General features: G+C 46.6%; 52 protein-coding genes and 2 rRNA genes. 11 read left to right on the top strand and 43 right to left on the bottom strand.

The genetic code is table 11. The annotated features are described in order from the left end of the window. Positions 1–215: 215 nt before the first annotated feature. The 17 genes from phoU to BLV66_RS07670 all read right to left on the bottom strand — a co-directional run bounded on the left by phoU (position 216) and on the right by BLV66_RS07670 (position 19,682). Positions 216–890: a phosphate signaling complex protein PhoU gene (phoU, locus tag BLV66_RS07750; RefSeq protein ID WP_086985560.1), complete on the bottom strand. Its 675-nt coding sequence runs from the start codon at positions 888–890 to the stop codon at positions 216–218. A 66-nt stretch (positions 891–956) separates the two neighbouring features. Continuing rightward, positions 957–1,706 carry a phosphate ABC transporter ATP-binding protein PstB gene (gene pstB, locus BLV66_RS07745; protein WP_086986010.1) on the bottom strand — a complete coding sequence of 250 codons (750 nt, stop codon included), beginning with the start codon at positions 1,704–1,706 and terminating at the stop codon, positions 957–959. A gap of 50 nt (positions 1,707–1,756) precedes the next feature. Then, a complete protein-coding gene (pstA, locus tag BLV66_RS07740; protein ID WP_086985559.1) occupies positions 1,757–2,629 on the bottom strand; it encodes a phosphate ABC transporter permease PstA in 873 nt (290 codons plus the stop codon). Beyond that, positions 2,629–3,558: a phosphate ABC transporter permease subunit PstC gene (gene pstC / locus BLV66_RS07735; RefSeq protein ID WP_086985558.1), complete on the bottom strand. Its 930-nt coding sequence runs from the start codon at positions 3,556–3,558 to the stop codon at positions 2,629–2,631. The genes pstA and pstC overlap by 1 nt, the downstream gene beginning before the upstream one ends. A gap of 86 nt (positions 3,559–3,644) precedes the next feature. Then, positions 3,645–4,610: a PstS family phosphate ABC transporter substrate-binding protein gene (locus tag BLV66_RS07730; protein ID WP_218131820.1), complete on the bottom strand. Its 966-nt coding sequence runs from the start codon at positions 4,608–4,610 to the stop codon at positions 3,645–3,647. 219 nt (positions 4,611–4,829) lie between these two features. Continuing rightward, the gene (gene pnpS / locus BLV66_RS07725; RefSeq protein WP_086985557.1) at positions 4,830–6,590 is read right to left on the bottom strand and encodes a two-component system histidine kinase PnpS; all 1,761 of its coding nucleotides are present in this window, start codon (positions 6,588–6,590) and stop codon (positions 4,830–4,832) included. Further along, positions 6,587–7,318 carry a response regulator transcription factor gene (locus tag BLV66_RS07720; RefSeq protein WP_086985556.1) on the bottom strand — a complete coding sequence of 244 codons (732 nt, stop codon included), beginning with the start codon at positions 7,316–7,318 and terminating at the stop codon, positions 6,587–6,589. The genes pnpS and BLV66_RS07720 overlap by 4 nt, the downstream gene beginning before the upstream one ends. Positions 7,319–7,675: 357 nt before the next feature. Further along, on the bottom strand, positions 7,676–8,563 hold the full coding sequence (gene ftsX / locus BLV66_RS07715) for a permease-like cell division protein FtsX (protein ID WP_086985555.1): 888 nt from the start codon (positions 8,561–8,563) through the stop codon (positions 7,676–7,678). After that, positions 8,553–9,239, bottom strand: coding sequence for a cell division ATP-binding protein FtsE (ftsE, locus tag BLV66_RS07710; protein ID WP_086629500.1), 687 nt, complete (start codon positions 9,237–9,239; stop codon positions 8,553–8,555). The genes ftsX and ftsE overlap by 11 nt, the downstream gene beginning before the upstream one ends. Before the next feature lie 204 nt (positions 9,240–9,443). Continuing rightward, positions 9,444–10,560, bottom strand: a protein-coding gene (gene prfB / locus BLV66_RS07705; RefSeq protein ID WP_143033112.1) for a peptide chain release factor 2 whose coding sequence is annotated in 2 segments (ribosomal slippage) — positions 9,444–10,487 and positions 10,489–10,560 — 1,116 coding nt in all. Because the reading frame shifts where the segments join, the coding sequence is not laid out codon by codon here. A gap of 163 nt (positions 10,561–10,723) precedes the next feature. Then, on the bottom strand, positions 10,724–13,270 hold the full coding sequence (gene secA, locus BLV66_RS07700; protein WP_086985553.1) for a preprotein translocase subunit SecA: 2,547 nt from the start codon (positions 13,268–13,270) through the stop codon (positions 10,724–10,726). 450 nt (positions 13,271–13,720) lie between these two features. Further along, entirely contained in the window at positions 13,721–14,278 is a 558-nt protein-coding gene (gene hpf, locus BLV66_RS07695) for a ribosome hibernation-promoting factor, HPF/YfiA family (RefSeq protein ID WP_086985552.1), read from the bottom strand. Between the two features lie 126 nt (positions 14,279–14,404). Continuing rightward, positions 14,405–15,094 (bottom strand): ComF family protein, encoded by a 690-nt coding sequence (locus BLV66_RS07690; protein ID WP_086985551.1) that lies wholly within the window; start codon positions 15,092–15,094, stop codon positions 14,405–14,407. Continuing rightward, entirely contained in the window at positions 15,066–16,436 is a 1,371-nt protein-coding gene (locus BLV66_RS07685) for an ATP-dependent helicase ComFA (RefSeq protein WP_086986008.1), read from the bottom strand. The genes BLV66_RS07690 and BLV66_RS07685 overlap by 29 nt, the downstream gene beginning before the upstream one ends. Positions 16,437–16,541: 105 nt before the next feature. After that, positions 16,542–17,120 carry an RNA 2',3'-cyclic phosphodiesterase gene (gene thpR / locus BLV66_RS07680; protein ID WP_086985550.1) on the bottom strand — a complete coding sequence of 193 codons (579 nt, stop codon included), beginning with the start codon at positions 17,118–17,120 and terminating at the stop codon, positions 16,542–16,544. A 124-nt stretch (positions 17,121–17,244) separates the two neighbouring features. Continuing rightward, the gene (locus BLV66_RS07675) at positions 17,245–18,111 is read right to left on the bottom strand and encodes a DegV family protein (RefSeq protein WP_086985549.1); all 867 of its coding nucleotides are present in this window, start codon (positions 18,109–18,111) and stop codon (positions 17,245–17,247) included. Between the two features lie 68 nt (positions 18,112–18,179). Beyond that, positions 18,180–19,682 carry a UDP-N-acetylmuramoyl-L-alanyl-D-glutamate--2,6-diaminopimelate ligase gene (locus BLV66_RS07670; RefSeq protein WP_176974179.1) on the bottom strand — a complete coding sequence of 501 codons (1,503 nt, stop codon included), beginning with the start codon at positions 19,680–19,682 and terminating at the stop codon, positions 18,180–18,182. Positions 19,683–19,843: 161 nt separating this feature from the next. On the opposite strand from BLV66_RS07670, the gene BLV66_RS07665 reads away from it, so the two are divergent. After that, positions 19,844–20,515 carry a YigZ family protein gene (locus BLV66_RS07665; protein ID WP_086985547.1) on the top strand — a complete coding sequence of 224 codons (672 nt, stop codon included), beginning with the start codon at positions 19,844–19,846 and terminating at the stop codon, positions 20,513–20,515. Between the two features lie 57 nt (positions 20,516–20,572). Here the strand turns inward: BLV66_RS07665 and BLV66_RS07660 are convergent, their stop codons facing one another. The 11 genes from BLV66_RS07660 to groES all read right to left on the bottom strand — a co-directional run bounded on the left by BLV66_RS07660 (position 20,573) and on the right by groES (position 35,645). Then, the gene (locus tag BLV66_RS07660) at positions 20,573–21,670 is read right to left on the bottom strand and encodes a glycosyltransferase family 4 protein (RefSeq protein ID WP_245826654.1); all 1,098 of its coding nucleotides are present in this window, start codon (positions 21,668–21,670) and stop codon (positions 20,573–20,575) included. A 99-nt stretch (positions 21,671–21,769) separates the two neighbouring features. Further along, on the bottom strand, positions 21,770–23,653 hold the full coding sequence (locus BLV66_RS07655) for an LTA synthase family protein (protein ID WP_086985546.1): 1,884 nt from the start codon (positions 23,651–23,653) through the stop codon (positions 21,770–21,772). A 25-nt stretch (positions 23,654–23,678) separates the two neighbouring features. Further along, positions 23,679–24,512, bottom strand: a complete 834-nt coding sequence (gene nadE, locus BLV66_RS07650) for an NAD(+) synthase (RefSeq protein WP_086985545.1) — start codon at positions 24,510–24,512, stop codon at positions 23,679–23,681. A 29-nt stretch (positions 24,513–24,541) separates the two neighbouring features. Beyond that, positions 24,542–26,026, bottom strand: a complete 1,485-nt coding sequence (locus BLV66_RS07645) for a nicotinate phosphoribosyltransferase (RefSeq protein ID WP_086985544.1) — start codon at positions 26,024–26,026, stop codon at positions 24,542–24,544. Between the two features lie 298 nt (positions 26,027–26,324). Then, on the bottom strand, positions 26,325–27,761 hold the full coding sequence (locus tag BLV66_RS07640; RefSeq protein WP_086985543.1) for a sugar transferase: 1,437 nt from the start codon (positions 27,759–27,761) through the stop codon (positions 26,325–26,327). Between the two features lie 190 nt (positions 27,762–27,951). Beyond that, on the bottom strand, positions 27,952–29,211 hold the full coding sequence (locus BLV66_RS07635; RefSeq protein ID WP_086985542.1) for an argininosuccinate synthase: 1,260 nt from the start codon (positions 29,209–29,211) through the stop codon (positions 27,952–27,954). Positions 29,212–29,450: 239 nt separating this feature from the next. Beyond that, entirely contained in the window at positions 29,451–31,352 is a 1,902-nt protein-coding gene (locus BLV66_RS07630; RefSeq protein ID WP_086985541.1) for a PTS fructose transporter subunit IIABC, read from the bottom strand. 18 nt (positions 31,353–31,370) lie between these two features. Next, the gene (gene pfkB, locus BLV66_RS07625) at positions 31,371–32,285 is read right to left on the bottom strand and encodes a 1-phosphofructokinase (protein ID WP_086985540.1); all 915 of its coding nucleotides are present in this window, start codon (positions 32,283–32,285) and stop codon (positions 31,371–31,373) included. Continuing rightward, the gene (locus BLV66_RS07620) at positions 32,285–33,034 is read right to left on the bottom strand and encodes a DeoR/GlpR family DNA-binding transcription regulator (RefSeq protein ID WP_086985539.1); all 750 of its coding nucleotides are present in this window, start codon (positions 33,032–33,034) and stop codon (positions 32,285–32,287) included. The genes pfkB and BLV66_RS07620 overlap by 1 nt, the downstream gene beginning before the upstream one ends. Positions 33,035–33,718: 684 nt before the next feature. After that, positions 33,719–35,332: a chaperonin GroEL gene (gene groL / locus BLV66_RS07610; protein ID WP_086985537.1), complete on the bottom strand. Its 1,614-nt coding sequence runs from the start codon at positions 35,330–35,332 to the stop codon at positions 33,719–33,721. A gap of 28 nt (positions 35,333–35,360) precedes the next feature. Next, the gene (gene groES / locus BLV66_RS07605) at positions 35,361–35,645 is read right to left on the bottom strand and encodes a co-chaperone GroES (RefSeq protein ID WP_086985536.1); all 285 of its coding nucleotides are present in this window, start codon (positions 35,643–35,645) and stop codon (positions 35,361–35,363) included. Between the two features lie 193 nt (positions 35,646–35,838). Between groES and BLV66_RS07600 the strand changes: the two genes are divergently transcribed. Both BLV66_RS07600 and BLV66_RS07595 read left to right on the top strand, forming a co-directional pair. Next, positions 35,839–36,516, top strand: coding sequence for a CPBP family intramembrane glutamic endopeptidase (locus BLV66_RS07600; RefSeq protein ID WP_086985535.1), 678 nt, complete (start codon positions 35,839–35,841; stop codon positions 36,514–36,516). A 41-nt stretch (positions 36,517–36,557) separates the two neighbouring features. Further along, positions 36,558–36,764 (top strand): DUF4305 domain-containing protein, encoded by a 207-nt coding sequence (locus BLV66_RS07595; protein ID WP_086985534.1) that lies wholly within the window; start codon positions 36,558–36,560, stop codon positions 36,762–36,764. 96 nt (positions 36,765–36,860) lie between these two features. On the opposite strand, the gene BLV66_RS07590 is transcribed toward BLV66_RS07595, so the two are convergent. Further along, positions 36,861–37,493, bottom strand: coding sequence for a redox-sensing transcriptional repressor Rex (locus BLV66_RS07590; RefSeq protein ID WP_068560999.1), 633 nt, complete (start codon positions 37,491–37,493; stop codon positions 36,861–36,863). Positions 37,494–37,841: 348 nt separating this feature from the next. Between BLV66_RS07590 and BLV66_RS07585 the strand changes: the two genes are divergently transcribed. Next, on the top strand, positions 37,842–39,797 hold the full coding sequence (locus BLV66_RS07585) for an ABC-F family ATP-binding cassette domain-containing protein (protein WP_086985533.1): 1,956 nt from the start codon (positions 37,842–37,844) through the stop codon (positions 39,795–39,797). 114 nt (positions 39,798–39,911) lie between these two features. Then, entirely contained in the window at positions 39,912–40,568 is a 657-nt protein-coding gene (locus BLV66_RS07580) for an HAD family hydrolase (RefSeq protein WP_086985532.1), read from the top strand. A 53-nt stretch (positions 40,569–40,621) separates the two neighbouring features. On the opposite strand, the gene tsaD is transcribed toward BLV66_RS07580, so the two are convergent. The 4 genes from tsaD to tsaB are packed head-to-tail and all read right to left on the bottom strand — an operon-like array spanning position 40,622 to position 43,466. Further along, a complete protein-coding gene (gene tsaD / locus BLV66_RS07575; RefSeq protein ID WP_086985531.1) occupies positions 40,622–41,647 on the bottom strand; it encodes a tRNA (adenosine(37)-N6)-threonylcarbamoyltransferase complex transferase subunit TsaD in 1,026 nt (341 codons plus the stop codon). After that, positions 41,641–42,144, bottom strand: a complete 504-nt coding sequence (gene rimI, locus BLV66_RS07570; protein WP_176974178.1) for a ribosomal protein S18-alanine N-acetyltransferase — start codon at positions 42,142–42,144, stop codon at positions 41,641–41,643. The genes tsaD and rimI (BLV66_RS07570) overlap by 7 nt, the downstream gene beginning before the upstream one ends. After that, positions 42,128–42,757, bottom strand: a complete 630-nt coding sequence (gene rimI / locus BLV66_RS07565; RefSeq protein ID WP_086985529.1) for a ribosomal protein S18-alanine N-acetyltransferase — start codon at positions 42,755–42,757, stop codon at positions 42,128–42,130. Before rimI (BLV66_RS07565) ends, rimI (BLV66_RS07570) begins: the two co-directional genes overlap by 17 nt. Then, positions 42,732–43,466, bottom strand: a complete 735-nt coding sequence (tsaB, locus tag BLV66_RS07560) for a tRNA (adenosine(37)-N6)-threonylcarbamoyltransferase complex dimerization subunit type 1 TsaB (RefSeq protein WP_086985528.1) — start codon at positions 43,464–43,466, stop codon at positions 42,732–42,734. The genes rimI (BLV66_RS07565) and tsaB overlap by 26 nt, the downstream gene beginning before the upstream one ends. Before the next feature lie 211 nt (positions 43,467–43,677). Here tsaB and BLV66_RS07555 point away from each other — a divergent pair, with 211 nt between their 5' ends. Then, positions 43,678–43,911, top strand: coding sequence for a CsbD family protein (locus tag BLV66_RS07555; RefSeq protein ID WP_086985527.1), 234 nt, complete (start codon positions 43,678–43,680; stop codon positions 43,909–43,911). Between the two features lie 98 nt (positions 43,912–44,009). On the opposite strand, the gene BLV66_RS07550 is transcribed toward BLV66_RS07555, so the two are convergent. Together BLV66_RS07550 and galT are read right to left on the bottom strand one after the other, a co-directional pair. After that, positions 44,010–44,996: a LacI family DNA-binding transcriptional regulator gene (locus tag BLV66_RS07550; RefSeq protein WP_086985526.1), complete on the bottom strand. Its 987-nt coding sequence runs from the start codon at positions 44,994–44,996 to the stop codon at positions 44,010–44,012. Between the two features lie 24 nt (positions 44,997–45,020). Beyond that, positions 45,021–46,520, bottom strand: a complete 1,500-nt coding sequence (gene galT / locus BLV66_RS07545; RefSeq protein WP_086985525.1) for a UDP-glucose--hexose-1-phosphate uridylyltransferase — start codon at positions 46,518–46,520, stop codon at positions 45,021–45,023. A gap of 202 nt (positions 46,521–46,722) precedes the next feature. Here galT and BLV66_RS07540 point away from each other — a divergent pair, with 202 nt between their 5' ends. From BLV66_RS07540 to BLV66_RS07530, 3 genes are read left to right on the top strand one after another with little or no spacing between them, the layout of a single operon-like run. Beyond that, positions 46,723–47,655 carry a ring-cleaving dioxygenase gene (locus BLV66_RS07540; RefSeq protein ID WP_218131819.1) on the top strand — a complete coding sequence of 311 codons (933 nt, stop codon included), beginning with the start codon at positions 46,723–46,725 and terminating at the stop codon, positions 47,653–47,655. Between the two features lie 19 nt (positions 47,656–47,674). Further along, on the top strand, positions 47,675–48,283 hold the full coding sequence (locus tag BLV66_RS07535; protein ID WP_086985524.1) for an alpha/beta hydrolase: 609 nt from the start codon (positions 47,675–47,677) through the stop codon (positions 48,281–48,283). 31 nt (positions 48,284–48,314) lie between these two features. Continuing rightward, complete coding sequence (locus BLV66_RS07530; RefSeq protein ID WP_086985523.1) at positions 48,315–48,611, top strand: DUF896 domain-containing protein; 297 nt, start codon at positions 48,315–48,317, stop codon at positions 48,609–48,611. Between the two features lie 77 nt (positions 48,612–48,688). Here BLV66_RS07530 and proS read toward each other — a convergent pair whose 3' ends face one another. From proS to BLV66_RS07505, 5 genes are all read right to left on the bottom strand, one after another. After that, entirely contained in the window at positions 48,689–50,128 is a 1,440-nt protein-coding gene (proS, locus tag BLV66_RS07525; protein ID WP_086985522.1) for a proline--tRNA ligase, read from the bottom strand. A 339-nt stretch (positions 50,129–50,467) separates the two neighbouring features. Beyond that, positions 50,468–51,031 (bottom strand): GNAT family N-acetyltransferase, encoded by a 564-nt coding sequence (locus BLV66_RS07520; protein ID WP_086985521.1) that lies wholly within the window; start codon positions 51,029–51,031, stop codon positions 50,468–50,470. A 94-nt stretch (positions 51,032–51,125) separates the two neighbouring features. Beyond that, positions 51,126–52,487, bottom strand: coding sequence for a class II fumarate hydratase (gene fumC / locus BLV66_RS07515; protein WP_086985520.1), 1,362 nt, complete (start codon positions 52,485–52,487; stop codon positions 51,126–51,128). A 51-nt stretch (positions 52,488–52,538) separates the two neighbouring features. Beyond that, on the bottom strand, positions 52,539–54,167 hold the full coding sequence (locus BLV66_RS07510) for an NAD-dependent malic enzyme (RefSeq protein ID WP_086985519.1): 1,629 nt from the start codon (positions 54,165–54,167) through the stop codon (positions 52,539–52,541). Between the two features lie 64 nt (positions 54,168–54,231). Then, positions 54,232–54,807, bottom strand: coding sequence for an acyl-CoA thioesterase (locus BLV66_RS07505; RefSeq protein WP_245826653.1), 576 nt, complete (start codon positions 54,805–54,807; stop codon positions 54,232–54,234). A 172-nt stretch (positions 54,808–54,979) separates the two neighbouring features. On the opposite strand from BLV66_RS07505, the gene BLV66_RS07500 reads away from it, so the two are divergent. Beyond that, positions 54,980–55,414: a universal stress protein gene (locus BLV66_RS07500; RefSeq protein ID WP_068620806.1), complete on the top strand. Its 435-nt coding sequence runs from the start codon at positions 54,980–54,982 to the stop codon at positions 55,412–55,414. A 151-nt stretch (positions 55,415–55,565) separates the two neighbouring features. Here the strand turns inward: BLV66_RS07500 and BLV66_RS07495 are convergent, their stop codons facing one another. After that, positions 55,566–56,426: a hypothetical protein gene (locus BLV66_RS07495; RefSeq protein ID WP_086985518.1), complete on the bottom strand. Its 861-nt coding sequence runs from the start codon at positions 56,424–56,426 to the stop codon at positions 55,566–55,568. 205 nt (positions 56,427–56,631) lie between these two features. On the opposite strand from BLV66_RS07495, the gene BLV66_RS07490 reads away from it, so the two are divergent. After that, positions 56,632–57,243, top strand: coding sequence for a CAP domain-containing protein (locus BLV66_RS07490; RefSeq protein WP_086985517.1), 612 nt, complete (start codon positions 56,632–56,634; stop codon positions 57,241–57,243). A 68-nt stretch (positions 57,244–57,311) separates the two neighbouring features. Here the strand turns inward: BLV66_RS07490 and rrf are convergent. Then, a 5S ribosomal RNA gene (rrf, locus tag BLV66_RS07485) occupies positions 57,312–57,427 on the bottom strand. A gap of 92 nt (positions 57,428–57,519) precedes the next feature. Continuing rightward, positions 57,520–57,671 (bottom strand): 23S ribosomal RNA (locus tag BLV66_RS07480); the annotation flags it as partial.

Here is a 57,671-nt window from a genome sequence, read left to right as displayed (position 1 = left end):
TCTATGATTATCCACATTATAACAAATTGGCGGAACGCTTGTCTTATATCTGGTGCAGAAATATATATTACATTTTCATGAGTATTTTCAATTGTCTTCTTTATGACTGCTGTGATTCAAGAATGTATAAAAAAAGCCAGGAAGATGCCGTGCAATCGGGTTCGATCGCGCGGTCTTCCTGGCTTTATCTTTTCCATCCTTCACTCATAAATCTATTAGTCTTCGAACTTGTTGTTTGTGTTCAATTCGATGATTTTACCTGTACCCAAGTAAATGATCCATTCACAAATATTTGTTACATAGTCGCCGATCCGCTCCAGATAGCCGGCGACCATGATGTAATCTGTCGCTCCCAGAACGAGTTCCGGATCAAGTTTCATCTCTTCGATGGCGCGTCCGTAGATGTGTTCGGCGGCTTGATCGACCAATTTATCGCTCAGCGCAACTTCTTTGGCTTTTTCAATGTCGGTTTTGATATAGGCAGCAAGGACTTCCTCCACCATGACTTTTACTTTTTCCGATTGTTCAGCTATCGCTGCTTCGATATCGGAATTGCGCTTGTTCCCTTTTACGCGGATAGTCGACTTTGCGATACTGACGGCATGATCTGCCATGCGCTCCAAATCCGCGCATGCCTTCATGATCGTTACGATTCTGCGGAGGTTACCAGTGACCGGCTGATGCAACGCAATCAATTCAAAGCATCTTTTCTCGATTTCCGCTTCCCTTTGGTTGATGATGGTATCACTCGCTATAACTTCCGCAGCAAGTTCTTTATCATGATTCACAAAACCTTTAACAGATATGTAGATTGCTTCATTCACCATTTTTCCCATTTCAGAGAAAAGTACGTGCAAATCCTGCAATTCTTCTTCAAAAATCTTTCTCATCTTTTCGCCCCCTGTTACATGTCATTATGCATCACAGTGCATCTCTTATCCCATTATAGCCCAGTCTTACCCGAATTTGCCAGAGATATAATCATCTGTGCGTTTGTCATTCGGATTGGAGTAAATGATTTCCGTCTTATCATATTCTACCACTTCTCCATTTAAAAAGAAGGCCGTTTGGTCCGAAATCCGGGCTGCCTGTTGCATATTGTGGGTAACGATGATGATGCTGTAATCTTTTTTCAAAGTCTGGATAAGTTCTTCGACTTTGGACGTTGAAATAGGGTCCAATGCGGAAGTCGGCTCATCCATCAAAAGTACTTCTGGCTCTACTGCAAGACTCCTGGCGATGCACAAACGTTGTTGTTGTCCACCTGATAACCCAAAGGCATTCTGCTTCAGACGATCTTTCACCTCATCCCAAAGAGCTGCACCCTTCAAGCTTTTTTCGACAATCTCATCCAGAACATTTTTGTCCCGGATACCATGAATTTTCGGTCCGTATGCGATATTTTCATAAATAGATTTTGGGAAAGGGTTCGGTTTTTGGAAGACCATCCCCACATCTGTACGCAACTGTTCCACTTTATATCTTGGATCAAAAATGTTTTGTTCATTATAATTGATTGATCCCGTCATTTTTACAGTCGGAACCAACTCGACCATCCGGTTCAAGGTTTTGATGAAAGTGGACTTGCCGCATCCTGATGGTCCGATGATCGCCGTGACTTCTTTTGTTGGAATATCGAGTTGGATGTTTTTAAGGGCGTGTGTATCTCCGTACCATAAGTTGAAATCTTTCACGCTGTAGATCATTTTTTTATCTTTTAAGCTAACATCTGGATTCAAATGAGTACCCTCCTATTTTAATAACGCTTCGAGAATTTATTGCGGATATAGATCGCCAGTGAGTTCATGATGACCAACATAAGCATCAACACAATACTTCCTGCTGCAGCCACTGCCTGAAATTCTTCTTGGGGTCGTCCTGCCCAGTTGAAGATTTGAATCGGCATAGCCGTGAAACCGGACCAGATGCTTTCTGGAACATAAGCGATAAAGGTCATCGCTCCGATCATCAATAGCGGTGCAGTCTCCCCAACCGCCCTCGAGAGAGCCAATATCGATCCGGTAAGAATGCCGGGCACTGCTGCCGGGAGCACGACTGTCCGGATTGTTTGCCATTTCGTGGCACCCATCGCATAAGAGGCCTCATATTGTTCCTTTGGAATGGCGCGAATCGCTTCTTGGCTGGAAACAACGATTACAGGCAAAATCATCAAGCTCATGGTCAAACCGCCCGCCAGAACACTTCGGCCCATTTCCACCAAGCGGACGAATACCGTCAGCCCCAAGAGCCCGAAAACAATGGACGGCACGCCGGAAAGATTCGAAATGTTCAGCTCGATGAAGTGCGTAAATTTATTATCGGGAGCATATTCCTCAAGATAGATCGCCGTTCCGACACCCAGAATGAGTGATACTGGAGCGACAATGGACATGATCCAAATGGTACCATAGATGGCGGCTTTGATGCCGGCATCTTCCGGTTTTCTCGATGCATAATTGCTCAAGAAATCCCAATCAAGGTAGCTGGCTCCTTGCGAAACGATCCGTATGACCAGGATGGCCAAGACGACGATACCAAAAAAGGTAGCCAGAAAAAAGAATCCTTTAAACACGTTATTCAGCATCAACCGGTTATTGATTCTTTTATTATTCTTCTGTACTAATTTCATCAATATTCCTCCCTAAAACGACGAGACACATAATTCGCCAACAGGTTCATCAACAAGGTAAAGAGGAACAAGGTCATCCCTACCGCATAGATACTGTAATAGATAGTTGAACCATATGTGGCATCCCCCATACTGACCTGAACGATGTAGGAAGTCATCGTCTGGATGGATTCTGTTACATCAAGCGTAAATTTAGGCGTGGATCCAGCAGCTGTGGAAACGATCATCGTTTCGCCCACCGCACGTGAGATTCCCAACACAATGGATGAGATGATCCCCGACAAGGACCCTGGCAAAATAACTTTAAGCGCCACTTCCAAACGGGTAGCCCCCAAAGCCAATGCTCCCTCGCGCATGGCGTTCGGCACAGCGCCCATCGCTTCTTCCGATAAGGACGTGATTTGCGGGATGATCATGATCCCCACAACAATCCCGGGGCTCAGCGCATTGAATATCGGCAAGTTCGGGATAACTGTCTGCAGCAATGGGGTAACGAACGTCAAGGCGAACAGCCCGTAAACTACGGTAGGAACCCCGGCCAAAACCTCCAGAACCGGCTTGACGATTTTTCTGGTCCGTTCGGTTGCATATTCGCTCAAATAGATGGCTGAGGCGAGGCCGAGCGGTACCGCGACGAGCATCGCAATTCCGGCTATCAAGAATGTTCCACTTAATAACGGTAAAATCCCAAAACTGGGATCATTTTTGAAGAAAGGATACCACTCTTTTCCGGTAAGGAATTCCAGGATCGGAACGTCACTGAAAAATGTGAACGTTTCTTTTGCCAACGTAAACACAATCCCGAATGTCGTCAAGATCGAAATGATCGCACAGACCAGAAAAAAAAGAGGCATTGCTTTTTCTGTAAATTGCAAAGATTTTTGTCGTGAACTTTTTTCGTTCATCAAGTCTTTGACAGATTTGGACATATTGATTCTCCTCTAATAAAGATGAGATGTAAGGGAAGCAAAACGCTCGCTTCCCTCACATCCCTTAGTTATTTATTTGGTTTTGTTTATTTCAAGCCTTCCAATGTAGTCAAAGCTGCTTCATAAGATTCAGCCGGTAGTGCTACATAGCCAACCTCAGCTGCCATTTCGGCTGCCATTTCCAATGTGTATTTCGTGAACTCATAGACATTCTCATTTTTTAATGACTCGTTCTTCACATAGATGAACAATGGGCGAGAAAGCGGCTCATAAGATCCATCTTGAACTGTTGTGTCGTTAGGTGTGACTGCAACGCCCTCACCGTTTACAATCGGAACGGCTTTAACGATGTCACTGTTTTCCAAGAAGTATGCATATCCGAAGTACCCGATAGCATTTGCGGATCCGGAAACACCTTGTACTAAGACATTGTCATCTTCAGATAATGAAGCTGCTTTGTTGATTTGTTCGCCATCCAAGATCACTTCATCAAAGTAATCGTACGTTCCTGAGTCAGTACCTGGGCTGAACAACTCGATTTTTTCTTCCGGCCAGCCTTCACGGACATCCGCCCAAGTTTCTACGCCAGTTCCTTCAGTCCAGATCATTGCTAATTCTTCGATTGTCAATTGATCCACCCAGTCGTTATCGCTATTCACAACTACTGTCAAGCCGTCCAAGGCAATTTGGAACTCTGTATATTCAATGCCGGCTTCTTCTAATAAGGCGATTTCTTCATCTTTGATTGGACGGGAGGCATTACTGATATCTGTTTCGCCTGCGATGAATTTCTCAAATCCGCCACCTGTGCCGGATACACCGATAGTCGCTCTGAGATCTGGATTTGCTACCGAAAATTCTTCAGCTACTGCTTCCATGATTGGGAATACTGTGGAAGATCCATCCACTAAGATATCGTTACTTGCAGTTGTGCTTTCAGTTGCCGCACCACTTTCTGTTGCTGCGTCTCCTCCATCACCATTGCCACAAGCTGCCAATGTTGCGCCGATAGTTAAAGCCATTGCGAATTTAGATAATTTGCCAAAGTTCATTTTTTACCATCCTTTATATTGAGGTTATTTGAACGTCATTGCCTGTTCACATCCCTAATATTAACGGTCCATTGTTAATTTCCTTGCGGTTTCATGTAAAGTTTTTGTTGAGATGCCCTCTTTTTTGTAAATGTTTTGTAAACGAGTCTTCTTAGTCCAAGCAAAAAAGCTCTACAGACGCATTTTCCGCCTGTAAAGCTTTTGTATTTGAATCTATTCTTATATAGGCAAAGTAACCGTAAATGTCGTTCCTTTCCCCTGTTTACTTGCAACAGTCACCGTTCCGTTCATATTTTCAACAAGATACTTCACGATTGATAAGCCTAATCCGGTACCTCCGGAGTTGCGGCTACGCGCTTTGTCGACGCGATAGAATCGTTCAAAGACTCTTCCCAAATCGGCTTCCGGTATCCCGATGCCATTATCGGCGACATGCAGACGGACTTTCTCCGCCGTCTTTTCGACAGTGACCGTGATATGCCCTCCAGCTTGCGTATACACTACTGCATTGTTGATCAGATTCGCCAGTATTTGCTTCAAGCGGTTCGGATCCGCATGCAGCGTAACGAAATCTTTTTCAACTAATTCCAGCGTCATGTTCTTCTCTTTCACTTTCTGATTGACCAATTGGAATGTCGCCAACACCGCTTCCGATACGTTCACTTCCTGTAGCGTGAGCGGAACTTGGCGCTGTTCCAACTTTGATAATTCCAATATGTCATTCACCAACAGATTCAAACGTGTACTTTCAGCCAAAATAATTTCCAAAAATTGTTTCAGGATGACGGGATCTTCCATTGCACCGTCCAACAACGTTTCAGCGAATCCTTTTAAAGCTGTGACGGGTGTCCGGAGCTCATGTGAGGCATTGGCAACAAAGTCGGTACGGACTTTCTCCAACCGTCGAATTTCGCTTATGTCATAGAGTAGGACGATCAGGTTCATTTCTCCCGGCTTCTTGCTTGTAATCGGCACGATATTGGCATCTACGACCCTATCTTTTGGGTAGTAAAAATAAATTTCGTCATTCTGCGGCTCTCTGTAAGTATAAGCTCGTTCAATCATGTGGCTGAGACCATAACTGCTTACTGCCTCAACATATGATTTGCCGACCAATGATTCTTCACTTTCGCTCAACATTTCTTGCATAGCGGCATTGACCATTGTGATTTCCTTCTGATCATCCAAAAGCATCACGCCGATGACCAAATGATTGATCAACCCTGTAAGCCGTTCATCATTTTGCTTGATCTCATTCATTTGGTTATCCAGACTCTCGGCAAGTTCATTGATAGTTTCGCCCAATTTCTGAAAATCACCGAAGCCTTTCCCTTTATAGCGCGCATCGTATTGGTGGTCGGAAAGTTTTTTGGCGACATCCATAACGGCATCGATAGGTCTGCCGATACGCTTCGTCAAAGCATAAGTCAGTATGAATGCTACAACTAGAGCCAATAGAATAAAAACGTAAAGGGACTGTTCGATGCGCTGACTGACCGTCAAGGCGCTCAACGGTCTGGATAACCGGATAACAGCAACGATGGCGCCTGCCTCATCATAGATAGGCACAGCTACATAATACAGCTCCTGATTGGTGCTTTCGCTCTTTCTTTGATCGGTTCCATAAGGATCACCGGAAAGTACCTCCTGAATTTCTTTCCGGCGCAGATGATTCTCAAGATTAACCGTAGTGACTTGCGAATCATAAAGAACAACCCCATCGGTATCGACCAAAGTAATCCTGTCTTCTGTGAAAGCAACAATTTTATCCAGTTCATCTTCAACAAAAACCCAATCACTGCCATCTGTACTGTTTTGGAGTAGCGTACCCACTATTTGAGTCTGCTCAACAAGCAGCTCGCTGTGCAAATTTCGCGTATAATTCCCTAACACTACCTCCAGAAATATACCGAAAGCCACACTGAACAGCGCAAAGATCAACACAAAAGTGGCAAGCATCCGCAATTGCAGTTGCTTCATGGCTTAGCTACCTCGAATTTATACCCGAATCCTCGGACCGTACGGATGTATTGCGGATTTTTAGTATCTTTTTCGATTTTTTCGCGGAGATGGCTGATATGCACATCAACGATGCGCGTTTCTCCCGCGTAATCAAAATTCCAGATGGCGTTCAATAACTGTTCCCGGCTTAGGATGCGATTAGCACGCTTCGCCATGTAAAGCAACAATTCAAATTCTTTTGGCGTTATTTCAATCAATTCTCCCGCTACATGAACCTCATAAAGTTGCGGGAAAATAGTGATTTCGCCCACCTCAATTTTTTCTGTCTCCTCTTCCTTCAGCTCCTGTTGGGGAGTCGTTACCGTTTCAGCCGGAATAGCTTTGTTTGTCCTTCTTAAGATAGCTTTCATCCTTGCCAATACTTCTCTGGGACTGAACGGTTTCGTCATATAGTCATCCGCACCCAACTCAAGTCCGATGATCTTCTCCAATTCATCATCCTTCGCTGTCAAAATCATGATCGGTGTATCAAATTTTTCCTGTCTCAGACGTTTACAGATATCCATTCCGTCCATTGACGGCAGCATCAGGTCCAAAATGATGAAGTCAAAAGGATTCGAGATGGCTAAACGGTAGCCTTCCGCTCCGTCAGTGGCAGTTGTCACCTCGTAGCCGTCTTTTTCCAAGTTGAAAGCCAACAATGTAACGATGGATGGTTCATCATCCACTAGCAAAACCTTTTTCATGTTTCCTCCTCCGACCGATTGGGGTCCGGGATGGCGAATGCCATCCCATGTATTTTACGAATGTCCGTATTCTGAGCATCTAAGCTTCCTGTTCGGCTCGCTTCCTTTTCAGCATACTAAAAATGTTGGAAAACGGCAATTCAGATTTCACCGGCTGCTTTTTGTTTCTCAAACCAGAAGACTCCCAAAAGTGCGCCGTACAGGAGATTCCGTATGGTTTAAGCGAAATGTTCGCGCGCGAAAATAATAATTGAAGCTTGTCGGGTTTCAGGGAAGGAACCGTGATTCATGCAACAGAAAAAGGTTCCCGCCATGGACTTGCATGGCGGGAACCTTTTTTGAATACGCTCAATTTTGTTAAACTTTCAGGAATCTGCGCATCGAGAATACGGAACCGAATGCCCCAATAATGATGCCGATGCCCACCATCAGAAGACTGATGTAGAGAAGGAATGGATTCGGAGTCAAGAGGCTGAAGTTTGTACCAGCCAAGTAATCCCCGCTCACATCAAAAATGAATCGGTAAAGGAAAATGAGGAAGGTTGTAGGGAGCATTGCACCAACCAAACCAATAATGGCTCCTTCAATCAGGAACGGCCATCTGATGAAGCTATTTTTTGCCCCCACTAAACGCATGATTTCGATTTCCGTGCTCCGTGAGAAGATGGTGATTCGGATCGTGTTGGAAATCAGGAATACAGCTACCAACAGCAAGCCGATGATGATGACAAGTCCGATTGTACGGACCGTCGCAATCGTCTCGAACAACTTATCCGCTGTGGCACCGCCATATTCGACCTGAGTGACATACTGCATGGCGGATGCCGCTTCAGCTACCGCTTTTGTCTGTTCCGGAGCCGTCGTGTTAAGGACATAGGCATCATACAATGGATTGGCATCCCCACCAAATAGGTCGAACTCATCGCCGTAGCTTCCGATGATCTTATCCAATTCCTCATCCTTGCTTGAGAAAGAGATGGATTCCACATTGGCGATGTTCTCCAGTTCCGTCTTCAATACTTCCTGTGCGGCAGGATCAGCCGCCAAATCGATGTAAACTTTTACACTCACATCATTTTCGACGTCAGAAGCCAATTTGTTCACGTTCAATAGAATCCCGGTAAAGGATCCCACAAGAAGCAAAGTCAGCGCCACTGCACTGATAGAGGCTATCGACATCCAGCCATTTCGGAACAGGCTTTTGAACGCATCTCTTATGTGTCTCATAAATGTTCTAAATTTCATATCCATATTCTCCTTCTTGTTGATCTCGGACAATACGGCCATTCTCTATTGCTAATACACGGTGTTTGATGTCATTAACGATTTGGCTGTTATGGGTTGCCATCAGAATTGTCGTGCCTTGGTTGTTGATTTCTTCCAGAATACGCATGATTTCCATGGACGTATCCGGATCCAAGTTACCTGTCGGCTCATCCGCAATCAGGACGCCTGGCATGTTCGCAATCGCACGCGCAATCGCAATCCGTTGCTGTTCCCCGCCGGAAAGTTCATTCGGGAACATCCGCACTTTATGCTTTAAGCCAACCAAATCAAGCACTTCCAATACGCGCTTCTGGATGACTTTTGGACTTTTTTCGACTACTTCCATCGCGTAGGCGATGTTTTCATAAACGGTCAGTTTCGGTAATAGTTTGAAATCCTGGAAGACTACACCCACAAAACGGCGTAACAAAGGGATTTCTTTTTCCTTCATGGTCGTTAAATTATATTTGCCTACTTGAACTGTTCCTGAGGATGGTTTTACTTCGCGATACATCATTTTGACAAAGGTTGATTTGCCGGCTCCACTGGGGCCTACAATATACACAAATTCCCCTTGTTCGATTTTCACGCTCAGATTATTGACCGCCGTAATGCCGTTGTTGTATTTCTTCGAGACATTCAGCATTTCAATCATTTTATCACCTGTCTTTTCTTTTTTTCCTTGCTGCCGGTCTGAAAGCTTCAGTGGCCGCAAGAATGCTTCCCTATTATAGCACGTTGCGTAAATATGTCTGTTTTAGTTTCTTTACAAGTATGTGTCAATAGTTTCTCAGAAGTCCAGCTGAATCCTCATTATTCCCGCTCACGCGTTTGGTCATTTGTCATTTCATTGCGGATCTTACAGTTCTTCCTGATCCATCGTCATTTTCAGATAGGCATCGATAAAGGCGTCCAGATCGCCGTCCATGACGGCCTGTACATTACCCGTTTCATAGTTGCTTCTATGGTCTTTTACCATGGAATAGGGATGGAATACGTAAGAACGGATCTGTGAACCCCAACCGATTTCTTTTTGCTCTCCACGGATGGCTGCCAGTTCTTTTTCACGCTCTTCCTCTTGCAGTTGATACAGTTTTGCCTTCAGCATCCCCATAGCGGTATCCCTGTTCTGAAATTGGGAACGTTGCGCCTGGCTCGCCACAACAACGCCGGTAGGAATGTGTGTAATCCGGATAGCCGAGGACGTCTTGTTGATGTGTTGTCCGCCTGCTCCGCTGGCGCGATAAGTATCCACACGGATGTCATCCGGATTCACTTCTATCTCCGTATCGTCCGCAGCAATCTCCGGCATCACGTCGATCGAACAAAAAGAGGTGTGCCTTCTTCCGGCCGAGTCGAATGGCGAAATGCGGACCAAACGGTGCACGCCCCTTTCCGAACGAAGGTAACCATAGGCGTTCAAACCCTTGATAAGGATCGTTACGCTCTTGATTCCGGCTTCATCCCCGCTTTGATAGTCCAGCGTCTCCACGTCGAAACCTTTTTTATCGGCCCAACGTGTGTACATGCGGAAAAGCATGCTTCCCCAATCCTGGGATTCCGTTCCGCCGGCACCAGGATGGATTTCCAAAATGGCGTTGGATTTGTCGTGCGGTCCGTTCAACAGCATCGTCAATTCATATTTTTCCAGTGCTTCCGTAAATTCTTTCGTTTTTTCGTTCAATTCTTCCAAGTATTCCGGATCTTCATCCTCTTTCACCATCTCATACAAGACTTCAAGGTCTTCATACTGCGCTTCCAAACTCTTGAACGTATTGTAGACTACTTTTAATTGGTTCGATTGGTTGATGATTTCCTGCGCCGCTTCGGCATTGTTCCAGAACTCAGGATCCAGCATGCGATCGTCGAATTCCGCGATATCCGTTTCCAGTCCATCTAAGTCAAAGAGACCTCCTGAAGCTTGAGATTTTTGTTTCTGAACTTTCCAATATTGCTTTGATTTCACTTAATTCCATTTGATTTCCTCCTAGATTCGACAAAAGAAGGATGGGTCAGGATAAAAACAAGCGACTGTTTTTTATCCCGACCCTCCTCGATTGGCGTTGTATCCGATTAGTGTGTGTGTTTGACTCGATTTTGCTGGTTGAACTGTGGATTGCTTATATCACTTTCCACTTATTATTCGGTGGGCGACTCTTTTTTTTCTGCTGCTTCAGCCGCTTGTTTGGCTTTTTGGATTTCCATCAGTTTTTGCATTCTCATTGCGGCAATTTGGGCTCTGCGCGCTTGTTCCTGTTGCTCCGTTTGGGAAGCGACCGTCTCACGCGTCGGCATGATGTTCGAGCCTTGGCCTACTGATTGTCGTTGCAGATTTTGGCGGATTTCCGATTTCATCACGATACGGGTAACGTCATAGTCGATGGTGGCGATCATTTCTTGGAAACGATCATAGCCTTCGGTTTGGTACTCGGTCAACGGATTGTTCTGTGCGTATGAACGCAAGCCGATTCCTTGGCGCAGCTCATCCATATTATCGATGTGATCAGTCCATTTGCTGTCCACGACCCGCAGGATGACGACTTTTTCGAACTCCAATATTTGTTCCGGACTCAATTGTTTCTCTTTTGCCTTGTAAACTTCCATTGCGCGTTCCACCAAATATTCCTCGATTTCATGCGCAGTTTTGCCTTCAAGATCGGCTAAACTGATGCTGTCGGGATGCACGAGGGCAGCTCCGGCAAAATCGCGGATCCCTTGCAGGTTCCATGTCGCCTTTTCACCGATTGTATGCGTTTCGACCACACGCGCAATCGCACGTTTGATCATGGCTGTTGCGACATATTTCAACGATTCGGTTTCATTGATGACTTCCAGACGCTGTCCATAAATGATTTCACGCTGTTCACGCATGACTTCATCGTATTCCAATACATTTTTACGGGTATCGTAGTTATTGCCTTCTACTCGTTTCTGAGCTGATTCCACTTGTTTGGAAAGCATTTTACTTTGGATGACCACATCTTCTGCTTCATCATCCAAATTCAATTTGCTCCAGACTTGCTGGATGCGTTCCGATCCGAAGCGTCTCATCAAGTCGTCTTCCAGCGACAGGTAAAATTGCGTTTCGCCGGGATCCCCTTGACGGCCGGAACGTCCACGCAGTTGGTTATCGATCCGGCGGGATTCATGGCGTTCGGTACCGATGACGCAGAGACCGCCTAATTCCTTGACGCCTTTACCCAGCTTGATGTCGGTACCACGGCCGGCCATGTTGGTGGCGATTGTGACGGCTCCGGGTTGACCTGCCCCGATGATGATTTCCGCCTCCCGGAAATGGTTTTTGGCATTCAACACTTGGTGCGGAATATTTTCTTGGCTCAGCATGTGCGAAAGCAGTTCCGAAGTTTCCACTGCTACGGTACCGACAAGGATCGGTTGCCCTTTAGCATGACGCTCTTTGATGTCGCCGACAACAGCCCTGAATTTGCTCTTCAAGGATGGGTACAACAAATCTGGAAAGTCATTACGGACGATCGGTCTGTTTGTAGGAATCGAGATAACGTTCATGTTGTAGATTTCCCGGAATTCTTCTTCTTCCGTTTTCGCCGTACCGGTCATACCGGACAGTTTTTTGTACATACGGAAATAGTTCTGGAAAGTGATGGTAGCCATCGTTTTCGATTCATTTTCGATTTCAACGTTCTCTTTTGCTTCGATGGCTTGATGAAGTCCGTCCGAGTAACGACGGCCTTCCATGATCCGGCCAGTGAATTGGTCAACGATTTTTACTTTTCCGTCTTCCACTACGTAATCGATATCCACAAGCATGATGAAGTTGGCGCGCAAAGCTTGATCCAAATGATGCACCAAGCGGGTATTGTCCACATCGTACAAGTTCGGTAAATGGAATGTTTTTTCGGCTTTCTCGATACCTTCATCCGTCAATGCGATTGATTTGGATGTCAAATCAATCGTATAATCTTCATTCTCTTTCAATCCTTTGATGAAAAAATCGGCTCGGTTATAGAGTGCTGTCGATTTTTCGGCTTGTCCGGAAATGATCAATGGTGTACGGGCTTCATCAATCAAAATCGAGTCGACCTCATCGACGACCGCAAAGTTCAACGGGCGCTGCACCATTTGATTTTTGTAGACGACCATGTTGTCACGCAAATAATCGAAACCCAATTCATTATTGGTACTGTAAGTGATGTCGCAGTTATAGGCTTCTCTTTTTTCTTCAGAAGACTTTCCGTTTGTATTCAAACCAACAGTCAACCCCAGAAAACGGTACAATTCGCCCATCTCGACAGCATCACGGCTTGCCAAATATTCATTGACTGTGACAACGTGCACACCTTCGCCAGATAAGGCGTTCAGGTAAACCGGCATCGTCGCGGTCAAGGTTTTACCTTCACCGGTCTTCATTTCAGCGATATTGCCTTTATGTAGGGTAAGCCCCCCCATAATCTGCACTTTATAAGGATACAGTCCCAAGACGCGTTTTGCGCCTTCGCGGACTACCGCAAATGCTTCTGGCAGAAGATCATCCAAAGACTCCCCTTTTTTATAGCGTTCTTTATACGATTCGGTTAGATCGCGCAATTCTTCATCATCCAAAGCGGCCATTCGATCCGCGTAGGAGATGACTTTATCCGCTACCCCTTCCAAGGAACGTAGCTCTTTCTTATCATTCTCGATGAGTTTCTTTAAAAAGTTGGCCATTCTATATCTCCTCTTGCTGTCTGATTTCATTCCAGCAATCATTTTCACTGGGTATGCATTCGTGTATAAGTGGTTCGTTGCTGATGCAAAAATAATTCTTTTATCTCTACTATTCTATCATTACTTTTAATTAATGTGAACTACTCCCCATCAACAAAACCTTGCAGCAGTTGCCAAATTAGAAAAGCTGAACGGGTTCGTTTAGCCCTGAAAGAAATTTAGGAAATCGAGCCGACTGAGTATCGTAGAGCGCAATAGGCACGATTTATCTAATTTCCGAAGGGCTAACCCGTGAAGCTAGCCAAAGATTTGGGATGCGTGACCCAATTTAAAAATCCGTGAAACACCTGCGGTGATGCGGTTTTTAGTTTGGAAAATTTTATAAATTCCTATAAGTAAAAAAAAAAGCCCCCCACCGTTTATTATGGGCGGGGGACGTTATTTTCAGATTTAGTCAGTTTCGATTAGACCGAATTTGCCGTCTTTTCGACGGTACACGATACTTGTGCCGTTCGTTTCAGCATCTTCGAAGATAAAGAAGTTGTGTCCAAGCATATTCATCTGCAATACAGCTTCTTCACTGTCCATCGGTTTGAGAGAAAGACGTTTCGTGCGGACGATTTCAAGTGCATTTTCATCGGCTTCGATATTCTCTTCGATCGGATTCGGTTCGTTACCGATATCAAATCCTCTCTCTCTGGATTTGCGGTGAATCTTCGTCTTGTATTTACGAACTTGGCGTTCAAGTTTGTCCACGACCAAATCGATGCTTCCGTATAAATCATTGGAAGTCTCTTCGGCTCTTAAAACCAGGAAAGGTAGCGGAACCGTAACTTCCACCTTAGCAGATTTTTCGGCTGGGAAAGGATATACTTTCAAGTTGACATGCGCTGTTGTTTCGGGCACGTTACTGAAGTATTTTTCCAATCTGCCTAATTTTTTCTCGGCGTAGCTGCGAATCGGTTCTGTAACCTCGATATTTTCTCCTCGGACATTATACTTAAACATAGCACTCTCTCCTTTCGTCTGACGCATCGTCAGATAAAGACAACCCTCACCTATGGACCACTCATAGGGGGTTTCTTTAACTTCATTATAATGTAAGCGCCTTAACATTTCAATGTTTATGATTTATTATCTTGCGATTGTCACGGAACGTATCAATCTGAACCCTTGCTTGTACAGCAGGTTTTTCGCATGGTAGAGCGTTCTTCCGGTAGTATAGACGTCATCAAAAAGAATAATTTCCTGCTGAAGATATTTTTTGTACTCATCCAACATAAAAAATGGCTGCGTTGTCAGCAGTCGTTCTTGCCTATTTTTTTCGGACTGTTTTTCGCCAGCATACTGGTTTCCCAAGAATTGCGCGTAGTGGATTCCTGATTGTTTCAGCATCTCCTCACATTGACTGAATCCCCTTTCCTCGTAACTCGCGCTTGATATCGGCAACGGGAGGAACAGTCCCTTAGGATACGCTCTTTGGAAATCCCTCAGCTCGTTGCTGAATGCTCCGGCAAGACGGTAATCGCCTTGAAACTTGTAGCGTTGCAGCCATTCCTTCACGACACCCGTATAGGCATAGTAGGCATGATGTCCAATCGTCAATTCCGGATAGCGGCAGCTCCACCTCCGGCAGTCCTCGCACAACTCCGTTGATGTTTGTGCCCGAATGCAGCCCGGGCAGCACGTTTGACCGGCTAAACGCGGTAACTTTTCATCGCAGGATCGGCAGATTGTTCCGTAATCTTTTTTCCCGAAGCTGAAAATTTCCTGGAGAGTCAAACATTCGCGAATCTCATTTTGGCAAAACAGGCATTGACCCATTCAGCAACCCCCTTCTTCCCGCTTCCCGATTCATCAAGCGGATTTGCCGGACCGCACCCTGTATGGCTTTCGTTTCGCCGTCGTGCGCAAAACAGACCCACCCCGTCGGAAAGTCTTTGTGTCTGCCTGCCCTGCCGGCAATCTGCACCAACGATGCTTCCGTGAAAACCCGATCTTCTGCGCCAAGCACGATGACATCGATGTCCCTGAAAGTTACACCGCGCTCCAATATGGTCGTCGTCATCAAAAAATCATACGCCTCCGCCCGCATCCTTTTCACCTTCTCCTCGCGTTCAGGATCGCTAGCCGAAACGCAGGTGAACTGCTTATCCGGAAAAAGTTCCCGCAACCATCCGTCCAGCTCTTCCATCAGTTGGATATGCGGCAAAAAAAGTAGAAAGCGCCGCTTCGTTTGGAGCTGCCTTCGGATAAGTGTAAGGAATCGAGCCCTTTTCTTTTTGGTGATGGCCTTGCGCCAGTTCCCGACCCACAGACAATCTGGTTCGGGCAACGCAAATCCGTGATAGCGGGCAGGCAATACCGTCGCTGCTAGTCTGCCGCGCTTGATGTCATTTTGCATGTCCCGAGACGGAGTCGCCGTCAAATAAATCAGCGCACTCGCTTTTTTTCTGGATTTTTGAGCCCCAAATTGGAGGCTCGCGTCGTTGTTGTACGGGAAGGAATCGATTTCGTCGATGACTAGGAAATCGAACGCTTCCCGGAAACGCAACAGTTGATGGGTCGTGGCGATGACGAGCGGCGTGTAGCCATACCCCTCCTCATTGCCTCCATACAACAAGGCCAAAGGGACGTCTGGGAAAGCTTGCTTAATCCGTGGGGCCAGTTCCAGACAAACGTCCACACGCGGGGAGGCTAGACAGACTCTTCCGCCTTTGCTCAGACAGGCTGCAATCCCTTCAAAGATCATCTCAGTCTTCCCAGCACCAGCGACGGCCCAAATCAGGCGAGTCTCTTGAGAACGGACCGTCACCACGATTTCATCCGATGCACGTTTCTGTTCCGAAGACAATTGGCCCTTCCATTGCAGAATCGGTTCATGGGGCCATACGAACGAGTTGCTTTCCGGCAAATGATGGAGGACTGTACAGCACTTGATTTTCCCCATGTTCAGGCAACTTAAGCAATAAAAACAAGCAGGGCCGCAAGAACATGGCGCTGACTGAAATTTTTTCCGGTCCTGGTTTCCGCAGCGGGAACATGTCAGCTTCCCGTTCAAGCTGACTAAACCGGGTCGTATCTCAGCCAGATTCAGCAGCGCTTTGTCTGAATTGCGACACTCGCTTCTCGTCAATTCCCTGCCGTAAAGTTCCTTTCCGTCCATACCGTCCATACCGTCCTCCCCTTCCCTAGATAGCATACGCAAAAAAGCCGCCACTCTTCCGTTGACTATACGAAGAATGACGCCTTTTTGTTTCCTGTTAAGGATTTATTGGTTGTTGGATGCTGAATGACTAGCCTGGCTGTTGAAGGGGAAATCAGCAATAGGGCGATAAACCAGCTTTCCGTTCAACCGCACACTTTCGAAAAGCGTCAGTGCAGTGACCGGGATTTTCTGGTCAAAGGGCAGCGGCACTTTGCTAAGTGTTTCCCACTCCTGCGAAAGTACAATTCCCCGACCGAGCGTGAGGTGCGGAATGAAGGCAACCTCCTTAGCCAATATCATTTTTCCCTTCAACAAGGCAGCATTAAGTTGTTCATAAAGGTGATGGAGGTGGTTGTTTTCTTTGATGCCTAGCCAAATGATCCACTTGTTTTTTTTGAAAAAATAACCCAATCCATCGGGTTCTATCAGGAACGATACCTGGTCTGCTGTGCAGTAGGTCAGCGCAGCTTCAATCGCACTTTGCTGTTCCGGATTCATTTCCCCAATAAAACGAATCGTCAAATGAAAGTTGTCCGGATCCGTGAATGATCCTTTGAGGCTGGCACGCTTCACTTCTCCCTGAATGGCAACTAGTTGTTCTTTGATGACTTCAGGCAATCTGACGCCGATAAATACTCTCACAAAAACACCCCCGCTATCTGTTTAAAAAGCAGTCAGAAATTCCGCCCAGAAAAAACAGGAAGGCCAGGACCCAAATGGCCCTTCCTTCCCGGATGAATGTATGATTGCCGTAATGACTTATTACCTATAACGGAAAGCTCAATTCGGTGTCTTCCGTCCATGTCAATCCCAGAGCACCCTCGCCTAAATGCGTCCCAATTACAGGGCCAAAATAACTCAATTCGAACCTGATGTCCGGAAATTCCCCTTGAAGATGTTCCAGCCAAGCTTGTCCTTTTTCGGGAATATTCCCATGGATAACGGTTGCGATGATTGGATAATCCGTCATTGAAGCCGTCTGGCCCAACAGTTCTTCGATCCGTCGCAACGCCCTTGCATTGGTTCTGATTTTTTCGAAAACGACTATCTTTTTGTCCGAAAAATGCAATACTGGCTTGATCTTCATGATGGAGCCAATGACAGCCGCCCCTCCGGATAATCTACCGCCGCGCTGTAAGTTCATCAAATCGTCCACCATAAAGTAAGCGCGGGAACCTTTTTTCATATGGTTCAATCGCGCAATGATCTGCTCCGGTTCAATACCGGCAGCAGCCAACCTTGCTGCCTCCAAGACGAAGCGAGCCTGGACATAGCAGCTGATTTCAGAATCGAAGGGATGGATGTTGAATTCAGGATATTCTCTGCTTAAGGAGGCAGCATTTTGGTACGTACCACTTATACCGCTTGAGAGGTGGACACTGATGATTGCATCATGATCCTTCGCCAATTCTTCATACAGCTGATACATGGCACCCACTGCTGGTTGGGAGCTCTTCGGGAAATCCTCGGATGATTTCATCAAGGCATAAAAATCCTCAGCAACCAAATCTATTTCTTCTTCATATGATTTTTCTCCGATATTCACGACTAATGGCAGCATATGAATATGATGCCGCTGGCGTATTTCAGCCGTCAGATAAGCGGTACTGTCCGTTACTACTGCAATTTTCATGGAAATCCTCAAACTTTCTGCTCGTTATTTAGCTTAACCACCCTATATTATGCGGTAATTCTCTGCTTTTAGGCTTTGTCGGCAAGCCTCTTGTTGCGCAATTCAATCGCTTCAGCCGCCACTTCACTGTCCAACAGTCTGATCATTCTTCCTCTGTCGTTGTAGTCAGCCTCATGTCCACGCCCCAGCAGGATAACCGTATCTCCCGGTTCTGCGATGGTGATTGCGTACACGATGGCTTCCTTGCGGTTTTCGATGTATTCGTAGTTGTCCTTTTCGATGCCGGCAAGCATCATTGAGATAATCTGTTCCTGCGGTTCTTTCCCGGTGTCATCCGTCGTCAGGACCACATAATCGGAAAGTTCCGTACCGATGCGGGCCATGATCGGGCGTTTTTCATGCTCCCGTTCCCCAGCTCCGCCAAAAACGGAAATGACCCTGCCTTGAGTAAATTCGCGCACCACACTCAATACTTTTTCCATCGCATCCGGCGAATGGGCAAAATCGACATAGACGCCGATGTCGCTCGCGCCAGGGACAATCTCCAATCTTCCGGTAACACCAGCCAATGACGCGACCGCTTTTGATGCATGCTCCAACGGAATGCCCAGAGCATAAACAGCCGCCAGCGCAGCCAATGTATTTGAAACATTATAAAGCCCCACCAAGTTCGTCACGACAGGATAACGTTCCCCATATACGACCAGATTGAAGCGGGTCTGCGTCCGGCTGTATGCGATATCCGCGGCAAAGAAATCAGCCGTTTCATCCTTCACGCTGTAAGAAATGACTTCTGCCGCCGTAGCGATGCGGTAGCTGTGGATCGTTTCATCATCCGCATTCAGAACCGCCGTTTTTGTACGTCCGTTTTTGCGACCGTTCCCTAGTTGGGAAAAGAGCAGTTTTTTCGCTTCGGCATAGGCTTCCATTGTGTGATGGAATTCCATGTGTTCATGCGTCAAGTTTGTCATGATTGCGACATCCATATCAAGCCCCCACGCTCTGCCCATTTCCAAAGCAATCGAGGAAAGCTCCAACGTGAAGTATTCCGTCTTCTTCTCAACCATAAGGTGTAGGGATTTTTGCATCGTGATACTATCAGGCGTCGTATTTTTCGTTTTGTGCACTTCGTCGCCGATATGCATTTCGATGGTGCCCATTAACCCAGTTTTTTTATCCATCGCCTTAAGGATGGCTTCCACCAAATAGGTCACTGTCGTCTTTCCATTGGTCCCTGTGACGCCGATGACTTTCATAGACTCACTAGGGTACGCATAAAAGTGATTTGCAAGAAGGCTCATCGCTTTGCCCGTATCGGGAACATATACAACCGGGACAGTCGCTGCCAATCTTTGGATATCCTTATGGGCAACAATCAAGCCCGCACCGTTGGCGACCGCCTTCTCAACGTAATTGTGGCCATCGACTTGCGTACCGTCGATACAGACAAACAGATCCCCTGATTGGATATCGCGGGAATCCTGACTGATTTTTCCAATATTCAAATCGGGATCCAAGCTCCCGACAACTTTTTTCATCTTGAGTACATCGATTAAATCTGTAGCTTTCACGCAGATCACCTTTCCATCGACCCCTATGGCCGTTTGGTCTATTCCATCTAACAATACCACAAATGGAAATGTTCGGAAAGTCCCTTTCCTCGTTAGTGGCCTGTCATCCGACGGCCACTGTGGTAAAATGAGTTTGAACAACATATTGGGGGCTAAAGACTATGCTGACAACCTATCACACTATCGCAGAAAGCGGCGTTACAGAGATCATCATCAAGGGCTCACGCTTCATCTGCAGCCTCAAACGTGTCCATTCCGAGGACGAGGCCAAAGAATTCATCCAAGGTATCAAAAAAGAGCACTGGAAAGCGACGCATAACTGTTCTGCTTACCTGATCGGCGACCCCAACGAAATCCAGCGCGCCCATGACGACGGTGAACCATCCGGAACAGCCGGCGTCCCGATGTTGGAAGTGCTCAAGAAAAACAATCTATGTTACGTCGCAGCCGTCGTCACCCGCTATTTCGGCGGAACAAAGCTCGGTGCTGGCGGATTGATCCGTGCCTACAGCCGCTCCGTATCGACAGCACTGAAGGACATCGGCATCGTTGTACGTAGCCTCCAGACAAAAGTTGGCTGCATCGTTTCCTATTCCGCCTCCGGAAAATTGGAGAATTACTTAGCGCAATCGCCCTATACTCTGATTGAGGCCCAATACACCGATCAAGTTTGTTTTTTATGCGGCATCCCTACGGAAGATATCAGCCATTTCCAGAGCACTATTACGAATGTCATGAACGGCCGTGTTGTCTTTGAAATCGGCGAAGAGGATTATGTGGAGAGCCCGGTTTCTCCAGCTTACGATGATGTCGATGAAGGAGAAATCGAATAAATCCTGAATAAAAAAATGAACAAGCGCGTGATAGCCGATTTGGCTTTCATGGCTTGTTCATTTGTTTTTGTCATCTTTTTCCCTTAAAAGGCGATACAAAGTCTTACGCAACTTGGAACGATTATTGTCCAACAAATTGAAGGAGGCGATGAATAACATCACGCCGAAAATAAGCCCAACCCCCAAAACTACTGTTCCCCAGAAAGAAGAAATCGGGAACAGGATGGCAGTCAAAGAAAAGATGATTGCCAATGCATAAATGACCAAAACGGTCTGTCGGTGCGTAAAGCCCAGCCGCAGCAACCGGTGGTGCAGGTGGCTTTTATCCTTCGCGCTGATGGAACGCTTATGCAAGGTTCGGCGAAGGACAGCGGCAATCGTGTCTGTCAACGGAACCCCTAGAATGGCTACCGGTATCAGCAGCGATACGAAGGTGGCATGTTTCAGGCCGTACAAGGACAGCACCGCAATCATAAATCCTACGAACAAGGAGCCTGTATCCCCCAAGAAAATGGAGGACGGGTAGAAGTTGAAAGGCAAAAAGCCCAGCAAGCTCGCAACCAAAAGGAAAATCATGACAACAGTGGCCACATCCATATAGTCGGTGAAGAAATAGCTGACGAAGCCCATTGTCGAGAGGGATATGATCGAAGTGCCTGTCGCTAAGCCATCCAGCCCATCCATCAGATTCACCGCATTCGTGATGACCACAATCCACAGCATCATCACAAAGTAACCCGCTTCATGGAATTCGATCGTTCCGAAATAATCCAGCGTCAGGCTGTCTATTTTGATGCCGGTAAAGAAATAGAGCACGTTTGCCGCAGTAAGGATGCCAATCATTTTTTGCCAAGGCCTTAGATCATAGGAATCATCGATGATCCCCGTCACAAGGATGATCAGCGAGCTCAAAAACATGATGCCCGCAAAACCCGAGCGATTACTCAGAGGGACCCCAATGAAGAAGGCACCCCAATAAGCCAAGAATATGGCCACGCCCCCCATCGTCGGCGTCTCCTTGATATGCACTTTCGCTTCGGATGGCTTATCCGTCCAACGGAACCGTCTCGCTGCCGCACGGAAAAGATAGGTGAACAGCATACTCGCCAGAATCGTCGCACCGAAAAGAAGCATAAAACGTATAAAGAAACTCACCGGATCCCTCCTTTCACCCTGTATTTCCTTAATCATAGGCGATTCCGGCCCCACTTGCAAATCAACTCCCGCAAAAGGCGCCAGCCTGCGCACCTTGTTTCAGTCGATTATTCGGAAAAAACCGTTTGATTCTGCGTACCGGTTTCCGGTGGTCGTATCGTACTGGATCAGGTCATAATCCGCCAACAGACTCCTTGCCTGCTCGGACAGTCCCTCTCGGCTCGAGACATATTCACCGGTATCGCCATCCACATACAGCGTTTTTTCGAAAGCCGGCACCTGTTCCTGAAGCGCCATCAACAGGGCTTCAAAGGCGGTGACGCGGCTGCCGCTCAGTTCCAGCACTTCCGGGAAGAAATAGATGGGACTGGTGACCCCCAGATCCTTTTGGACCTCTTCCGTGTTGCTGTAGATGAACATAGGCGTTTCATGCATATTTTGGATCGTGTTCAGCGCATAAAGATCCTCGCCGAAAACGCTGGGCCAATGATCCCCCCAAAACACAACGACAGTCGGCTCGTCCCACTCCTGAAGAGCGGCCAACAGAGCGGCCAACGCTTGATCGCTGTACTTCAGATCCTGCAGATAATTCCGGATCGTCTGGCTGGCTACACCGGTTTCCGCTGCAGAGGGGGTAACCGTATATTTGTCTTGGTAAGGGGTATGGTTCTGCATCGTCACCAAATGGATAAAATCTTTTTCCTCACTAGCTTTCAGGATAGCTGTTATTTCAGCATACGCCGCTGCATCCGAAATGTACGGATTGGTATCCAACTTGTCCGTATGCGTCATCGTATCCTCGTAGAGGAAGGAATCAAACCCCAAAGTCTCATAGTTCTCAAGCCGTTTGTACATGGTCGTATTGTAGGGATGGATGGCTGTGGTACGGAAGCCAGCCTCTTCCAAACGGGACACGACTGATGGGAAATCGGCTTGGGAGGACAGGAATTGCGTATACGGTGTCGTGATGTTCGCGGCGAACGGCTCCATCGAAAATCCCGTCAAAGCCTCAAATTCGATATTGGCGGTTCCGCCACCATATCCTTGGGACAACAGCTCGCCGCTGTAGCTTTTATCCATCAAGGCTCTCGTGAACGGAATCGGATCACTTCGCAGATCCAATCCTTCCAACTCGAGCGGGTCCGCAAAACTTTCATTCATGATGTAGATGACATTCGTTTCGGGCAACACTGCTGTTCTTTCTGCGTTGATTTCGTCAGCAAATTGCTGATAGATTACCTTCAACTCATCGATTTTTTCCTGTGAATAATCCGCCGGCATCTCCATCGGTGCAGCCGATAGATTGTAAAGGAAGCCAGCCACAAATCCGGTGTTGTAGTAATTCATTTGTTGGCTGTATGGAATCCAATAAGCCGTTCTGTCATAGGCTTTCTTGAGCAGATTGCCTTCCTGCTGGAACTGGCCTGCATAGCCGAGTGCCAAACTTGTTGCAACGAACATAAGCACGCGTGACTTCCATCCCAACTTCACGGTTGTTTGAGATCTGCGCAAGGAAAAAAATCCGAATGCCAGCAATGCCATTAGTGCAAAAATCAGTACCGCCAAGGTCGGTCCATTCAGCATTTCCAAAAGGAAAGTGGCTTCCGTCAGCATCTTCAAATCACTCGGATAAACGGGCTCGTTGCGCTGCAGCATTTTTTCATAGGTCGCCATCCCAAGGATTCCTCCCGCCAGCAACAACAATGCATTCGCCAAGCGGATATTCCCTACCAACGCCCAAATCCATAGCCCCAGCGTCACTAATACGCCCGTACTGATCAGGAACTTCTCGGTGTGCCAAGCAAATACAAAATTCACGACCATTCCGGCATCCAGATCATTTTGGGTCCATTGAAGAAAGAGATGGACCACGAATACGGTCGCCAACAAGCTGAAGCAATGCAAGAGCAGGAGGCGTCCCCTGCTCTTGCATTGCAGCTCTTGATTTTCTTTCATCATTTTAAATTTTTCGCTGATTTTCACTGCACAACCCCACTATCTGAACAGATTAGGCTTCTTTCCAAAAACTGTCATAGACCGTAATCGGCAAGTGACGTTTATGCTCGGTCTTCGTATACCAGCCTTCGATGACTTCAGCGTCCTTTTCCGGTATTTCCTTGCCTTCCAGATAAGCGTCGATCATCTCGTACGTCACTCCCAAAGCCACCTCATCAGGCAATGCAGGACGATTTTCTTCCAAGTCCGCTGTCGGAACTTTTTCGTAGAGCTCTGCCGGTGCGCCCAATTCTTTCAGTAATTGGCGCCCTTGACGTTTGTTCAAGCGCCAAATCGGCAATAAGTCGGCTGCGCCATCCCCGAATTTTGTGAAGAAGCCGGTCACGGATTCTGCCGCATGGTCAGTCCCCAAAACGGCTCCACTGCTGTCTCCCGCTATCGCGAACTGAACGATCATGCGTTGACGTGCTTTGATGTTTCCTTTGTTGAAGTCGGTGATGGTTAGGCCGGCTTCTTCAAGCGCATCGAGTGCAGCATCAGCCATTTCTTTGATATTCACGACTAATTTTTGGTCCGGCAAAATGAAGGCAAGTGCAGCCTGAGCATCGTGCTCATCAAATTGAATGCCGTATGGAAGGCGCACAGCAATAAATTGGTAACTGTCATCGCCTGTCTCGTCGCGCATTTCCTGGATCGCCAACTGGGCTAACCGCCCGGTCAAAGTGGAGTCTTGTCCTCCACTGATACCTAAAACGAATGCCTTCAAAAATGGGTGTGCCGCCAAATAATCTTTCATGAAATCGATGCTGATGCGGATTTCCTCTTTTGGATCGATTTCCGGTTTCACTCTTAATGCAGCAATAATTTCTTTTTGTAATGGACGCATACCTATTCCCCCTTGATTGATTTGATTGGTTATTTAGTGCTTTCCAATAATGACGCTTCTTCCTTGATTTGCTTCTTGATGGCTTTGATGGTGGACATCTTGTGATCGTACGTCTTCTGTGACAAGTCGACCGGATAGTCTTCCGGATTCAGGATTCGTTTGTATTCATCCCATAAACCGCTCATCTGCGCTTCCGAGAAGGCTTTTACTTCTTGGAGCGAAGGCAATTCATAAACCACTTCACCATCCACGATGATATCCTGGAGAACGGGACGCGCCTCAAAGTCTGTGATGGTCTTATTGATGTATGTGAAGACGGGATGGAACATATACAGTTCCGCCTCTTGATCGGGCTTTTCTTCCCAAAGCGCAATGTAGTCCCCTTCCGACTTGCCGTCACGCTTGCGGGTGATCCGCCATACTTGTTTCTTGCCCGGTGTGGAAACTTTTTCGGCGTTGCTGGAGATCTTCATCGTGTCCACCATTTTGCCGCTCTCATCCGCTATGGAAACTAATTTATAGACCGCTCCAAGCGCGGGTTGGTCATAAGCGGTAATCAGCTTGGTGCCGACACCCCAGACATCTATTTTTGCGCCTTGCATCTTCAGGTTCAAGATGGTCAATTCATCCAAGTCGTTCGATGCGTAGATTTTCGCATCGGTAAATCCTGCTTCGTCCAATTGCTGACGAACTTTTTTGGAAATGTAGGCCATATCCCCGCTATCTATGCGTACGCCGTTGAAGTTGATTTTATCTCCCATTTCCTTCGCCACTTTGATGGCATTCGGCACGCCCGATTTCAACGTATCATACGTATCCACCAAGAATACACAATCCTTGTGGGAACGCGCATAAGCCATGAAGGCATCATAATCATTGCGATAAACTTGCACCATCGAATGGGCATGGGTACCCGAAGCCGGAATGCCGAACAGTTTAGCAGCTCGGACATTGCTCGTGGCATTGAATCCCGCGATGTAGGCTGCGCGTGTGCCCCAGATGGCGGCATCCATTTCCTGCGCTCTTCTGGAACCGAATTCCATCAACGGCTCATCATCGCAGACATAGCGCAGACGTGCAGCTTTTGTCGCTATCAGCGTTTGGAAATTGACGACATTCAATAAGGCGGTTTCGATCAATTGGCATTCCGCCAACGGACCTTCAACTTGGACAATCGGTTCATTCGCGAAGACGAGATCCCCCTCCAAAGCCGAACGGATCGTGCCTGAGAAACGAAAATTTTTCAGATACTCCAAAAAACCTTCCTCGTAGCCGACATGCTCACGCAAATAGGCGATGTCCGTATCCGTAAAGCGTAAATTCTGAATGTAGGAAACGAAGCGCTCAAGCCCCGCATAGACTGCATAGCCATTATTGAAAGGATACTTCCGGAAGTATAGTTCAAAAATTGCATGTTTTTCGGTAATGCCTTCATCCCAATAAGTCTTCATCATGTTAATTTGGTACAAATCAGTATGCAAAGCTAAACTATCATCGTTATAATCAAAACTCATCCAACTCACTCATTTCATCTTTGATCGTACGCCTCCGCATTCTGTCACGGTGCAGCAGAAGGAAGTGTTCTATTTAACTATTGTAACGCAATTCCCTCTACATTTCCGCTTTTTTGTCCAAAATCCATCAGATTGATTATAGTGATTAGCCAACATTCCCGCAAACACAACCGGCATTTCTGTGTAAACAAAAAGCCATCCTGGCGGGCAGAAAAAAGCCCGGTAGGATGGTTTTTTTTACAGTAATGAAACTTCGCTATTCCAAATGATGGCTAGCGGTCCAAGCCTGCTTTTCGTTTTAATAAATGACTCTGATGCCGCGTGCTTCAATCTCTTGCTCGGTCAGAATTTCTCGTTCGCTTTCATCCACTCCGCGGGATGATACTTTATCAAACAAGATTTTGACGGTCTGCAGCATGATCTTCAGATCCAGTATCAAGGAATATTTCTTGATGTAGATCAGATCGAAGTTCAGCTTGCTGTTGAAGTCGGAAGCGTATTTCCCGTAAACTTGCGCATATCCTGTAATACCGGCACGAACGTTGTGGCGCAGGTAATAATGCGGATTCAACTCCTTGAATTGATCAACGAAGAAGGGACGTTCCGGCCGGGGACCGACCAAAGACATATCGCCCAGCAACACATTGAACAACTGCGGCAGCTCATCGATGCGCAAAGAGCGCAGATATTTGCCGACTTTTGTGACGCGCATATCATTGCTCGTGGCCAAAACCGGGCCTGAATCCTTTTCAGCAGTTACACCCATGCTACGGAACTTCAGGATTTCGAATTCCTTGCCGTCTTTGGTGATGCGTGTCTGCTTGTAGAACACGGGACCTTCGGAACTTTTCTTCACCAAGATAGCCGTAACTGCCATGATCGGCGAAGTGATGACGATACCGATGAGCGCAACCGCAATATCGATGATCCGTTTCATAAGGCCATCTTCTGCCGAGATACGGAACGGGGAAACTTCGATGATGCTTTCGTCCTCGATGTTCATCATATTCGGATTGACCATGATCAGATTCTCGAAACTCGTATTCAAGAACATCTTCTTCTCTTTGCTCGTCAACAGATCGTATATCTTGAGTTTTTCAGATTCTTCGATCTGGCTCGCTAAGTAGACGATATCAATCTCTTCCAGATGCCGCAGAACATTTTCGTAATAATCCGATAGAACGACATGCGTCACGACATGACGGATGCTTTTTGTATTCGTGAAGTTGTCGACTGCCGCAAACACTTCCTTTTCCATACCGACAATCATGACCCGTTTGCTTCCGCTCATGCTCTGATACATTTTGAAAACCATTACGCGGAACAAGAACAAAAGGATTGTTCCCACAAAAAAGTTGATCAGAATGACCGATCGCGGGAATGCCAACCATCGCCCGGCAAAAGTCAGCGCCATGATAATCAACGAAAGGACGAATTGTCCGATGACCGTGATGAACAAGAAGTCACTGATCGATTTGTTATAAAATATATACGTACCGAACAGGATATTGACGATGATGAAAATCACTGAGACGTAGACAATGCTGCCCTGAAAGGCATCGAAGTTTATCAATGGTATATTTCTTCCGAATTTTAAATAAAAAGATAACAGCAATGATCCGATGAACAACAGCACATCAATGATGCCGATGATAATTTTACGAGCTTTATTCCATTCACCTGTTTGATTCACGCTTAATCTCCTCCTCCTTAAACTAGCATAATATGAATGCATTCATTTTATCATAGTTTATTCTTTTGGGATATCAAAGTTTGGCAAGGTCATATTGCTCCATTCCCGGATGGGAGCATGTTTACGTCATCATACTCCAAGGTTTCGAAAAAGAACGCCCTCATCAGGAGTTATTGCCTGATGAGGGCGTTCCGGAGCGGGCTAGTTGTCGAGAGACACTAATACCGGTTGTTTATTTTAAAAGATCTTTCAATTCTTCATGTGTCGCTTGACCTTCAGCTTGCTCTTTCATGACACGGATGGATGTAGGCAATCCGAACAGACGGATAAAGCCGGCTGCATCAGTATGGTTGTATACATCGTCGCTCTCGAAAGTCGCGAAGCTTTCGCTGTATAATGATTTCGCGCTGACAACGCCAGCATCAGTGATGTTGCCTTTGTAAAGTTTCATCTTCACGAAACCTTCGACATTCTGTTGTGTCTCATCCACAAATGCACCCAACGCTTTGCGTAATGGTGTATACCACAATCCGTTGTATACAAGCTCCGCATATTTGTTTGCCAGCAATTGTTTGTATTGGAACGTGTCTTTATCCAGGCAAAGCTGTTCCAATTTGTCGTGGGCATGATACAGCACAGTTCCGGCTGGCGTTTCATAAACGCCCCTTGATTTCATGCCGACTAAGCGGTTCTCCACGATATCGATGATACCGACGCCGTTCGCGCCTGCGATCACGTTCAATTTTTCGATCAGGGCGATGCCGTCCAAAGCTTCACCATTTAAGCTGACCGGTATACCTTTTTTGAATTCCAGCGTAACATAGGTCGCTTCGTCCGGAGCTTTTTCAGGAGTCACACACATCTCCAGGATTTTATCGTAATCAGGCTCGTTGGCTGTCATTTCCAGATCAAGACCCTCATGAGACAGGTGCCACAAGTTTTTATCTTTTGAGTAGTTTGTTTCCAATGTAATCGGAAGCGGCACGTTATGTGCAGCAGCATACGCAAATTCATCTTCTCTGGAAGTCAATTCCCATTCTCTCCAAGGAGCGATTATCGTGATGTTCGGATCGAATTCTCTGATTCCGACTTCAAAACGGACTTGGTCGTTCCCTTTCCCTGTTGCCCCGTGAACGATTGCATCAGCATTCTCCAAGTGCGCGATCTCTACCATTCTTTTAGCAATGATCGGACGAGCGAAAGAAGTCCCCAATAAATATTGTCCTTCGTACTTAGCGCCTGCTTGCAATGTCGGCCAAATAAATTCTTCAACGAACTCTTTCTTCAGGTCTGCAACATACAACTTCGATGCGCCACAGTTGATTGCTTTTTCTTCCAATCGGCTGTAGTCATCACCTTGTCCTACGTCTCCTACTACGGCGATTACTTCACAGTTGTTGTAATTTTCTTTTAACCAAGGGATGATGACGGACGTATCCAATCCACCTGAGTAAGCCAAAACCACTTTTTTGATTGATTCCTTTGCTGCCATGCTTTTACCTCCTTATACAGATTTCAATATCCGTTGCTTTTATGCATGAACTGATATCTACATTTTCGTTTATTTAACAATATGCATTATAGCATATCTGCCATGAAAATCATCCCATTTTTTTACATTATTCTCATTTATCTGTCATACCCTTTTCATTTATACGACTTATTTTCCGAACAATAAAAAAGAGAACAGCTAGGGGATACCCTGTCTGTTCTCTAAATGAGTGATTCAATTTATTTTGCGACTTCTTGTGTCTTATCTTGTTTCCAAAGACCTAACATCAATGCTGAAACGGCTGTACCGATCAACAAAGCCAGCAAGAACATCAGTGGACGGTTAGCCAATGTGATTACGAACAAGCCACCATGTGGTGCAGGGATCGAAACGGCCCATAGCTGCGTCAAACCACCCGCAATCGCTGAACCAACGATAGATGAGCCGATAACGCGCATCGGATCTGCTGCAGCGAACGGAATCGCACCTTCAGTGATGAAGGAAAGACCCAACAAAATGTTGGAAAGCCCGGATTTTTGTTCGATATCCGTAAATTTGTTTTTGAAAATCAAAGTTGCGATACCGATTGCCAATGGAGGAATCATACCACCAGCCATTACAGCGGCCATTAAGCTACCATCGCCAGTATCCGTAAAGATACCGATTGAGAAGGCGTAAGCTGCTTTGTTGAATGGACCACCCATATCGATTGCCATCATGCCGCCAAGAACAGCACCCAATAGCACCGCGTTACCCGTACCCAAGTTTTCCAGGAAAGTGATCATAGCTGTATTGATTGTAGAGAAGACAGGACCTACCAAGAAATACATTAACAAACCAGTGATCAATAGACCGAACACAGGGTACAAGAGAATTGTCTTCATGCCATCCAAGGTACGAGGCAAGCCTTTAAAGGCTTTCTTCAGATAAACCATGATGTAACCGGCCAAGAAACCAGCGATCAACCCGCCCAGGAATCCGGCATTTGCTTGCACAGCCAAGTAACCGCCTGCCATACCTGGGAGCAACCCCGGACGATCTGCGATACTCATTGCGATGTAACCGGCCAAAATTGGAATCAGGAAGCTGAATGCTGCTCCACCAATTGCCATGAAGGAAATAAACAACGGGCTATCTGCACCGAATGACGTTTCGAACAGGAAGGAGATCGCAATCAGGATACCACCACCTACAACAAACGGCAACATGTGTGAAATACCGTTCATCAAGTCTTTGTATACTCTTCCGATGATGGATTGTTTTTCATCGCTGTCGCTGGCTGAGAATATATCGCCTTCTACATTCAGGATCGGCGCTTCTTGACGCATTGCTTTTGTGATCAATTCTTCAGCTTTGTTGATGCCGTCGCTTACCGGTCTTTGCAGAACATGTTTTCCGTTGAAGCGTGCCATCTCAACTTTTTTGTCAGCTGCTATGATGACACCATCAGCACGGCGGATTTCGTCGGCTGTCAAGGCGTTCTTGACGCCATCCGAGCCGTTCGTTTCAACGCGGATATCTACGCCCATTTTTTCAGCCATCAATTTCAATGAATCTTCAGCCATATACGTGTGTGCGATCCCTGTAGGACAAGCCGTCACTGCAATGACGAAAGGTCTCTTCGTTTCGGTTGCTGCTACTGGAGCTGCCTTTGCTGCTGCTTCAGCTTGCTCTTTGGCTTCGCGTGCAGCTTCTGCTGCCGCAAATAACCCTTGAACTTCTTCTGGAGTCTGAGCTTTTTTCAATGATGCAGTGAAATCAGGATTGATGAGTAAACGGGATAATGACGCTAAAACTTCCAAATGAACATTATTTGCGCCTTCCGGAGCAGCGATCATGAAGAACAAATGTGCTGGTTGACCATCCAATGATGCATAGTCCACACCGGCTGCACTTTTTGCAAAAACGACAGCAGGTTTGATGACCGCTTTGTTTTTGGCATGCGGCATTGCGATGCCATCGCCCAAACCAGTGGACGTTTGTGATTCGCGCTTCATAATGCCCTCTTTGTAAACTGCAGCATCATTGATGATGCCATTAGCGGAAAGACCTGAAATCATTTCATCGATAACGCCCTCTTTAGTTGTTGCTTGCAAATCCATAATCATTAATTCTTTTAGTAAGATGTCATTGATTTTCATATTAATAAGTTCTCCTCCCTATAGCTGACTGATAGTGACTTGTTTGACTAGAGCATCAATTTCTTCGCGTTTGGCTAAATCGTCGGCAAAAGCGGTCGCGCTTCCGCAAGCGATACTGACTTTGAATGCTTCCAACGGGTCGTGCGTCTTCATGTATGTCCCAACAAATCCGGCGATCATTGAATCTCCGGAACCGACTGAATTTTTAAGTACACCTTTCGGTACTGTTCCATGGTAAACACCTTCCGGAGTGAAAAGGATCGCTCCTTTAGCGGCCATCGAGATGATCGCGTATTGCGCTCCAGCTTCAAGCAGCTTCTTCCCGTATGGCAAGATGTCCTCATCCGTTTCGAAAGTAGTATCGAACAATTCAGCCAACTCGTGGTGGTTCGGTTTTACCAATAACGGGTGGTAAGGCAACGCATTTTTTAATTCTTCCCCAGTCGTATCGATCAGGAACGGTACACCTTTGTCCGTCAGTCTGCGGATGATGGTCTGATAATAATCATCCGGCAAGCTTGTAGGTTTGCTTCCCGCCAAGACTACGATATCGTTTTCCGGATCAAGCGCATCGAATTGTTTCAGGAATTCTTCGGCGACTGCAGGCTCGATATTCGGACCTGGGCCGTTCATTTCCGTCTCCATCCCTGACTTGATTTTGACATTGATGCGGGTCGCTTCATCCACATGCGTGAAGTGTGTTTTGCTTTTTTCCGCTTCCAACCAGTCTTCGATGTATTTTCCAGTGAAACCGCCAAGGAACCCTAAAGCGGTATTTTCCACTTCCAGTTCATTCAAGATGCGGGAAACGTTGATGCCTTTGCCACCCGGCAGTTTGAAATCCTGTTGGATACGGTTCACTTCACCCAACTCAATAGCGGGTAAATGGACGATGTAATCGATGGATGGATTTAATGTTACTGTATATATCATTATTCAGCCTCCCAAATAGTTGTACTGTCTTTCAGGTTACGTTTGATTTCCGACGGGACATTGCAACTGATGATACCGCAATCCTCAATATCGCAGACTTTCACGAAGCTGACTTGTTTGAATTTCGAAGCATCCGCTACGACATAGCTTTGTGCCGCATTTTCGATGGCTATGCGTTTGATGGCCGCTTCTTCGGTGTCCGGTGTCGTGAAGCCGTACTGCTTATCAATGCCGTTGATGCCCAGAAAAGCTTTGCTGAAACGGTAATTTCTCATTTGCATTTGGCTGACCGGTCCGATGACTGCTTTTGTCTCCATCTTGATTTTGCCGCCGATAAGGATCGTCTCGATTTGCATATCCGATAATAAACTGGCATGCGGCACCCCATTTGTGACGACCAGAATGCTTTTGCCTTTTAAGAAAGGAATCATCTCATAGGTGGTCGATCCGGCATCCAAAAAGATGATGTCTTGATCACTCACTAATTGAGCGGCTTTTTCGGCAATCCGTTGTTTATCCCGAACGTTTTTGGACGTTTTGTCTTCCATCCTGTCTTCAGCGGAAACACTGTAGTTTCTCTTTGCCCCGCCATGGACGCGGATCAGGAATCCGGCTTCTTCAAGAGTGCTCAAATCCCGTCTGATCGTGGATTCAGAACTACCTGTCTCATCGACAAGGTCCTGCAGTTTTACGATATTATCTTTGGCTAAAGTGTCTAGAATGATTTTATGCCGTTCTTCTGTAAGCACTTTCTATCACCTCTCGAACAAAAATATACCACCCACACGGGAATAAAGCAATCATTTTCCTCCAAAAACATTAACTTTCATCCATAACCATTCAAAAGCCTTGATGTAACAGCTTTTAATAAGGGAAATTTTTTTGTTTTCAGAGCATATATTGGTGCTTTTCCAGGACAGAAGGCAAAAAATTAGGCTGACCAACAAAATTATGTCGGTCAGCCCTATTTGGAGGTTGTAAAGATTTGCTTGCGTAAACATTGCATCCTTTTAGAACGGTTCTGAATCCTGGAGTTTGAGCTTAGGATTCATCACACACTTTTATAGTTGAACTCTGAATTGCAGAGGGTTCCGCCTAAGCTGATAACCACACACGGACAAAAAACGTCCGCTTTGTGGTTATCCTCTTAGTGCTCACCCTCTAAACGCAATTCATCGTATCCTGATAGTTGAGTTCTGATTCGCAGATACCCATCCCGTTTCACACCCAGCGTAGTGAACAAAAGAGGTTCACTTCGCTGGGTGCTCCAACGTCCGGGTATCTAAACGCGAATCATCACATCCTGTTTTAGTCGAACTCTGAATCCCAGAAATCTCCGCCTAAGCTGAAATCCCCACCTCGACCAAAACCGGGTCGTGGTGGGGATTTCCTCTTAGTGCTCGATTTCTAGAGTGGGATTCATCGTATCCTGATTACATCATGCCCATGCCTGGGTCCATTGATGGGGGTGTGGCTGGGGCTGGACGGTCGGCTACGATAGCTTCTGTCGATAGGATCAAGGCAGCAACGCTGGCTGCATTTTGTAATGCGGAACGTGTCACTTTTGTAGGATCGACGATTCCTGCTTCGATCATGTTTACCCATTCGTCGGTTGCGGCGTTATAACCCATGCCAACTTCAAGGCCTTTGATCTTATCGGCTACAACGGAGCCTTCTTTTCCTGCATTTTCAGCGATTTGTCTCACTGGCTCTTCTAACGAACGTGCCACAATGCGTGCACCTGTCGCTTCATCGCCGGTCAGTTCCAACGCTTCGACGCATTTTTGAACGTTGATCAAGGCTGTACCACCACCGGATACGATACCTTCTTCAACAGCAGCACGCGTTGCGTTCAAAGCATCTTCGATACGCAGTTTGCGTTCTCTCAATTCTGTTTCTGTAGCCGCTCCGACTTTGATGACGCCGACGCCACCAGATAATTTCGCAAGGCGTTCCTGTAATTTTTCGCGATCAAACTCTGAAGTTGTTTCGGCTGATTGCGCACGGATGACAGCCACACGTTGTTCGATAGCTGCTTTTTCTCCAGCTCCTTCAACGATTGTTGTGGAATCTTTGGTTACGACAACTTTGCCTGCACGACCCAAATGTTCTACGGAAGCATCCTTCAATTCCAAGCCTAAGTCTTCAGCAATGACTGTACCGCCTGTCAAGATTGCGATGTCCTGCAGCATTTCTTTACGACGGTCACCGAAACCAGGTGCTTTGACTGCCGCTACATTGAATGTGCCACGCAATTTATTCAATACTAATGTAGGAAGTGCTTCTCCGTCAACATCATCAGCAACAATCAATAACGGGCGTCCTTGTTGCAGAATTTGTTCCAATAAAGGCAAAATGTCTTGGATATTAGATAATTTGCGGTCCGTGATCAGAATGTATGGTGCTTCTAATTCTGCTTCCATCTTGTCGTTGTTTGTGACCATGTATTGCGATAGGTATCCGCGGTCGAATTGCATGCCTTCAACAACATCCAATTCGGTTTCGATTCCTTTAGATTCTTCTATAGTGATGACTCCGTCGTTGCCGACTTTTTCCATCGCTTCCGCAATCAATTCGCCGATTTCTTTCGATCCTGATGATACGGCAGCAACCTGCGCGATCGATTCTCTTGAATTTACGGTTTGGGAAATTTCCGCCAAACCTTTTACAGCTGCTTGTGTAGCCAACTCAATACCGCGACGGATGCCCACTGGGTTTGCACCTGCTGTAACGTTTTTCAGTCCTTCACGAACGATGGCTTGTGTCAGAACAGTTGCAGTCGTAGTACCGTCACCGGCAATATCGTTTGTTTTGGAAGCAACTTCGGCAACTAATTTAGCTCCCATATTTTCGAAGCGATCTTCCAATTCGATTTCTTTGGCGATTGTCACGCCATCATTCGTTATCAACGGAGAGCCGTATGCTTTTTCCAAAACGACATTGCGTCCTTTGGGTCCTAGAGTCACTTTTACAGTATTTGCTAAGATATCTACACCACGAAGCATTGCTGCTCTTGCGTCTTCTGAAAATTTAATGTCTTTTGCCATTTATCGATTCACCTCATGAATTATATTTTTAGTCCAGGATTGCTACGATGTCGCTTTCTTTGATCACTAAGTATTCTGTTCCCGCATATTTGACTTCTGTACCTGCATATTTTTCAAAAAGAACAGTATCTCCAGCCTTAACGGTCATTTCGATTGTTACGCCGTTATCTGTCACGAGACCTGTCCCAACAGCAATAACGGTACCTGTTTGGGATTTTTCTTTAGCGGATGACGGTAAAACGATGCCGCCTATAGATTTTTCTTCTTCTTTGGCAACTTCTACAATAACACGGTTTCCTAATGGTTTTAACAAGATGATCCCTCCAAAATAATATCATTTTAGCACTCATCAACTCAGAGTGCTAAGTTACATTTCTATATTAATCAATCTCCAATTAATTTGCAAGAGGGAAGCCGATTTTTTCCAATTCTATTTTTGAGCGCTACTGTGATATACTATTTATCAAGCGCAAAAACGTCAGTTTTCTCAGAAAGGTACTATTAATATGAATAAAAAAATACGTTCAAGGTTAACGTTAGCCATACAGATCATCCTCATCTATCTCGCTTCTCAGTTTCTGCCGATCTTAATGCTTTTATTCATTCCGGAGGCAGATCGCATTGCAGCCGCCATGAATCTCTCGTTATTCTTTGCTTTCCTAGGAACTGTCCTTATGGTAGCATGGAATAGCAGAAAAAAATGGACACCACAAAACAGTCTTACGGATCAACCGGCTCCCCCAATCGGAAAGACGCTCACAAACGGATTCTTCGGTTTCATGGGAGCTGTCTTGATTCAGATCGTCGCAATGAATGTGGAGTATCTTTTGTTCAAGATGCCAGTCGTTTCTGAAAATACGGAAGTGTTGCTGGATTTGACAAACCGCTACCCATTCTTTATTTTTAACATCATCATCTTTGCACCTGTGATGGAGGAATTTGTATTCCGTAAAGCGATTGTCACACATCTGGTTGACGCAATCGGGATAGTCGGCGCGGCCACTATCAGCGCTTTGCTTTTTGCGATTGCGCATAATGATGGGCACTATTTAGTTTACGGCTCACTGGGACTATGGTTCTCTTTCATTTATTACAGGACAAGAAACATAGCGACTCCGATGATAGCCCATGCGTTGATGAATGCCGTGTCAGCCTTGCCGATTCTGTCCCAACTCATTTCGTAAGACACGTGAAGCCCGCTATTTAGGAAGAAGAAAGGAATAACATGACTTTAAAAAATCTATTAATTCAAATAATTATCCGATTCGTTTTCGCCGTCCTCTTCATCTCGCTGGCAGTCGATGCCGTGAATACTGCAGGCTGGGGATTCATGGCCATTATCAGCGTGCTTTTCGCAACAAGTGATGTTGTCAAAGGCGTACGCATGTTCAATGCTTACTTGAAAATCAAAAACAGTATCGATAAAAACTAGGAAAAGCTGAACGGGTTCGTTCAGCCATAAAAAAAGAAGGATGAGGCAGCCTCATCCTTCTTTTTGCGTTTTCTTCTACTTGGCTGTCGACTTTGCTCAGCCGATATCATTGTCCAAGAAATAGATCAATGTCTGCAATTCATTCGTCAAGTCCACATTCTGAACGCGGACATTTTCTGGAACGGAAAGACGGATCGGGGTAAAGTTCATGATCCCGCGAACACCCGCTTCGGTCAATCGGTTAGTGGCATCTTGCGCTACTTCCTGAGGAACGGTCAAAATGGCTACATCAATCTGCTGAATGCGCAATTGCTCAACCATATCTGTCATCGGGTAAACGGGCACGCCGCTAAGAATTTTTCCGACGATGCCTTCATTGACATCAAATGCCGCACTGATGCGCACATTATTGCTTACATGGAAGTTGTAGTTCAACAAGGCATGACCCAAATTACCCACACCAATCAAAGCCACGTTAGTCAAACGGTCTTGGTTCAAGGTTTTGCTGAAGAAATCCAACAAATACTCGACATCATAGCCGTATCCTCTTTTACCTAGTGCGCCAAAATATGAGAAATCCCTACGGATAGTAGCACTGTCCACTTTTACTGCTTCACTCAATTCAGTAGATGAAACACGTTTTTTACCAGCGTTATGCAAAAAGCGCAAGTAGCGATGGTAAATCGGCAACCTCCTTGCCGTAGCTTTTGGAATATCATTCGTCGACATTATTTTCTCCTCTTCTTTCCTCGTTCATTTAGTACCTCATATTGTTTGTCCGAATGCACAAACTTTAAAAAGTATGTTCACATACTTAAGCTTTCATTTCATATTGACTATTATAGCATCTGATTGTGAAAAATCTACTAATTTGTTCGAAACCGGACTTGATTGTGAAGCCTTTTTTGAACAATATGTGAAATACAATACTAATTGTAAGCGGGGCCATTAATAAATTTCACATGCACAAATACGTGAATATAGCAATAACTCTGCTTGTCCCTATCGAATCAGTGCTTGCTGTGATAAAATAGAAAGGATAAATACGAGTATTTGTTTAGAAAGAGGACACTACATATGATTTTACTACAAGGACAAAATTTGGCGCGCTTTTTTGGGGCGAGCGTCTTATTCGATAATATTCAAATTACCGTCCAGGACCATTCGCGGATTGCGCTCGTCGGCCGAAACGGAGCAGGAAAATCAACCCTACTGAAGATTTTGGCAGGCATTGAAGCCACGGATGCCGGTTCCGTTTCCAAGAGCAAGGAAGTTACAATTGGCTATTTGGATCAACATAGCGCGGTCGATTCCTCCAATACAATTTGGCAAGAAATGTTGACCATTTTTGCCCCCCTCATCCAATTGAGCAAAGAGGCTGAGCAAGCCGCTTTCGCTTTGGGGGATCCGGATCTGCTCGAAGACGAAGAGGCGTATCAAAAAGCTTTAGAACGCTACGACCACCTTCAGCATACCTTGCATGAGAAGAATGCTTACGGCTATGAATCTGAAATCCGTTCGGTGTTGCACGGGTTTCAGTTCTACGAAGAAGATTATAATCGCCCGATTTCCCAATTGTCGGGCGGCCAGAAAACAAGGCTCGCTTTGGCCAAAATCCTGCTTGAGAAGAACGATCTGCTCATTTTGGATGAGCCCACCAACCATTTGGACATCGACACGCTGGCTTGGCTGGAAAATTATCTAATCGGTTACAATGGCTCGCTTTTGATTGTTTCCCATGACCGCTATTTCCTGGACAAAGTCGCCACTGAAGTCTACGAAATCAGCCGCCACAAGATCCAGCACTACAAAGGGAACTATTCTTATTATCTGACCGAGAAAGCCACCCGCTTGGAACAGGAATTGAAAGCTTACGAGAAGCAACAAGATGAAATCTCCAAATTGGAGGATTATGTTGCCCGTAACCTGGCGCGCGCCTCCACGACCAAGATGGCGCAAAGCCGCCGTAAACGTCTTGAAAAAATGGACCGGATGGACAAACCAAAAGGCGATGAACGTTCCGCCCGTTTCTCCTTCGAGATCGCAAAAGAGAGTGGAAACGTCGTCTTGACCCTTGAAAACGGCGCAGTCGGCTATGCTGATACGGTCCTAGCTGACCCAATCAATCTTGATATCCGCAAACAGCAAGCGATTGCGATTGTCGGTCCGAATGGAATCGGCAAGTCCACTTTGCTGAAGTCAATCATTTCCGAGATTCCGCTTTTGAAAGGCAGAGTCCAGCTCGGTGCCAATGTGGAGCTTGGTTATTATGACCAGGAATTAGGCAACCTTTCCAAAAACAAGAGCGTTCTCGCCGAAATTTGGGATCTTCACCCTACGCTGAACGAAAAAGATGTGCGCAGCATCTTGGGAAGTTTCCTGTTCTCCGGCGCCGATGTCGAAAAAACGATCCCGGCATTGAGTGGTGGCGAGAAGGCTAGGCTTTCACTCTGTAAGCTAGCTTTGGATCAAAAGAACTTTCTGGTCCTCGATGAGCCCACAAACCATTTGGACATCGACAGCAAGGAAGTGCTTGAAAATGCCTTGATCGATTATGATGGCACCCTTCTTTTCGTTTCCCATGACCGCTATTTCATAAACCGGATTGCGACAAGCATCGTCGAACTCTCCGCTGAAGGCAGCAAATTATACCTTGGGGACTACGATTACTATATTGAAAAGAAACAGCAAGAAGCGGCTCTAGAAGCTCTGCAGCAGGCTGGAAACGCTGTAGAAACAAACACTTCCGTAGAACCTCTTTCGAAAGCCAAAGGAGATTACGTCTCTTCCAAAGAGAAGCTGAAATTGGAAAGAAAACTGGCCCGGCAAGTGGAGACTTTGGAGGATGCATTGGCAACCGTGGAGGAGGCCATCGCTGCAATCGAACTGCAATTGACGGAGCCCGAAGTTTACGGTGATCATGAAAAAGTCCAACAGTTCAACCAGCAATTGCTCACCCTACAGGCGCAGCAGGATGAGCTGATGCAAGATTGGGAAGAACAAACAATGGCGCTTGAGGAACTTAGTGAATAATGAAGCGGATAACCGTTTCGGCTCATACGTTTTCTGTTTCAGTTGAGCAGTACCTGAACTTTTGTTAAGACGCGCTCGATCAAGTACTAATAATATGGATATGGAGGTAAGTATATGTTGGAAGCCGTTTTATTTGATATGGATGGTGTCATCATCGATACGGAACCATTCTTTTTGCGATCCGAAAGTATGTTATTGAAGGAATTCGGAGTGGACACCGAGCTTGAATACCATTTCCGCTACCAAGGGACGACGCATGAGTACATGTGGGAAACAATGAAAAATGAATTCAACCTAGATGCTCCGGTCGGAGAGTTGGTTGAACGGGCGAACGTCATCCGGAACCGTCTGATGGAAGAAGATGGCCTGCAACCGATCCCTGGTGTGATTCCCTTCATTGCACGCCTGCATGGAGCTGGTGTTCCTTTAGCGATTGCCTCTTCCTCTCCTTTGACGGATATCCATAAGGCTGTAAAAGCATTGGACATCGAAAAATATTTCAGCTATTTTGTTTCGGGAGAAAGCGTTGCGCACTCTAAGCCCGCGCCCGATATATTCCTGGATGCTGCAGAAAACCTGAAAGCAAACCCGGAAAACTGCGTCGTCATAGAGGACTCCCGAAATGGGGTTGCATCTGCACATGCGGCCGGGTGCAAATGCATCGGTTTCCGCAATCTCGACTTTCCGCCGCAGGATCTATCCTTAGCAACCGTCATCGTCACCGATTTTTCGGATCTCGATGCCGCTTACTGCAGAGCACTGATAGATTAAAAAGCATAAAAAAGAGAACGTTGGTCGACATAATCGGCCAGCATTCTCTTTTTTTATTCTCCGAGCACGAGCCCGGGATGTGCATTCAGATCGTATCCAGCAAAATGTTTCTGGCGGTATTCGGTATAGGCCGCAGCCCCGATCATCGCCGCATTGTCTCCGCAAAGTGACAACGGTGGGATGATGACCTCGACTTCCGGAAGCTCCAGTGCCATTTTTGCGGACAACGTCTCACGCAGCCCTCTGTTGGCGGCGACTCCGCCAGCCAACAACAGCTGCTTGATATTCTTTTCCTTGGCTGCGCGCAAAGTCTTATGCACCAAAACCTCCACGACGCTTGCCTGGAAACTGGCAGCCAAGTCGTAAGGATTGATGTCATCCCCTTTTTGGCGCGCATTGTGGACGGTATTGATGACGGAACTTTTCAATCCGCTGAAGCTGAAATCATAATTGTCCTCTTTGATCATAGCGCGCGGAAAATGCATCGTTTCTTTGCCTTCATGAGCCATTTCATCCATTTTTTTCCCGCCTGGATAAGGCAAGCCCAAAATGCGTCCGATTTTGTCGTAAGCCTCTCCCGCAGCATCATCCCTTGTTTCGCCGATAATGTCGAAAGAGCCGTCCTTTTCCATATACACCAATTCCGTATGTCCCCCGCTGACCACCAAGGACAGCAACGGATAGCGCATAGGTGTCACTAACTGGTTCGCATAAATATGGCCGGCCATATGATTGACCGGAATGAGCGGTTTCTGATGCGCAAAAGCTAAAGCTTTCGCCGCACTGACGCCGATCAGCAACGAGCCGACCAAGCCTGGGCCATGTGTTACCGCGACCGCATCGATGGCATCGAAAGTGACCTGTGCCTCATGCAATGCCGCTTCAACGATTTGGGTGATCTGCTCGACATGATGACGACTCGCTACTTCCGGCACAACCCCGCCAAAGCGCATATGGCTTTTGATCTGGGAAGCAACAACATTCGAAAGGACCGTATTTCCATTTTTCACCACAGCTACACTTGTTTCATCGCAACTGCTCTCAATCGCGAGTATGGTCACATCTGTTTCTGTCAACAGCCTTCCGCCTCCTCTTTATTTTCCGATATCAGCGCCAACTCCATGATGTAGGCATCCTCGATTGGATTCTGGTAATACTCTTTTCTTCGGTATATTTCTGTGAAACCTATTTTTTTGTACAGGTTACAGGCAGCTTCATTAGAGACACGGACTTCAAGCCAGAGCCGTTCCATGCCCTTCGTTTTCAGCAAGACGGTCATCTCCTGCAACAATTTTGTTCCGATGCCTTTTCCCTGCTGGTCAGGTGCTACCGCAAAATTATTGATCGACGCCTCATCCACAACCGCCATGCAACAAATATAGCCAACTAACCTGTTTTCTTCCATGCAGCCTGTATAAAGGGAATGATTGTCCTTCAATTCAGACAGGAACGAGGATGCTTTCCAACTGGAATGCCCCTCATTGGCCAGCAATGTAAGTTCATACAGAGCCTGTGCATGTTGCTCCAACTTGCCTGCGTCCGCCTTTAGGTCGCAGATTTCAAACGTGCGTTGCATGAACATCTTCCTTTACTTCCGATTGTTTTCCCGTTAACGGCCATACCATTTCCAAAGCATCTTCGCCATCGCCGTGATAATAATGCTGCTTGACCCGCTCCGACAGAAAACCCATTTTCGCGTACAAGGACTTCGCTCTGTGGTTTGAAATTCGCACTTCCAGACTGATGCTGGCGGCTCCTTTTTCGTCAGCAAAGCCTTTCAGCACCCGCAATAACAAAGTGGCCGCCCCGATTTGCTGAAATTCAGGCACTACCGCCAAATTAGTGATATGGATATCTTTCCCATCCAATCTGACACCTAAAAAAGCAATGGGCGAATACCCTTCATACAAAACGTAATACAGCGATTTGGGATTCTGCAGCATATCATTCTCCAATGCCGTCCTTCCCCAAGGAGTCGCACCATCATAGCTCATCCGTTCGATATAGAGAATATCCGGAATATGCTGTTTCCTGCCGATCATCAATCTAACGGGCAGCTGATTACGCAACAGATAGGTTTCCTCATCGGAGGGAACCTGCTTGTAAACGAACTTTGACAGGATGTATGACCGGACATCGGTTTGAATTTCCTTGTACACGGATTTAAATCGATGAATCCACTCTTTCAACGTAGTCTTCCCTCCGATTACTGTGATGCTGTTCTTCCCATTTTTCTTCAGCTTCCGGGTTTTTCAAGTAAGCTGGCACAAATGTATGCGGATCCTCCTCTGTTCCGGATTCCGAAAGTGTCGCCAGAACGCTCGCGCGCGGCAAAGCCTGTGATTCTCCCGCAAACAGAGCGCGCTCCTTGAATAATGCAACAATCCGCTCGCGGTATTTGCTGACATCCTCTCCCACGAACAGGTAAGTGCCTTCTTCCGCCAATAAGCTCTGGAACCACTCTTCACTGGCTATATGTGTGTCGGCAATCCGTTCCACCAACAAGTTGCCCTCGAATTGATAAACAGCTGTGTAACAGTTGCCCCGGCGCGCGTCAATCATAGGAACAAGCTTGTGCGCTGCCCCTTCACAATTGCCGGCAATAACCTTCAGGCTGGAAACAGGCACTAACGGAATCGCCAATGTCCATGCCAATGTCTTGGCGATGGTCGCTCCGATCCTGACTCCTGTGTACGATCCCGGACCCTTAGCGATTGCGATGCGTTCCAAATCGGCAGGCTTCCATCCGGCAAGTTGCAGGACATGGTCCACCGCGGGCATCAATTGGGTACTATGCTGAAGATTTCCATTGGTGGTGACCTCTGCGAGCAAGCGGCCATTTTCGCATACAGCCGCACTCATGGTCTGGTTTGAGGATTCAATGGCTAATATTTTCATCTAAATAGCCTCCTTTCACTAATTATTCTGCTCATCTAGTATAGCATTTAATCAAAGCGAGAAAAAGCATGCATGCTTCCAAATACTTTCAGAAGGACGCTGGATGATGTAGTTGGACTCAAGGGCTATTGCTTGATTCTAAAAATAAATACGCTAAAATAGGTTATAGCAAGCGTAGTCAAAAAGTGTGACATCAAAAGGAGGAAACATCATGAATTCAAATTTGGGTGATAAAGCAAAAGGCATGAAGGACAAAGTTGTCGGCAAAATCAAAGAAGAATATGGTGACTTGGTGGATGACTCAGGAAAAGAATTAGAAGGTAAACTCCAACAAGCACGCGGCGAAGCCATACAAAAAAAAGGTGAAATCAAAGAAAATATCCATGATAAAGCCGAGGATTTAGCTGATAAGGCAAATGATAAGATCGATGATTGGAAAAAATAAGATCTATTTTTGAAATGATATGAAAAGAAGCCGCACCAACAACCTGTATCGGTTTGTTGGTGCGGCTTCTTCTTTTTCAGATTCTCACTTTGACAGACTCATGTTGTCGATGCGCGTTTGATCCATTCAGTCGACAAACTGATTTTTTTTGCGATTTTCCGTGGGTAGGCAATCCGGTCCAACAACAAAGATACGCCTGTGTTGCCCAACTCGCGCGTATCGACACGAATGGTCGATAATGGCGGATAGACGTATTTGGCAACTTTGCTGTCGTTGAATCCGACTACCGAAACTTGATCAGGAACCGCAATATCTGCTTCCTGAAGCGCACGTAAGGCTCCTATGGCGATCGCATCATTTTCGGCAAACAGGAAAGTCGGAAGTTGTTCCCCATTATCGCTAAGCAGCTGATTCATCATCTCGTATCCCGAAGAAGTACTGAAGCTCCCGATATGGTGATACTTATCCCGGTACCAGCCCCGTTTGCGTAGTTCAGCAAGGAACAGCTCAGAGCGCAAATCGCGGACCAGCATTTCTTTGTCGTTCGTCAGTTCCTTGCCTTCCAAGAATCCGATTTTAGTATGCTCGCCTCTGTCCATTTCAGCAATGACTTGTTCCATCGCAGATGCAAAATCGACAATGACGCAATCCTGTTTCCATTTGAATTGATCAGAGTCGATGAAGCAAAGTGGCTTGTCGAAATCCATCAGCCGTTGAACTTGACGCTCTCCAAACTTACCGATTGCCACGATACCGATGACGTCCTTTTCGATGTCGAAGGTCACATCATGGAAAACGCGTACGACATCATACCCTTCAGCTTCGGCGCGTTCTTCGGCCCCTAGACGGATTCCTTGATAATAGAGGTCATCCAACTCTTCCTCTTGGGTGTACCATTGCAACAGTAGAATCTTTTCTCTGCTTTTCTTTTTTTTGGTTTTGGTATAATTCAGCTCTTTTGCGGCTGCGAAGATCCGATCTTTCGTTTCCTTTCCGACAGAAAGGGTCTCATCGTGGTTAAGTACACGCGAAACCGTTGCAGTCGAAACTCCTGCCCTTTCGGCGATGTCCTTCATAGTCGCCATATTTACTCCACCTCCGTCGTTCTTCTATGTATTTTCAAGTATGCTCAAAAAGCGATCCAAGCCGGCTTGCCCTTCCGGCGTTTGCTTATAAACGCCTGCATCCTCCATTACGCGCTGAAATTTTTCACCGACTGCCGCATGGATCATTCCCATAACGGACTCTTCTTCGAAAGGTCCTTGCTGTTTCAGTTCTTCGGCCCACTCCCGATGGCAGGAGGCGACGGCATTGTTTTTACCCAGCAAATAGTCGGCAACGTCACTAAGCTCCGTTTCCAATCGCGGCGGCAAGATGGCCAGGCCAAGCACTTCGATTAAGCCGATGTTTTCTTTTTTGATATGCTGGACATCAGGATGCGGATGGAAGATGCCATCAGGGAGCACTTCGGTTGTCCGGTTATTCCGCAAAACGACATCCAACTCATAGGCTTCTTCGACACGACGTGCAATGAGCGTAACCGCATTATGGCGCATGCCTGAAGATTCCGCTAAAATATCGGCTTGCGGATCGCTGTATCTTTGCCATTCTTCCATAATGATGCACGCGGCGGCAGCGACTACATCCCTATCCTCTGAACGGAGACGAATGACTGAAAGCGGCCAATAGAGTATTTCCGCTTCAACTTCCGGGACATCTTTCAGCGCTAGGTTACGGAGCACTTGGGCAGCTTCCATCGGAAAGTGGTGCCGTCCGCCTTGATAATGTTCGTGGCTTAGAATAGAGCCTCCGATAATCGGCAAACCGGCATTACAACCGATGAAATAGTGCGGGAAGATCGTCACGATCTCCAGTAAGTTCGCAATCGTCTCTTCCGTGACATTCATAGGCACATGCTCTTCGGAAAGGATGATGCAGTGCTCGTTGTAATAGGAATAAGGCGAATACTGAAAGCCCCAGTTTTCCCCGAACAAAGGAAGACGCACAATCCGATGATTACTTCTTGCGGCGGCGTCAGCTCTCCCTCTATATCCTTCGTTTTCCATACAAAGCGCACAAACGGGATAGTTACCGCCTTCTGTTTGACGCGCTAATTCCATCTGTTGACGCGTTTTCTCGGGTTTAGAAAGATTTATCGTGATTTCCAGCTTGCCATACTTTGAATCGATTGAAAAATGTTTATTTTTTGCGATTTTCCTAGTCTTGATGTAGTCATTATCCTGACTCAAACGATAGAACTCATCGGTTGCCCGCATCGGCGCTTCTTCATAATGCATCCAGAAACGCTTATTCACTTCGGAAGGCAAAGGTGTAATCAGTTCCATTACTTGCGCTTCCATGATTTCGATTTCCTCAGGAACATCCGAAATCAATTGGCTTTCAACTGCATAGCCGATCATCCGATCCAGTGAGTCCAGTAACTTGGGTAAAGGAATGGAAGGTATTTTTTTTACATCATAAGCGTCTAGTCCTAATAAGCCCAATAGGTGATTGATGGCGTATCGCTCATCTAGGCTATGGATGCGGTGGGCCGCAATGCCTTTACTGATAAAATCGCGTATGACTTGATCGATGCTGTTATCCTGCAAATTTACCCCTCATTCCTTTGTTATTGTAGGTTTAATTATAGCATATGCGCTCCGGTAAATTTTACTGCTATCTTAACTTTTTATTTACCGACTGCTCCACGCTTACTATTTGACAGCTCGAATCATCCGTGTTATTATTATTTCGAATTCGAGATAATAGATGTACCGAACCCAAAATCAGTCAAAAGGAGTGTCTTTAATAATGAAGAAAACAGCAGGAATCCACCATATTACCGCTATCGTGGGTCATCCACAGGAAAACGTCGACTTTTATGCTGGCGTGCTCGGGATGCGCATGATCAAACAGACAGTCAACTTCGACGATCCGGAAACCTATCACCTTTACTTCGGCAACGCGGACGGCGATCCCGGAACCGTGATCACGTTCTTTCCATGGGCCAAATCCCGCCAAGGCAGCATCGGTGATGGCCAGGTCGGCATCACCGCTTATGCAGTCCCCACCGGATCTTTGTCATTCTGGGAAAAACGCCTGATCGGTTACAACGTTCCATTCGATAAATCGATCCGTTTCGGAGAAACTTATCTAGACTTTGATGATCCGCATGGCCTGCATCTGGAATTGGTAGAACGTGCAGACGGAAAAAACAATCCGTATTCCTTCAATGGCGTCCCCTCAGAGCATGCCATCAAAGGCTTTGCGGGAGCCGTCCTGTTGACGGGATCACCCGAGGAAACTGCAGCCGTCGTCGAAAAAGTGATGGGCTTGGAACGCATCGCCCAGGAGGATGACCTGATCCGTTTCCGTTCCGAAGCTACTCTCGGCAATACCGTCGACATCAAGATGACTTCGGTTGGCGCCGGTGTCATGGGTGTCGGAACCGTCCATCATATCGCATGGCGGGCTAAAGATGAAGCGGATCATCTGGATTGGCTGAAGCATGTCACCGCCTTGGGGCAGCATGCCACGCCCGTCCGGGACCGCCATTATTTCAAAGCCCTTTACTTCAGGGAAAAAGGCGGTATCCTTTTCGAAATCGCTTCGGATTCACCAGGATTTGCTATTGATGAGCCACGCGAAACTATGGGGCAAAAATTGATGTTGCCGCCGCAATACGAAAACAGGCGTGAGGCATTGACGGCACGGCTCATTCCGTTCGAAGTCCGCAACGTATAAACAGAGAGGAGTGATTTAGATGAATCATCAACATATTTTCAAACAAGGGAATCCTGAAAGGCCTTTGCTGCTGTTGTTGCACGGAACGGGTGGAACCGAGCACGACCTGTTTTTCCTGGGAGAGGCGATCGATCCGGAAGCCTCCCTGCTTGGTGTGCGCGGAAACGTGACCGAATCCGGCATGAACCGTTATTTCCGCCGTTTGGCAGAAGGCGTATTCGACGAAAATGACCTGGAATACCGCACAAAAGAATTGATTGCGTTCCTGGAGGAAGCCTCCAAAGAATACGGTTTCGACCGGAAGAACATCGTAGCAATCGGATACTCAAATGGTGCAAATATAGCCGGGAGTATGATATACTCTTTCAAAGATGTTGTCAAAGGGGCCATCCTTCATCATCCGATGGTGCCGTTCCGCAATCGTCAATTGCCTGATCTGCATTCCCTTCCTATCTTTATCGGTGCGGGCACAAATGATCCGCTTTGCGCACCGGAAGAAAGTACGGAATTGAAGGCAACACTAGAAGGAGCCGGCAGTGAGGTATCCATTTATTGGGGAAACGCTGGACACTCACTGACGAACGAAGAGGTTGTTGCAGCGAAAGCTTGGTACAACAAACACTTCTGATATCTCCTTCCACATGAGAGGAGAAATATAAATGGAAAAACTGTTAAACAGAATCAATGAATTGGCCCGCAAAGCCAAAACGGTGGAAGGTCTGACCGAAACCGAAAAAATCGAGCAGCAGCAACTGCGTCAAACCTATATTAAATCGTTCCGCAGTTCTTTTGATGAAATCCTTTTGAATTCAAAAGTTTACGATCCTGAGGGTAATGACATTACGCCGAAGAAACTGGTCGAAGCTCAAAAAGACAAACGCCGGACTGATGTGAAAAACATTTTGGGCGGGAAGAACGTCGTGCACCTGCACCCAGAGGATGCCGACAAAAAGTAATGCCGATAAGGCAAACAGAACCCACTCCGTATTGTTGGAGTGGGTTCTGTTTGTCTTATCGGCATTAGGAGTATCCTTTAGTATGCTCGTGCTAACCAAACTGTATGTTTGGCTGGTTTTCCTGATACGATACAGGTTGTTTTTTCGACTGGCGGGTTGAAAGGCATGTTGCGGGTTGTGAAGCCAGTCTCTTCTTTGATTTTCGCTTCCGTTTCAAGCTCGCCGTCCCATCCTGCCAATACGAATCCAGGCACTTCGCCTGCTGCTTTCTTCGCTTCGATATGTGCTTTCAGTTCGTCCAACGTGTCGATGTTGGTGTATTCATTGGCTTTGCGGTTTTCACGGGCCGTTTCTAACAGACGGACTTGCATTTCATCCAATGCTTTCGGCACGAAGTCCATGATTTCATCCAAGGATACAGCCACTTTGTCGGAAAGGTCACGCATTTTCACCATTACTTGGTTGTTTTCCATATCGCGCGGTCCGAACTCGATGCGCATCGGTACGCCCTTCAGTTCCCACTCGTTGAATTTGAATCCAGGCGAGTTGTCGCTGTCGTCCAAGAGAACGCGGATACCGGTAGCTTTCAGATCTTTTTGCAATACTTCCAGACGTTCCACGATTTCAGGTTTCTTCTTCCATGGGCCAACAGGCATCAAGACAACTTGTTTCGCTGCGACTTTAGGAGGCAACACCAATCCTTGTTCATCGCCGTGGACCATGATCATTGCACCGATCAAACGTGTGGAGACGCCCCAAGAAGTAGTATGCGCATAAACGTGTTCGTTATCGCGGTTCAAATATTTGATGTCGAATGCTTCCGCGAATTTTGTGCCCATATAGTGGGAAGTGCCGGCCTGAACTGCTTTTCCGTCTTTCATCATCGCTTCTACGGAGTAGGTATCAACCGCACCTGCGAAACGTTCTGAAGGCGTTTTTTGCCCTTCGTAGACAGGTACTGCCAACAAACCTTCGATGACTTCTTTGTAGACTTGCAGCATACGCATGGTACGACGGCGCGCATCTTCTTCATCAGAATGGGCAGTATGTCCTTCTTGCCAAAGGAATTCGGAAGTACGCAAGAACGGCAAGGTTTTCTTTTCCCAACGGAATACGTTAGCCCATTGGTTGATTTCCATCGGCAGATCGCGGTAAGAATTGATCCAGTCACCGAAAGCCGTACCGATCATCGTTTCCGATGTTGGACGCAAGGCCAAACGTTCTTCCAATTTTTCGCCAGCAGCTTCCGTAACCCATGGTAATTCCGGGCTGAAGCCTTCGATATGGTCTTTTTCTTTTGTGAAGAATGATTCCGGGATCAGCATCGGGAAGTAGGCATTGCGGATGCCTTCCTCTTTGAAGCGTGCGTTGAATTCTTCCTGGATATGTTCCCAGATTTCATAGCTGTCCGGTTTAAAAATGATGCAGCCGCGTACAGGTGAATAATCCATCAGATCAGCTTGTTTGATGGTTTGGATATACCATGCTGAAAAATCTTCTTTTTGTAAGTTACTCATGTTTTTCCTCCTGATTTTAAAATATTTTTTCTATTTGATTGCAAAAAAATAAGCATAATCCATCCTTAACAAGGACGAAATATACTTTCCTGATGTATTTCCGCGGTACCACCTTCATTGGCTTTCATTATTTGCGAAAGCCCAACTCAATATCTGGTAACGGCAGAAAACCGGCCCTATTTCTAAAGCATACTGTCAGGTAGGTTCAACGGATCAGTGGGGGTCCCTCTTCCAGCCTAGGAAAGACTCTCTTTACCCATCATCCATATACTGTTCCTTACGTTCAATCACTAACTATTGTATGAGAAAAGCACCGAAATAGCAATGCTTTTTTGCGGTTCAGTATTCCCTGGCTTGCCGGGAATACTCTTCTTTCAGAATTCCATAATAAGCCATGTCGCAGCTGCGCCCTTTGAAGACTTTGTGTCTGCGCAATATCCCTTCCGATTGCATCCCTAGCCGCTTCATCACCGCTCCTGAAGCCGGGTTGAGAATGTCATGCATCGCAAAGACTTTTTCCATTTTCAAAACATCAAAAGCCAGCGCCGTGATGAGCTTGCCGGCTTGCGTCATATAGCCGTTCCCGCCGTAATGCTTATTCAAGGTATAGCCTATTTCCGCAATGTGGTCGGTCAGGTTCGGCCGAATATCGATCGTCCCGATCATCTTATCGGTGTCCTTCACTACAAGCGCATACTTCCCCGCTGGCGCCGCCATGAAGTAATTCGCGATTGCCTCTTCCGTCATCGCCCGATTGCGATGCGTTTCGAAGACAAAACGGGTGGTTTCCTCATTGGAAGCATACTCGAACATATCCGAGGCATCCGCTAAACCGACCGGACGCAACAGGATCCGCTCGCCTTCCAAAACACTGTGCTTCATCAATTCTAATGTTATATCCATGACTAGCCCTCCAATGTTTGATCTGTTTAAAAAAATAGACAACAAAAGCGGATCGACCGGGCTTGCCTGTCGATCCGCGCTTCGTCGGAAACTATTATACCATCTTCATCGGATCCACGTACTTATCGAACTCTTCAGCAGTGACATGCCCCATCGCGACAGCCGCCTCCTTCAAGGAAGTGCCGTCCGCGAAAGCCTTCTGGGCGATTTTGGCTGCTTTCTCATAGCCGATGTACGGGTTCAATGCAGTCACCAGCATCAAGGAATTGGTCAGGTTATGGTTGATTTTGTCCTGTTCGGCCTTGATTCCGCTCGCGCAGTTTTCATCAAAGCTGATCAGCGCATCCGCAAGCAGGCGGACAGATTGCATGAAGCTATTCACGATGAGCGGCATATAGGTGTTCAGCTGGAAAGAACCTTGCGAAGCCGCAAAACCAATGGCGCTGTCGTTGCCCATCACTTGGATGCAGGCCATCGTTACGGCTTCGGATTGGGTCGGATTGACTTTTCCGGGCATGATCGAACTTCCGGGCTCATTCATCGGGATGCTGATTTCACCGATTCCGCTTCTCGGACCGCTTGCCAGCCAACGCACATCATTTGCGATCTTGTAGAAATTGGCCGCCAATGCTTTGACTGCCCCGTGCGTATGCACGAAAGCATCTTTGCTGGTCAGCGCATGGAATTTGTTTTCTGCACCGATGAAGGGCTCGCCCGTGCGTTCCGCAACCTTTTCGATTGTTTTTTGGATGAAGATCGGATCGGCGTTCAGTCCCGTTCCGACCGCTGTCCCACCTAAGGCTACTTGTCGCATATATTTTAAGGAGTCCTCGATCATTGACTTGGTTTCTTCAAGCATGACGCGCCATGCGCTGATTTCCTGGCCTAATGTCAATGGCGTCGCATCCTGCAGATGCGTACGGCCCAATTTGACGATCGCCGCATTTTCCTGCTCCAAGCGGGTCAGGGTGCCGATCATTTGATCAATCGCCGGATACAGTTTGTTTTTTATGTACAGTACGCCGGCAATGTGCATGGCAGCCGGGAATGTGTCATTGGAGCTCTGGCCCTTGTTCACGTGGTCGTTGGGATGGATGCCGCCGTCAACAAGCTGGTTGCCCCGGTTCGCCAGCACTTCGTTCACGTTCATATTGGATTGCGTGCCGCTTCCGGTCTGCCATACGGACAATGGAAATTGATCATCCCACTTTCCTTCAAGCACCTCGTCAGCTGCCAAAAGGATGCCCTTTGCCACTGTCTCATCCAACAAACCGACTTCATGGTTTGAGGCTGCGGCAGCCCGCTTGATTTCGACCAATGCGTAGATGACTTCCATCGGAATCTTTTCGATTCCGATCTTGAAGTTTTCCAGACTACGCTGTGTCTGTGCACCCCATAATTTATCCGCTGCTACTTTTACTTCCCCTAATGAGTCATGTTCAATCCGATATTCCATTCATCCCGTTCCTTCCTGTCGTTTCTTCCGTTTTTGGACGTACTTTTTGTCCTAATATTCCGCTTTCCAGATGGCAGCTTCGACAGCCTCCATCGGGTCCGTTATTTCAACACCATTTACGCCGTCTTCGATGGCTGCTTGGATAACGGCTGCCGCAACCAATTTCGATGCTTCGCGCAACTGGGAAACCGGCGGCAAAATCGCTGCTCCCGCTTCCTCCAAGTTCTGCAGGGAAGTGATGCCGTGCGCTGCAGCGGAAAGCATTCTGTCAGTTACTGTCTTCGCTTTTGCGATGACGATCCCGAAGCCTAAGCCCGGATACAATAAGGCGTTGTTCGCTTGGCCGATTTTATAGTTCACGCCATTGTATGCGATCGGATCGGATGGGCTACCGGTGACGACCAACGCTCTTCCCTCGGACCAAGCGATAACATCCGAAGCCTTTGCTTCGCATAATCTGGTTGGATTGGAGATCGGCATGATTGCCGGATGTTCATTGTATGCTGCCATCTTTTCAACGACTGCTTGCGTGAAGGCACCTGCTTGGCCTGAAGTCCCAATCAGTACGGTCGGTTTGACGGCATCGATGATTTCAGCCAAATCGGTCAGCTGTGTAGGGAATTCATCCGCGGCGCGCGCATATTTTTGCTGTCCCGGCGTCAGGTCTGCCATATCATCAGTGACCAGACCGTAGCGATCGACCATGTAAAACTGTTTGCGGGCTTCCTCGCTGTCGGCACCTTGCAGCAGCATCTCCATGAGGATTTGGTCGGAAACACCGACACCGGCAGTTCCGCCTCCGAAAACAAGAATTTTGTGTTCTGTAATCGGCTTATCAGTGACTCTGACGACCGAATCCATCGCAGCCGACATCATCACGCCGGTTCCTTGGATGTCATCATTGAACGTGCAGATTTTATCGCGGTACTGTTCCAGAATATTGGCGGCGTTGTCGCGGCCGAAATCTTCCCAATGGAACAACACATCCGGGAACAGCGCGGAAGCCTCTTCAACAAACGTTTCGATGAATGGGTAATAAGCCTCTCCGGTCACGCGTTTGTGCTTGTTCCCAAGGTAGAACGGATCTTCCAGCAACTCTTGGTTGTTTGTACCCGCATCGATCACGATCGGCAACACTTGTTGCGGATTCAATCCTGAAGCGACTGTGTAGACGGCCAGTTTTCCTACCGAAATCGCGATGCCCTGGATGCCCCAGTCGCCTATGCCCAGTACACCTTCGCCATCTGTAATGACCATCATTTTAATTTCATCCATATCTTTACTGCCGTTCAGCAGAGCGCTATGGATAGCTTCTGGACGATTCACATCCAAATAGACTGCGTCCTGGGGAATCTGGTAATCCCGCGAATAATTCATGACCGTCTCGGCGATGGTTGGCGTATAGATGACCGGCAACAACTCCGTCACATGTTTCCCGATGACATGGTAAAAAAGCACACGATTCTGGGCATAGATATTCATCAGGTGCTTCTGCTTGGAATAGGAATCGGTCAGTTGGCCTAATTGCGCATAGACAATCTCTCCTTGCTCTTCCAATGTTCGGACTGCGGTCGGCAATAGACCTTCCAATCCTAGCGTTGCCCGTTCTTCCAAAGTGAATGCGGTCCCTTTATTCAAAAATGGCTGACCCAATAAATCTTTTCCGTTAGTTTTCGACACGTTGACACACTCCTGCTCCATCATTTGTATGTATTTTTTTCCATGCTGTTTTTTCCTGCAAACGTTAGTCTGCCCAAGGTATTTCTATCGTGAGATGCTCATGCAGCTCTTTTTGGTAGTCCAGATCGGCTCTCCGCTTTTGCCGTCTTTCTTCATATCCGCTGTTGATGAATTTTTCCTCTACCGTTTCCGGTACGATTTTCGGAAGACAGACTTTATCCCCATTTTCATCAGGGAGAGCCACAAATGTCAGAAAACAGGTTGCCGCCAAGTAACGTTCCCCCGTCCGAAGATTCTCCCCGGTCACTTTTGTGAAGATTTCCATGGAAGTCTTGCCTGCTCCTGACACAAACGTATCGATGCAGACTGAATGCCCTGTTGGAAGCGGCTTGAGGAAGTTCAACGTGTCCACAGATGCGGTCACATTTGTCGTGCGCCCGAACCGCTCTCCAGAAATTGCCGCACAATCATCGATCATGCTCATCAATTTACCGCCGAACAAAGTACCGTGGTAATTTGAATCGAACGGAAAGACATGGTGCGTCTGGATCACCTTCGTCTGCCTGCAATATCTGATTTCCCGCTCTTGGTTCGCTTCCGTCATATCCGCCTTCATTCCTCTCTTGTTTCGTAAACTCATTTTAGCATGCTTCATTTCTTTTTAATAGTTCTGCCAACCAAACAATTCTCGTCCTTTTCACGTGTTTTTCACATGTTTTTCTCGTGTACCCCGCTTTCCTTTCAAACAGTGTTGTTGTAAAATTAACTTAGGAAGCGTTTTCTGAACAAAATCAAAAAAGGAGCGGGTAGAAATGTTAGCAGAATACAAAAATATTTTGGTTCCCGTTGATGGTTCAGGTCAGTCAGAAGATTCGTTCAAAAAAGCTGTTGCCATTGCCAAACGCAATAACGCCGCGTTACATCTTATCTACGTCAAGGACACACGCAATGTTCCTCTTAGCCCTGAATATGAATCCAGATTGACGGAAGCATACAAGGACATGGAATATGAATTCCTCGATGAAATGATGACATTCGCTACAAATGAAGGGATTGAAATCAAGAAGTCTGTAACCAACGGCAACCCCATGACATTGATCGCTGAAGCATTTCCAAAAGAATACAACATCGATCTTATTGTCATCGGAGCAACCGGCAAAGGTGCGATCACCAGGGCTTTTGTTGGATCGGTCTCTAACTATGTGGTCCGTCATGCACCGTGTGATGTTTTGGTCGTCCGTACTTAAAAGTAACGCACAATTTTTGCAGCCGTACCTCAGAAAACGTAAGAACAGCCCTGTCCAGCTTTCCGCTGCACAAGGCTGTTTCCTTTTATCCATTTATTAGCACAATCCCATAACCAGACAATTTCTGCAGTTTTTGATAGCCTTCGTTCAGCTAGAGGTCATTGACCGTACCGCCCTCTTCCTCGCTGTCGATCCAAGCACCATCAAAAAATTGGATTGCATACGGCCCTTCGCTGGTGAGGTCAAAATAAGCCTTTTCTGTGAAGGACTCCCCCGGTGCGACAGTATGTAGCCAGAAATGGGTATAGCGCAGTGGCAGGCTTTTCCCCTCACCATCAAGTGCCAAAAAGTAGTTGGGCGCGATATAGGTATCGACGGTGCCGTTGTTGACGTATTGTATTTCCACTTCCAACAGTTTTTCTCCAAGTGGATTGAGATCTTCCAGCCCATCTATTTCTCGGATTTCCGTCACCGTTACTAATTCATTTATCCCGGAATCGTCGCTCAAAAAGTTTTGCGCTTCGCCTTCATTAACCGTAAAAGCAGGCGGTGTTATTGTTGGGTTTTCATTGGGCATAAAAGTTATGGTGACATAGCTTTCAGGAGCAAGATCATCCAGATTGATACCGGTATCGCCATAGCTGACGGATGCATCCGTAGTGAAAGTAATTTCCGTTTCGATTCCGGGGCCTTGATACGGATAATCGAACTCCCACACGTTGTTCGTTTCGCGGTAGTCGACAGCCGTTCCTTCTATTAGGGTCGTCACTTGATCAAACCCTTCGGCGGTACCTTCTAAGGCAAAATAGTTATACTTATCTCCTCTGGTGATTCCGTCCGTTACGCCGCTTGAAAAGATGATCGTTTTAGCAACACTTTCCTCGAACTCGGCAGCAACAGAAGATGATTCTTCGCTTAACACCGAATTTACGGTTGAACTTTCGGTCTCATTTTGGCATGCAGCAAAGACACTAGCACAGAAAATAAACAGTAATCCTAACTTTTTGTTCATAGCAATTCCCCTTCCAAGAATCAGCCCACAACAAGTTGCTTACTTCCGATTATTACCTTCATCTTAACAAACTATCCGACAAAAAACGAATTCTAGCCTTTCATCAGGACATTTCACGGAAGATTGACTATAATGGAAACATACTTAAATCTGTCGGATATTTTCCATTAATATATCATTCAAAAATAAGAAAGGAGCAGTGCGGATGCGAATCATCAGAGGCCTACTATTCACTGGCATAGCAGCGTTGTTGGTGGGATACGGAATAAACCGTAATGCCTTGAACGAAAAATTCCCGTTTCTCGAGCACGCAGGCCAGACAGATGTGGCTGAGAAGATCCAAATACTGACAAGTCCTGAAGGCGTCGACCTGCTCACAGCGCCCTTCACCCGACCTGATGAAATCGACTATACCCTAGTGGAAGACAAGATCATGGTTTTGCTGAATGAGCTTCGCGCGGAGCAAGGCTTGCTGTCCCTTACAAAAAATGAAACCCTTAAAGCGGCGGCCGATCATCGAGCTATTGAAACCCAGACATCGTTTTCACATACTAGGCCGGACGGAAGCGATTTCTACACAATCATCCTGACCGATGATTACTGGTACCCTTATCAAACGGTCGGAGAAAATCTGGCAATGGCGACCTATTTCAAGGACGAAGAAGGTATGGCCGAATTTTTGTTCGATGGATGGGTGGAAAGTGAGGGGCATTACGCCAATATGATTCATCCCGATTTCCTGGAGGTAGGCATCGGCGTCCATTATGACGGGGAATTTCTGTATGCCGTACAGCTATTTGGAAAACAAAGTCAATAACTGAAATTAATCCAAAAAAACAAAAAAAAGCAAGCACCAGGAATATCCTGCATGCTTGCTTTTCGTTTGCGCGGCAACGTCCTACTCTCACAAAGGGAAACCCTTCACTACAATCGGCGCTAAGAAGCTTAACTTCTGTGTTCGATATGGGAACAGGTGTGACCTTCTTGCCATCGTCACCGCACATTTTTCAAGAGAACGTTGTTCTCTTGAAACTGAATCTACAAATTTAAAGGGAACCCGAAAACACCGCTTGAGTTTTCATCTTTTTAAAAATTGGTTAAGTCCTCGACCGATTAGTATTGGTCCGCTCCATACATCGCTGTACTTCCACTCCCAACCTATCTACCTGATCATCTCTCAGGGGTCTTACTCACTTAAAGTGATGGGAAATCTCATCTTGAGGGGGGCTTCACGCTTAGATGCTT

The sequence above is a fragment of the Trichococcus collinsii genome, from assembly GCF_900107505.1.
Taxonomy (GTDB): domain Bacteria; phylum Bacillota; class Bacilli; order Lactobacillales; family Aerococcaceae; genus Trichococcus; species Trichococcus collinsii.
The sequence above is the reverse complement of the archived record's forward strand: the minus strand, read 5'-3'. Positions and strand labels throughout refer to the sequence as shown.

Coding starts and splice junctions, on each gene's coding strand:
- BLV66_RS07685 (WP_086986008.1), bottom strand. CDS start 16,436: ATGGACGGAAAGGAACTTTACGGCAGGGAATTGACGAGAAGCGAGTGT.
- BLV66_RS07600 (WP_086985535.1), top strand. CDS start 35,839: ATGAATAAAAAAATACGTTCAAGGTTAACGTTAGCCATACAGATCATC.
- BLV66_RS07535 (WP_086985524.1), top strand. CDS start 47,675: ATGAATCATCAACATATTTTCAAACAAGGGAATCCTGAAAGGCCTTTG.
- BLV66_RS07540 (WP_218131819.1), top strand. CDS start 46,723: ATGAAGAAAACAGCAGGAATCCACCATATTACCGCTATCGTGGGTCAT.
- BLV66_RS07665 (WP_086985547.1), top strand. CDS start 19,844: ATGCTGACAACCTATCACACTATCGCAGAAAGCGGCGTTACAGAGATC.
- BLV66_RS07630 (WP_086985541.1), bottom strand. CDS start 31,352: ATGAAAATCAATGACATCTTACTAAAAGAATTAATGATTATGGATTTG.
- hpf (WP_086985552.1), bottom strand. CDS start 14,278: ATGTTTAAGTATAATGTCCGAGGAGAAAATATCGAGGTTACAGAACCG.
- pstC (WP_086985558.1), bottom strand. CDS start 3,558: ATGTCCAAATCTGTCAAAGACTTGATGAACGAAAAAAGTTCACGACAA.
- BLV66_RS07635 (WP_086985542.1), bottom strand. CDS start 29,211: ATGGCAGCAAAGGAATCAATCAAAAAAGTGGTTTTGGCTTACTCAGGT.
- BLV66_RS07490 (WP_086985517.1), top strand. CDS start 56,632: ATGCGAATCATCAGAGGCCTACTATTCACTGGCATAGCAGCGTTGTTG.
- tsaB (WP_086985528.1), bottom strand. CDS start 43,466: ATGAAAATATTAGCCATTGAATCCTCAAACCAGACCATGAGTGCGGCT.
- secA (WP_086985553.1), bottom strand. CDS start 13,270: ATGGCCAACTTTTTAAAGAAACTCATCGAGAATGATAAGAAAGAGCTA.
- ftsE (WP_086629500.1), bottom strand. CDS start 9,239: ATGATTGAAATGCTGAATGTCTCGAAGAAATACAACAACGGCATTACG.
- BLV66_RS07585 (WP_086985533.1), top strand. CDS start 37,842: ATGATTTTACTACAAGGACAAAATTTGGCGCGCTTTTTTGGGGCGAGC.
- BLV66_RS07550 (WP_086985526.1), bottom strand. CDS start 44,996: ATGGCGACTATGAAGGACATCGCCGAAAGGGCAGGAGTTTCGACTGCA.
- BLV66_RS07730 (WP_218131820.1), bottom strand. CDS start 4,610: ATGAACTTTGGCAAATTATCTAAATTCGCAATGGCTTTAACTATCGGC.
- pstB (WP_086986010.1), bottom strand. CDS start 1,706: ATGATCTACAGCGTGAAAGATTTCAACTTATGGTACGGAGATACACAC.
- BLV66_RS07495 (WP_086985518.1), bottom strand. CDS start 56,426: ATGAACAAAAAGTTAGGATTACTGTTTATTTTCTGTGCTAGTGTCTTT.
- BLV66_RS07505 (WP_245826653.1), bottom strand. CDS start 54,807: ATGAGTTTACGAAACAAGAGAGGAATGAAGGCGGATATGACGGAAGCG.
- BLV66_RS07500 (WP_068620806.1), top strand. CDS start 54,980: ATGTTAGCAGAATACAAAAATATTTTGGTTCCCGTTGATGGTTCAGGT.
- BLV66_RS07690 (WP_086985551.1), bottom strand. CDS start 15,094: ATGGGTCAATGCCTGTTTTGCCAAAATGAGATTCGCGAATGTTTGACT.
- rimI (WP_176974178.1), bottom strand. CDS start 42,144: ATGCAACGCACGTTTGAAATCTGCGACCTAAAGGCGGACGCAGGCAAG.
- BLV66_RS07675 (WP_086985549.1), bottom strand. CDS start 18,111: ATGAAAATTGCAGTAGTAACGGACAGTACCGCTTATCTGACGGCTGAA.
- pnpS (WP_086985557.1), bottom strand. CDS start 6,590: ATGAAGCAACTGCAATTGCGGATGCTTGCCACTTTTGTGTTGATCTTT.
- BLV66_RS07640 (WP_086985543.1), bottom strand. CDS start 27,761: ATGCATTCATATTATGCTAGTTTAAGGAGGAGGAGATTAAGCGTGAAT.
- BLV66_RS07580 (WP_086985532.1), top strand. CDS start 39,912: ATGTTGGAAGCCGTTTTATTTGATATGGATGGTGTCATCATCGATACG.
- groL (WP_086985537.1), bottom strand. CDS start 35,332: ATGGCAAAAGACATTAAATTTTCAGAAGACGCAAGAGCAGCAATGCTT.
- proS (WP_086985522.1), bottom strand. CDS start 50,128: ATGAGTAACTTACAAAAAGAAGATTTTTCAGCATGGTATATCCAAACC.
- pstA (WP_086985559.1), bottom strand. CDS start 2,629: ATGAAATTAGTACAGAAGAATAATAAAAGAATCAATAACCGGTTGATG.
- ftsX (WP_086985555.1), bottom strand. CDS start 8,563: ATGAAATTTAGAACATTTATGAGACACATAAGAGATGCGTTCAAAAGC.
- BLV66_RS07595 (WP_086985534.1), top strand. CDS start 36,558: ATGACTTTAAAAAATCTATTAATTCAAATAATTATCCGATTCGTTTTC.
- BLV66_RS07530 (WP_086985523.1), top strand. CDS start 48,315: ATGGAAAAACTGTTAAACAGAATCAATGAATTGGCCCGCAAAGCCAAA.
- BLV66_RS07555 (WP_086985527.1), top strand. CDS start 43,678: ATGAATTCAAATTTGGGTGATAAAGCAAAAGGCATGAAGGACAAAGTT.
- BLV66_RS07720 (WP_086985556.1), bottom strand. CDS start 7,318: ATGAAAAAGGTTTTGCTAGTGGATGATGAACCATCCATCGTTACATTG.
- pfkB (WP_086985540.1), bottom strand. CDS start 32,285: ATGATATATACAGTAACATTAAATCCATCCATCGATTACATCGTCCAT.
- phoU (WP_086985560.1), bottom strand. CDS start 890: ATGAGAAAGATTTTTGAAGAAGAATTGCAGGATTTGCACGTACTTTTC.
- BLV66_RS07520 (WP_086985521.1), bottom strand. CDS start 51,031: ATGGATATAACATTAGAATTGATGAAGCACAGTGTTTTGGAAGGCGAG.
- BLV66_RS07645 (WP_086985544.1), bottom strand. CDS start 26,026: ATGAGTTTTGATTATAACGATGATAGTTTAGCTTTGCATACTGATTTG.
- fumC (WP_086985520.1), bottom strand. CDS start 52,487: ATGGAATATCGGATTGAACATGACTCATTAGGGGAAGTAAAAGTAGCA.
- BLV66_RS07590 (WP_068560999.1), bottom strand. CDS start 37,493: ATGTCGACGAATGATATTCCAAAAGCTACGGCAAGGAGGTTGCCGATT.
- nadE (WP_086985545.1), bottom strand. CDS start 24,512: ATGCGTCCATTACAAAAAGAAATTATTGCTGCATTAAGAGTGAAACCG.